The 57671-nt window shown below is 69.2% G+C and carries 50 protein-coding genes, 2 tRNA genes and 1 riboswitch (1 of these 53 cut by a window edge); of the genes, 13 read left to right on the forward strand and 39 right to left on the reverse strand.

The features are described 5' to 3' along the window. Window positions 1-39: 39 nt before the first annotated feature. From ACFP3H_RS17385 to ftsY, 3 genes are all read right to left on the reverse strand, one after another. Window positions 40-378 carry a P-II family nitrogen regulator gene (locus ACFP3H_RS17385; protein WP_378607088.1) on the reverse strand — a complete coding sequence of 113 codons (339 nt, stop codon included), beginning with the start codon at window positions 376-378 and terminating at the stop codon, window positions 40-42. A gap of 4 nt (window positions 379-382) precedes the next feature. Further along, entirely contained in the window at window positions 383-1699 is a 1317-nt protein-coding gene (locus tag ACFP3H_RS17390) for an ammonium transporter (RefSeq protein WP_378607090.1), read from the reverse strand. Window positions 1700-2010: 311 nt separating this feature from the next. Beyond that, window positions 2011-3618, reverse strand: coding sequence for a signal recognition particle-docking protein FtsY (ftsY, locus tag ACFP3H_RS17395; RefSeq protein WP_378607093.1), 1608 nt, complete (start codon window positions 3616-3618; stop codon window positions 2011-2013). A 154-nt stretch (window positions 3619-3772) separates the two neighbouring features. On the opposite strand from ftsY, the gene ACFP3H_RS17400 reads away from it, so the two are divergent. Then, window positions 3773-4162, forward strand: a complete 390-nt coding sequence (locus tag ACFP3H_RS17400; RefSeq protein WP_067448994.1) for a DUF2237 family protein — start codon at window positions 3773-3775, stop codon at window positions 4160-4162. Window positions 4163-4181: 19 nt separating this feature from the next. On the opposite strand, the gene smc is transcribed toward ACFP3H_RS17400, so the two are convergent. From smc to ACFP3H_RS17485, 17 genes are all read right to left on the reverse strand, one after another. Beyond that, on the reverse strand, window positions 4182-7802 hold the full coding sequence (smc, locus tag ACFP3H_RS17405) for a chromosome segregation protein SMC (protein WP_378607096.1): 3621 nt from the start codon (window positions 7800-7802) through the stop codon (window positions 4182-4184). 158 nt (window positions 7803-7960) lie between these two features. Beyond that, window positions 7961-8455, reverse strand: a complete 495-nt coding sequence (locus tag ACFP3H_RS17410) for a DUF1707 SHOCT-like domain-containing protein (protein WP_378607099.1) — start codon at window positions 8453-8455, stop codon at window positions 7961-7963. Window positions 8456-8543: 88 nt separating this feature from the next. Further along, a complete protein-coding gene (locus ACFP3H_RS17415) occupies window positions 8544-8999 on the reverse strand; it encodes a DUF350 domain-containing protein (protein WP_378607102.1) in 456 nt (151 codons plus the stop codon). Between the two features lie 33 nt (window positions 9000-9032). Beyond that, a complete protein-coding gene (locus tag ACFP3H_RS17420; protein WP_378607105.1) occupies window positions 9033-10196 on the reverse strand; it encodes a glutathionylspermidine synthase family protein in 1164 nt (387 codons plus the stop codon). Further along, window positions 10197-10928 carry a hypothetical protein gene (locus ACFP3H_RS17425; RefSeq protein WP_378607108.1) on the reverse strand — a complete coding sequence of 244 codons (732 nt, stop codon included), beginning with the start codon at window positions 10926-10928 and terminating at the stop codon, window positions 10197-10199. Between the two features lie 25 nt (window positions 10929-10953). Further along, on the reverse strand, window positions 10954-11268 hold the full coding sequence (locus ACFP3H_RS17430) for an acylphosphatase (protein ID WP_378607111.1): 315 nt from the start codon (window positions 11266-11268) through the stop codon (window positions 10954-10956). After that, window positions 11265-11708: an OsmC family protein gene (locus ACFP3H_RS17435; protein WP_378607114.1), complete on the reverse strand. Its 444-nt coding sequence runs from the start codon at window positions 11706-11708 to the stop codon at window positions 11265-11267. Before ACFP3H_RS17435 ends, ACFP3H_RS17430 begins: the two co-directional genes overlap by 4 nt. A gap of 273 nt (window positions 11709-11981) precedes the next feature. Continuing rightward, window positions 11982-14126 (reverse strand): amylo-alpha-1,6-glucosidase, encoded by a 2145-nt coding sequence (locus ACFP3H_RS17440; protein WP_378607117.1) that lies wholly within the window; start codon window positions 14124-14126, stop codon window positions 11982-11984. After that, complete coding sequence (locus ACFP3H_RS17445; RefSeq protein WP_378607120.1) at window positions 14123-15313, reverse strand: glycosyltransferase family 4 protein; 1191 nt, start codon at window positions 15311-15313, stop codon at window positions 14123-14125. The genes ACFP3H_RS17440 and ACFP3H_RS17445 overlap by 4 nt, the downstream gene beginning before the upstream one ends. Before the next feature lie 265 nt (window positions 15314-15578). After that, window positions 15579-17087 (reverse strand): PstS family phosphate ABC transporter substrate-binding protein, encoded by a 1509-nt coding sequence (locus tag ACFP3H_RS17450; RefSeq protein WP_378607123.1) that lies wholly within the window; start codon window positions 17085-17087, stop codon window positions 15579-15581. Window positions 17088-17179: 92 nt separating this feature from the next. After that, window positions 17180-18217 carry a PHP domain-containing protein gene (locus ACFP3H_RS17455; protein WP_378607126.1) on the reverse strand — a complete coding sequence of 346 codons (1038 nt, stop codon included), beginning with the start codon at window positions 18215-18217 and terminating at the stop codon, window positions 17180-17182. A gap of 5 nt (window positions 18218-18222) precedes the next feature. Beyond that, on the reverse strand, window positions 18223-18804 hold the full coding sequence (locus ACFP3H_RS17460; RefSeq protein ID WP_378607129.1) for a dihydrofolate reductase family protein: 582 nt from the start codon (window positions 18802-18804) through the stop codon (window positions 18223-18225). 65 nt (window positions 18805-18869) lie between these two features. Next, window positions 18870-19730, reverse strand: a complete 861-nt coding sequence (gene mutM, locus ACFP3H_RS17465; RefSeq protein WP_378607130.1) for a bifunctional DNA-formamidopyrimidine glycosylase/DNA-(apurinic or apyrimidinic site) lyase — start codon at window positions 19728-19730, stop codon at window positions 18870-18872. Between the two features lie 4 nt (window positions 19731-19734). After that, complete coding sequence (rnc, locus tag ACFP3H_RS17470) at window positions 19735-20460, reverse strand: ribonuclease III (RefSeq protein WP_378607133.1); 726 nt, start codon at window positions 20458-20460, stop codon at window positions 19735-19737. Window positions 20461-20479: 19 nt separating this feature from the next. Further along, complete coding sequence (gene rpmF, locus ACFP3H_RS17475) at window positions 20480-20662, reverse strand: 50S ribosomal protein L32 (RefSeq protein WP_040708879.1); 183 nt, start codon at window positions 20660-20662, stop codon at window positions 20480-20482. 2 nt (window positions 20663-20664) lie between these two features. Beyond that, window positions 20665-21351 carry a YceD family protein gene (locus ACFP3H_RS17480; RefSeq protein ID WP_378607136.1) on the reverse strand — a complete coding sequence of 229 codons (687 nt, stop codon included), beginning with the start codon at window positions 21349-21351 and terminating at the stop codon, window positions 20665-20667. Between the two features lie 91 nt (window positions 21352-21442). Then, window positions 21443-22216, reverse strand: coding sequence for a DivIVA domain-containing protein (locus tag ACFP3H_RS17485; protein WP_378607139.1), 774 nt, complete (start codon window positions 22214-22216; stop codon window positions 21443-21445). 251 nt (window positions 22217-22467) lie between these two features. On the opposite strand from ACFP3H_RS17485, the gene ACFP3H_RS17490 reads away from it, so the two are divergent. Continuing rightward, entirely contained in the window at window positions 22468-23022 is a 555-nt protein-coding gene (locus tag ACFP3H_RS17490; protein ID WP_378607142.1) for a GtrA family protein, read from the forward strand. A 1-nt stretch (window position 23023) separates the two neighbouring features. Here ACFP3H_RS17490 and coaD read toward each other — a convergent pair whose 3' ends face one another. The 3 genes from coaD to ACFP3H_RS17505 are packed head-to-tail and all read right to left on the reverse strand — an operon-like array spanning window position 23024 to window position 27471. Further along, window positions 23024-23509, reverse strand: a complete 486-nt coding sequence (gene coaD / locus ACFP3H_RS17495) for a pantetheine-phosphate adenylyltransferase (protein ID WP_378607145.1) — start codon at window positions 23507-23509, stop codon at window positions 23024-23026. A 3-nt stretch (window positions 23510-23512) separates the two neighbouring features. Then, a complete protein-coding gene (gene rsmD, locus ACFP3H_RS17500) occupies window positions 23513-24076 on the reverse strand; it encodes a 16S rRNA (guanine(966)-N(2))-methyltransferase RsmD (protein WP_378607148.1) in 564 nt (187 codons plus the stop codon). Further along, window positions 24073-27471 carry a pyruvate carboxylase gene (locus ACFP3H_RS17505; RefSeq protein ID WP_378607151.1) on the reverse strand — a complete coding sequence of 1133 codons (3399 nt, stop codon included), beginning with the start codon at window positions 27469-27471 and terminating at the stop codon, window positions 24073-24075. Before ACFP3H_RS17505 ends, rsmD begins: the two co-directional genes overlap by 4 nt. Window positions 27472-27754: 283 nt before the next feature. Next, window positions 27755-27925, forward strand: a riboswitch (cobalamin riboswitch). 154 nt (window positions 27926-28079) lie between these two features. On the opposite strand from ACFP3H_RS17505, the gene metE reads away from it, so the two are divergent. Both metE and ACFP3H_RS17515 read left to right on the forward strand, forming a co-directional pair. Then, a complete protein-coding gene (metE, locus tag ACFP3H_RS17510) occupies window positions 28080-30350 on the forward strand; it encodes a 5-methyltetrahydropteroyltriglutamate--homocysteine S-methyltransferase (RefSeq protein ID WP_378607460.1) in 2271 nt (756 codons plus the stop codon). A 346-nt stretch (window positions 30351-30696) separates the two neighbouring features. Next, a complete protein-coding gene (locus tag ACFP3H_RS17515) occupies window positions 30697-32121 on the forward strand; it encodes a short-chain fatty acyl-CoA regulator family protein (protein ID WP_378607154.1) in 1425 nt (474 codons plus the stop codon). Between the two features lie 15 nt (window positions 32122-32136). Here ACFP3H_RS17515 and recG read toward each other — a convergent pair whose 3' ends face one another. Beyond that, window positions 32137-34395: an ATP-dependent DNA helicase RecG gene (recG, locus tag ACFP3H_RS17520; protein ID WP_378607157.1), complete on the reverse strand. Its 2259-nt coding sequence runs from the start codon at window positions 34393-34395 to the stop codon at window positions 32137-32139. Further along, a complete protein-coding gene (locus ACFP3H_RS17525; protein ID WP_378607160.1) occupies window positions 34396-36465 on the reverse strand; it encodes a DAK2 domain-containing protein in 2070 nt (689 codons plus the stop codon). It lies immediately after the preceding gene. Between the two features lie 444 nt (window positions 36466-36909). Between ACFP3H_RS17525 and rpmB the strand changes: the two genes are divergently transcribed. From rpmB to ACFP3H_RS17540, 3 genes are all read left to right on the forward strand, one after another. After that, entirely contained in the window at window positions 36910-37101 is a 192-nt protein-coding gene (rpmB, locus tag ACFP3H_RS17530; RefSeq protein WP_011210730.1) for a 50S ribosomal protein L28, read from the forward strand. A gap of 90 nt (window positions 37102-37191) precedes the next feature. Further along, window positions 37192-38064 carry a GNAT family N-acetyltransferase gene (locus ACFP3H_RS17535; RefSeq protein WP_378607163.1) on the forward strand — a complete coding sequence of 291 codons (873 nt, stop codon included), beginning with the start codon at window positions 37192-37194 and terminating at the stop codon, window positions 38062-38064. 53 nt (window positions 38065-38117) lie between these two features. Next, window positions 38118-38909: an enoyl-CoA hydratase/isomerase family protein gene (locus ACFP3H_RS17540; RefSeq protein WP_378607166.1), complete on the forward strand. Its 792-nt coding sequence runs from the start codon at window positions 38118-38120 to the stop codon at window positions 38907-38909. Between the two features lie 291 nt (window positions 38910-39200). Here the strand turns inward: ACFP3H_RS17540 and ACFP3H_RS17545 are convergent, their stop codons facing one another. The 3 genes from ACFP3H_RS17545 to ACFP3H_RS17555 are packed head-to-tail and all read right to left on the reverse strand — an operon-like array spanning window position 39201 to window position 41201. Beyond that, window positions 39201-39452 carry a hypothetical protein gene (locus tag ACFP3H_RS17545; RefSeq protein ID WP_378607169.1) on the reverse strand — a complete coding sequence of 84 codons (252 nt, stop codon included), beginning with the start codon at window positions 39450-39452 and terminating at the stop codon, window positions 39201-39203. 49 nt (window positions 39453-39501) lie between these two features. Beyond that, a complete protein-coding gene (locus ACFP3H_RS17550) occupies window positions 39502-40185 on the reverse strand; it encodes a uracil-DNA glycosylase (RefSeq protein ID WP_378607172.1) in 684 nt (227 codons plus the stop codon). A gap of 11 nt (window positions 40186-40196) precedes the next feature. Further along, window positions 40197-41201 carry a thiamine-phosphate kinase gene (locus tag ACFP3H_RS17555; protein ID WP_378607463.1) on the reverse strand — a complete coding sequence of 335 codons (1005 nt, stop codon included), beginning with the start codon at window positions 41199-41201 and terminating at the stop codon, window positions 40197-40199. Window positions 41202-41320: 119 nt separating this feature from the next. On the opposite strand from ACFP3H_RS17555, the gene ACFP3H_RS17560 reads away from it, so the two are divergent. Then, window positions 41321-42037 carry a DUF3515 domain-containing protein gene (locus ACFP3H_RS17560; protein WP_378607175.1) on the forward strand — a complete coding sequence of 239 codons (717 nt, stop codon included), beginning with the start codon at window positions 41321-41323 and terminating at the stop codon, window positions 42035-42037. A 66-nt stretch (window positions 42038-42103) separates the two neighbouring features. Here the strand turns inward: ACFP3H_RS17560 and ACFP3H_RS17565 are convergent, their stop codons facing one another. Together ACFP3H_RS17565 and ACFP3H_RS17570 are read right to left on the reverse strand one after the other, a co-directional pair. Then, the gene (locus tag ACFP3H_RS17565) at window positions 42104-43195 is read right to left on the reverse strand and encodes a D-alanine--D-alanine ligase family protein (RefSeq protein WP_378607178.1); all 1092 of its coding nucleotides are present in this window, start codon (window positions 43193-43195) and stop codon (window positions 42104-42106) included. A 43-nt stretch (window positions 43196-43238) separates the two neighbouring features. Further along, a complete protein-coding gene (locus ACFP3H_RS17570; RefSeq protein WP_378607181.1) occupies window positions 43239-44234 on the reverse strand; it encodes an NAD(P)H-dependent glycerol-3-phosphate dehydrogenase in 996 nt (331 codons plus the stop codon). Between the two features lie 31 nt (window positions 44235-44265). On the opposite strand from ACFP3H_RS17570, the gene cofC reads away from it, so the two are divergent. From cofC to ACFP3H_RS17585, 3 genes are all read left to right on the forward strand, one after another. Continuing rightward, window positions 44266-44940, forward strand: coding sequence for a 2-phospho-L-lactate guanylyltransferase (gene cofC / locus ACFP3H_RS17575; RefSeq protein ID WP_378607184.1), 675 nt, complete (start codon window positions 44266-44268; stop codon window positions 44938-44940). 72 nt (window positions 44941-45012) lie between these two features. Next, a complete protein-coding gene (locus ACFP3H_RS17580) occupies window positions 45013-47181 on the forward strand; it encodes an RNA degradosome polyphosphate kinase (RefSeq protein WP_378607187.1) in 2169 nt (722 codons plus the stop codon). Further along, window positions 47178-48125, forward strand: a complete 948-nt coding sequence (locus tag ACFP3H_RS17585; RefSeq protein WP_378607190.1) for an NUDIX hydrolase — start codon at window positions 47178-47180, stop codon at window positions 48123-48125. Before ACFP3H_RS17580 ends, ACFP3H_RS17585 begins: the two co-directional genes overlap by 4 nt. Before the next feature lie 118 nt (window positions 48126-48243). Here ACFP3H_RS17585 and ACFP3H_RS17590 read toward each other — a convergent pair whose 3' ends face one another. The 3 genes from ACFP3H_RS17590 to leuC all read right to left on the reverse strand — a co-directional run bounded on the left by ACFP3H_RS17590 (window position 48244) and on the right by leuC (window position 51112). Next, window positions 48244-48888 carry an HU family DNA-binding protein gene (locus ACFP3H_RS17590; protein ID WP_378607193.1) on the reverse strand — a complete coding sequence of 215 codons (645 nt, stop codon included), beginning with the start codon at window positions 48886-48888 and terminating at the stop codon, window positions 48244-48246. Between the two features lie 157 nt (window positions 48889-49045). Beyond that, complete coding sequence (gene leuD / locus ACFP3H_RS17595; protein ID WP_378607196.1) at window positions 49046-49654, reverse strand: 3-isopropylmalate dehydratase small subunit; 609 nt, start codon at window positions 49652-49654, stop codon at window positions 49046-49048. Window positions 49655-49687: 33 nt separating this feature from the next. Beyond that, window positions 49688-51112: a 3-isopropylmalate dehydratase large subunit gene (leuC, locus tag ACFP3H_RS17600; RefSeq protein WP_378607199.1), complete on the reverse strand. Its 1425-nt coding sequence runs from the start codon at window positions 51110-51112 to the stop codon at window positions 49688-49690. Window positions 51113-51175: 63 nt separating this feature from the next. On the opposite strand from leuC, the gene ACFP3H_RS17605 reads away from it, so the two are divergent. Beyond that, the gene (locus tag ACFP3H_RS17605) at window positions 51176-51877 is read left to right on the forward strand and encodes an IclR family transcriptional regulator (RefSeq protein ID WP_378607202.1); all 702 of its coding nucleotides are present in this window, start codon (window positions 51176-51178) and stop codon (window positions 51875-51877) included. Between the two features lie 50 nt (window positions 51878-51927). Here the strand turns inward: ACFP3H_RS17605 and ACFP3H_RS17610 are convergent. From ACFP3H_RS17610 to ACFP3H_RS17625, 4 genes are all read right to left on the reverse strand, one after another. Next, window positions 51928-52000: transfer RNA gene (locus ACFP3H_RS17610), tRNA-Glu, on the reverse strand. A gap of 27 nt (window positions 52001-52027) precedes the next feature. Continuing rightward, window positions 52028-52099 (reverse strand) — tRNA-Gln (locus ACFP3H_RS17615). A 183-nt stretch (window positions 52100-52282) separates the two neighbouring features. Next, window positions 52283-53758, reverse strand: coding sequence for a glutamate--tRNA ligase (gene gltX / locus ACFP3H_RS17620; RefSeq protein ID WP_378607205.1), 1476 nt, complete (start codon window positions 53756-53758; stop codon window positions 52283-52285). A 16-nt stretch (window positions 53759-53774) separates the two neighbouring features. After that, window positions 53775-54548: a fumarylacetoacetate hydrolase family protein gene (locus ACFP3H_RS17625; protein WP_378607208.1), complete on the reverse strand. Its 774-nt coding sequence runs from the start codon at window positions 54546-54548 to the stop codon at window positions 53775-53777. A gap of 343 nt (window positions 54549-54891) precedes the next feature. On the opposite strand from ACFP3H_RS17625, the gene ACFP3H_RS17630 reads away from it, so the two are divergent. After that, window positions 54892-56025: an MFS transporter gene (locus tag ACFP3H_RS17630; protein WP_378607466.1), complete on the forward strand. Its 1134-nt coding sequence runs from the start codon at window positions 54892-54894 to the stop codon at window positions 56023-56025. Between the two features lie 169 nt (window positions 56026-56194). On the opposite strand, the gene ACFP3H_RS17635 is transcribed toward ACFP3H_RS17630, so the two are convergent. Next, entirely contained in the window at window positions 56195-57202 is a 1008-nt protein-coding gene (locus ACFP3H_RS17635; RefSeq protein ID WP_378607211.1) for a 3-isopropylmalate dehydrogenase, read from the reverse strand. Window positions 57203-57323: 121 nt separating this feature from the next. Continuing rightward, window positions 57324-57671, reverse strand: the final stretch of a protein-coding gene (gene serA / locus ACFP3H_RS17640; protein WP_378607214.1) for a phosphoglycerate dehydrogenase. Its footprint extends 1251 nt past the window's final position; only the last 348 of its 1599 coding nucleotides appear in the window; the start codon falls outside the window, past its right edge; the stop codon is at window positions 57324-57326.

A 57671-nucleotide genomic window follows, 5' to 3' on the forward strand; every position in this document is an offset into this window, starting at 1 on the left:
CCGCTCGATCGTTACACCGCCGGTAGCTCCGGCGCCGAATTACAGTGCGTCAGTACCGCGTTCACCGGTACGGACCCGGATGATCGTATCGACCGGGCTGACCCAGACCTTGCCGTCACCGATCTTGCCGGTGCGCGCGGCCTCGACGATCACCTCGACGACCTTCTCGACCGAGGCGTCGTCGACGACGATCTCGACGCGGACCTTGGGGACGAAGTCCACCGAGTACTCCGCACCGCGGTAGACCTCGGTGTGGCCCTTCTGCCGGCCGTAGCCCTGGACTTCGCTGACAGTCATGCCGAGCACGCCTGCCTGCTCGAGCCCGGTCTTGACGTCCTCGAGGGTGAACGGTTTGACGATTGCGGTAACGAGTTTCATTACGTCATGCCTCCTTGGCGGCACTGCGAGCCGTGCCACTCACAGCAGCGAAATCGTATGCCGTCTCCGCATGTTCGGAGTCGTCCATGCCCGAGGCTTCTTCCTCAGCGCTGGCACGAAGGCCGATAGTGGCCTTGATGGCCAGGGCGATGATCGCCGCGACGACCAGCGAGTAGGCCAGCACCGCGAAGGCACCGACGACCTGACGCCACAGCACGTCGAAGCCGCCACCGTAGAACAGGCCGTCCGCGGCGGTGGGCGCCTCGGCGGTACCGACCAGGCCGATCAGCACGGTGCCGATGACACCACCGACGAGGTGGATGCCGACGACGTCGAGCGAGTCGTCGTAGCCGAACTTGAACTTCAGGCCGACCGCGAGGGCACAGGCCGCACCGGCGATGACGCCGATGAACAGCGCGCCGATGACGTTGACCGAGGCACAGGCCGGGGTGATCGCGACCAGACCGGCCACGATGCCCGAGGCGGCGCCGAGCGAGGTGGGCTTGCCGTCACGGATCTTCTCCACGAGCAGCCACGCCAGCAGGGCGGCCGCGGTGCAGACCAGGGTGGTGACGAAGGCGGCGGCGGCGGTGCCGTTGGCACCCAGAGCCGAACCGGCGTTGAACCCGAACCACCCGAACCACAGCAGGCCGGCACCCAGCATGACGAACGGGAGGTTGTGCGGACGGAACGGCGTCTTCGGCCAGCCCTTGCGCTTGCCGAGAACCAGGGCCAGCGCCAGTGCCGCGGCACCGGAGTTGATGTGCACCGCGGTGCCACCGGCGAAGTCGATCGCCTTGACCTTCTCCATGATCCAGCCGCCACCCCAGACCCAGTGGGCCACGGGGAAGTAGACGACGGTGGCCCAGATGCCGGCGAAGACCAGCCAGGCACTGAACTTCATCCGGTCGGCGACCGCACCCGAGATGAGGGCGACAGTGATGATCGCGAACATCGCCTGGAACGCCACGAAGACCAGCGTCGGGACCGTGCCGGTCAGCGCCAGCTCACCGTGGCCCTCGGAGAGGCCGGAGAACAGCGTCCGCAGACCGAAGAACTCGGTCGGGTCGCCCACCAGGCTCGCCTTGTCGGTGCCGAAGGCCATCGAGTAGCCGTAGAGCACCCAGAGCACGCCGATCACGCCCATGGCGCTGACGCTCATCATGATCATGTTCAGAACGTTCTTGCTACGGACCATGCCGCCGTAGAAGAACGCGAGTCCGGGTGTCATGAGTAGTACGAGAGCCGCACTGGTCAGTACCCAGGCCGTGTCACCTGTGTCGAGCGCGTCGACGCTCGCCAGGAATACGGGATTCACCACCTTTAGTCCTCCTCATCTCGGGCCCCGCCGAGTACGACGAAAGCCTGTACAGAAGGGTCGCCACTCGGTGTTTCATCCGTTGAGCTGTGGTGTTTCACCTGAGTGAACGGATAGCGCTGTTGTGTTGCATCCACGTTTCGTCGGTCTGGCGACAGCCTTTCAGCTCACCGTGAGGTCGGTGCGGAGGTGCGATTCGCCGCGAGTTCGCACGGCGTTTCGCCCCTGCTGAGGCGCCCGGAAACGCTCGGGTCGGACCCCGGACACAGCGCTGCCCGCCCGATCGCCGGATCGGACGGGCAGCGTCGTGTGCGCTAGGACGTACCGCCGAGGAGGGCGTCGACGAAGGCGCCGGGCTCGAACGGCGCCAGGTCGTCGGCGCCCTCACCCAGACCGACCAGTTTCACCGGCACGCCGAGCTCGTGCTGGACCTGGAAGACGATGCCGCCCTTGGCGGTGCCGTCGAGCTTGGTGAGCACCACGCCGGTGATGTCGACCACGTCGGCGAACACCCGCGCCTGCATCAGTCCGTTCTGGCCGACGGTCGCGTCGAGCACCAGCAGGACCTCGTCGACCTCGGCTTTCTTCTCCACGACCCGCTTGACCTTGCCCAGCTCGTCCATCAGGCCGGTCTTGGTGTGCAGGCGACCGGCGGTGTCGATCAGGACCGCGTCGACGCCACGGTCGATGCCCGCGGCGACCGCGTCGAAGGCGACGGCGGCCGGGTCGGCGGCCTCCTTGCCGCGCACGGTGTCGGCGCCGACGCGCTCGCCCCAGGTCTGCAACTGGTCGGCGGCGGCGGCGCGGAAGGTGTCGGCCGCGCCGAGCAGCACCCGGCGACCGTCGGCGACGAGCACGCGCGCCAGTTTGCCGGTGGTGGTGGTCTTTCCGGTGCCGTTCACGCCGACGACGAGCAGGATCGCCGGATGGTCGCCGTGCGGCAGGGCGTGGATCGAGCGGTCCAGTTCGGGGCGAAGGGCGTCGATCAGCACCTCGCGCAGGAGCGCGCGGGCCTGTTCGGGGGTGCGCACGCTGCGACTGGCCATCTCCTCGCGCAGCCGTTCGACGATGGCCGCGGTGCTGGCGGTGCCGATATCGGCCAGCACGAGGGTGTCCTCGATCTCCTCCCACGAGTCCTCGTCGAGGTCGCCGCCGCCGAGCAGGCCGAGCAGGCTCTTGCCGACGGCGTTCTGCGAGCGCGACAGCCGACCGCGCAGGCGCTCGAGGCGACCGGAGGTGGGGTCGATCTCCTCGATGGCCGTGATGAGGGCGTCGGATTCGGCCGGGGTGGGCAGGGTGTCGGGCACCACGAGGTCGGGAACCTCGGCGGGCGCCGTCGTGGAAGGTGCCGTGGTGGGCCCGGATTCGGTCGGTGCGGGCTTGGTGGGCGTGGTGTCGGCAGGAGCCCGGGTGGGCTCGGTCTCGGTGGGAGCGGGCGTCGTCGGCGCGGTCTCCGGGGGCGCGGTGTCGGCCGGCGCGGTGTCGGTGGGCGCGGTGTCGACAGGTGCGGTGTCGGTCGGCGCGGTGACCTCGGGCGCGGACGTGTCCAGGGCGGACGCGTCGTCGGGGACGACCACCGTCTCCTCGACCGTGACATCGGCCTCGGGCAGCGGTACCTCGGTGATCCCGCGGCGCGGCGCGTCGCGCGGGACCGCGGCGTCGTCACCGACGTGCGGTTGGCCGTCGGTGTCGGTGCGCTCGGACACCGGTTCGGGTCTGGGCAGGGTCGGCGCGGACCCGCCCTGGCTGAAGCTGAACCCACCGGCGGCGGTGTAGCCACCGGACCGGTCCGTCAACTCCTTGTCCGGCTCGGGCGGGACCAGCGAAATCTGGCGCCGCTTGTACAGGACGAAACCCGCGACGAGCGCCACCAACAGCACGGCGGCGATCGCGGCGATCAGGATCCACGCTTGCGAACTCACCCGGCGAGTCTATTCGGGGTGGTTGTTACCGCACGTCGGCGGCGTCGGCCCGGCGGGTCGGCGGGCCCGGATCGCGCGTGTCGCGGCGTGGCGAAAACACTACAGATTCGTTGTCCTGCGGAACTTCTGGCGCTCGCCCCATAGGATCGGCGGAGTGACCGATCGAAACGTGCTTGGGGGGCCGCTGGAAGAGTGCGGCGCCGATCCTCTCACGGGCTTCTACCGGGACGGCTGCTGCAGCACCGGCCCGGAGGATCTCGGCAGCCACACCGTGTGCACCGTCGTGACGGCGGAATTCCTGGAGCACCAGGCCTCCATCGGCAACGACCTCAGTACGCCGCGCCCGGAGAACAACTTCCCCGGCCTGCAGCCGGGCGACCGCTGGTGCGTGGTGGCGGTGCGCTGGTTGCACGCCCACGAGGACGGGGTGGCCGCCCCGGTGGTGCTGGCCGCGACCCACGAGAACGCCCTCGAGGTGATCTCGGTGGACATCCTGCGCAAATACGCCGTCGACGTCCCCGACGACGTCAGCGACCTGCTGTGACGAGTGCCCTTCGGTGAGCTCAGGCCGGGGTCGACACCGGGTCGCCGACCTGGACCCGGTTGAGCCGCTGGGAGATCACCTGGGTGATGCCGTCGCCGCGCATGCTCACCCCGTAGAGCGCGTCGGCGATTTCCATGGTGGGTTTCTGGTGGGTGATCACGATCAGCTGGCTCTTCTCGCGCAGCTGTTCGAACAGGCCGATGAGGCGGCGCAGGTTGGTGTCGTCCAGGGCCGCTTCGACCTCGTCCATCACGTAGAACGGGGACGGGCGGGCGCGGAAGATGGCTACCAGCAACGCGACCGCCGTCAGTGACTTCTCGCCGCCGGAGAGCAGCGACAGGCGCTTGACCTTCTTGCCGGGTGGGCGCGCTTCGACCTCGATGCCGGTGGTGAGCATGTCGGTGGGGTCGGTGAGCACCAGTCGGCCCTCGCCGCCGGGGAACAGTTTGCCGAAGACGCCGACGAATTCGCGTTCCACGTCGGCGTAGGCCTCGGTGAACACCTGCAGGATGCGCGCGTCGACCTCGGCGACCACGTCGAGCAGGTCCTTGCGCGCGTTCTTGACGTCCTCGAGCTGGGTGGCGAGGAAGGTGTAGCGCTCCTCGAGGGCCGCGAACTCTTCCAGCGCAAGGGGATTGACCTTGCCGAGGGTGGTGAGGTCCTTCTCGGCGCGTTTGGCGCGACGCTCCTGGGTGGGGCGGTCGTAGGGCATCGGCTGTGGCGCGCTGACCTGTTCGCCGCGCTCCTTGGCCTGCTCGTATTCGTGCAGTTCCAGCGCCGAGGGCGGCAGCGGCACGTCGGGACCGTATTCGGCGACGAGGTCGGCCAGGGCGATGCCGAACTGTTCGGAGATGGTGGTCTCGAGCTGTTCGATGCGAAGGGCCGCTTGGGCTTTGGCGACTTCGTCGCGGTGCACGGCGTCGGTGAGCTGGGCGAGCTGGGTGTTCAACGCGCGCGAGCGTTCCTTGACCTGTTCGAGCGCGGCCGCGCATTCGCCACGGCGCCGAACCAATTCGTCGCGCCGGGCGGCGGCGGTGGCCACGACCTGCTCGAGTTCGTGTTTGATCGCGGTGCCCGATTCGGCGACCGCCGCGGCCACGGCGGCGGCCCGACGGCGAGCGGCCTGCGCCCGTTCGGCCCGAGCGCGCGCCTCACGCTCGCCCCGCGCGGCCCGGCGCAACGAATCCGCTTTGCCGCGAACCGATTCCGCGCGTTCCTCGGCGGTGCGCACCGACAGCCTTGCCTCGACCTCCATGGTGCGCGCCTCGGCGAGCGCGGCGGCGGCCTCCTCGCGCGCGTATCCGGCGCTCTCGGTGCTCGCGGTCCCGAAACTGTCGTCGCCGCCGTCGTGTTCGATCTCGGCGTGGCGCAACCGGTCCTCGAGCTCGGCGAGCGAGGCGAGTGACTTCTCCCGCGCCGCTTCGGCTTCCGTGCGCTGCGTGGTGAGCCGCTGCCCCTCGGTCTGGGCCGCGCGCGCGGTCTGGCCGACGCGGGCGAGCCGGTCGTAGATGGCCAGCAGCGCCTGATCGGATTCGTGCAGCGCCATCAGCGCGTGATCGGCGGAGTCCTTGCGGTCGGTCTGTTCGGCCAAGGCCCCGGCCAGGGCCGCTTCCAGTTCCTCGGCACGGCGTTGCGCCGCCGCCAATTCCGCGGTGGCGGTGTCGATCTCGGCTTGGACCTCGAGCTGGCTCGGCATCCGCTCCGACCCGCCGACGACCCAGCCCGCTCCGGCCAGGTCACCGTCGCGGGTCACCACGCGCAGTTCAGGACGTGACGCGGCCACCTCGGTAGCGCGCGCCAGATCCTCGACGACGACCACACCGGCAGCGAGGGCGGCCAGCGCGGGTCGCACCCGCTCCTCGCCGTCGAGCACGTCGACGAGCCACCGCGCCCCCTCGGGCAACGTGCCCCGCTCCGCGGGAATCCGTCCGTCGGTGGCGAAGACGAACGCCACCCGTCCCCCGTCCCCGGAACGCAGTTCCCGCACCGCCGCGTCCGCCGCACCGGCGGAATCAGCCGTGATGGCGTCGGCGAGCGGGCCGAGCAGCGCGGCCACCGCCGCTTCGTACCCGGAATGCACCCGCAGCGCCCCCGACAGCCGTCCGCCGAGCCCGCTCACCCCGTGTTCGAGCAACCAGGCCGCACCGTCCTTGCGCGCCAGGTTCATGCCGAGCGCTTCGATGCGGGCGCCGAGCCGAGCGACGAGTTTGCCGGCCTCCCGGTCCAATTCGCGCAGTTCCCGCACCCGCTCGTCGGCGAGTTCCTTGGCCGCGACCGCGTGTTCGTGTTGGGCGTCGAGGCCCTTCTCGCCGGCGTCGAGTTCGCCGAGTTCGTCCTGTACCGCGTCGTATTCGACCTGGGCGGTCTCGCCCCGGTGGCGCGCGTCGGCGATGGCCACCGACAGGCGCGCGATCTCGGCGTCCACCGATTGCGCGCGGGTGCGCAGGTTGTCGACCTGCCCGGACAGCCGCGCCAATCCCTCGCGCCGGTCGGCGATGGCCCGCACGGCCGCCAGGTGCGCCTGCTCGGCGGCCTTGGCGGCGTGTTCGCGCTCATGAAGGGCCTCGCGCGCGGCTTCGAGGGTCTCGGTCGCCATCTCGACCGCGTAGCGCAGCTCGGCCTCTTCGGCTTCGATCCGGTCGGCCTCGGCCTCGAGCTGCTCGGGATCGCGCCCGGTCCCGACCGGGACCTCGGTGTGTAGGTGCCGGGCCCGGTCACTGGCGATCCGAATGGTGGCGTTCACGCGCTCGGTCAGCGCGGAGAGCTGGAACCAGGTCTGGGCGGCGGCCTCGGCCGACGGGCTCAGGCGCGAGAGCTGGAATTCCTGCTGGGCCAGTGCGGCATTGGCGGCGTCGAGCTCGGATTGCACGGTGATCTGCTGCTCGCGCGCGTACGCCTCTTTGCTGAGCTGCGATTCCAGTTCCCCGCGCCGGGTGACCAGGTCGTCGGCGGCCAAGCGCAGTCGGGCGTCGCGCAGGTCGGCCTGCACGGTCTGCGCGCGCCGGGCGACCTCGGCCTGGCGGCTGAGTGGTTTGAGTTGGCGGCGCAGTTCGGTGGTGAGGTCGGTGAGTCGGGCGAGGTTGGCCTGCATCGCGTCGAGCTTGCGGACCGCTTTCTCCTTGCGCCTGCGGTGCTTGAGCACGCCCGCGGCTTCTTCGACGAACGCGCGCCGGTCCTCGGGCCGCGATTCCAGGATGGCCGACAGGCGCCCCTGCCCCACGATGACGTGCATCTCGCGCCCGATGCCGGAGTCCGACAGCAGTTCCTGCACATCCATCAGCCGGCAGGTGCTGCCGTTGATCTCGTACTCCCCCGCGCCGTCGCGGAACATCCGCCGGGTGATCGATACCTCGGCGTAGTCGATCGGCAGTGCGCCGTCGGAGTTGTCGATGGTCAGCGTGACTTCGGCGCGCCCCAGCGGTGCCCGGCCGACGGTTCCGGCGAAGATGACGTCCTGCATCTTCCCGCCCCGCAACGCCTTGGCGCCCTGCTCGCCCATCACCCAGGTGAGCGCGTCGACGACATTGGACTTACCGGACCCGTTCGGCCCGACCACGCAGGTGATACCCGGCTCGAATCGCAAGGTGGTAGCGGACGCGAAGGACTTGAACCCCTTCAACGTCAAGCTCTTCAAATGCAAGCTGTTCCGCCTCCCCGCGATTTCTGGCCAGACCTGGGCGCGGGATGGCACTGTGCGCGGCCGACGGTCTGTGGGCGGCTCGGCTAGCCCGTACCCGGTGAGTTACCCATGTTGTCGCGTGAGCATATCGGACGGGGGTGACACCGCGCGGACGGCTGTCAGGCGCGGTCGCGGTGCGGGGGGAGACCGTGCGGGTTCAGGTGCTCGGCGTGCTTCTGGGCGCGACGCAGGTGCGCGGCGGCGCTCGGCCCCGATTCCCAGCCGGTGATCATCCTGAACACCAGCACCGCGCCCCACGGGCCGATCACCCACATCGGCCAGAAGTAGGTGAGCTCGCCCGCCGACAGCGAGACCAGACCCCAGATGACCAGCACGATCACGCTCACCCCGGCCCAGCTGCCCGCTTCGATCCGCTGCCACACGGGGATGCGCGCAGCACGCTCGCGCGGGGCCGCGGACGTGTCCTCGGGCAGCGCGGGCAGGTCCGAGAGCACCACGGCGAGCTGATCGCGGGTGGTGGTCGCGTAGACCTGGGCGACTCGCTGGTCGTATTCGGACAGGTCGATCCGGCCGTCGGCCATGTGCCGACCCAGCTGGTCGACGATCACCGTGCGTTCGGCGTCGGACGCGCGCGTACCGGGGGTGATTTCCATGCCGACGTCCTCTCGGTCACATCCGGGGGGTGGAGTGCTGCTTCCAGCCTCCACCCTCCACAGTGTGATGTCAACCGTATCGCCGGGCTCAGAGAATCGCGAACGCCACCACCAGGCCCAGCGCGAAGTGCGCGGCGGCCACGAGCAGCACCTCGGGGGTGTAGGTGTCGGCGTGCAGGGTGCGACCGATGTCGATGCCGGTGACCTTCTCCAGCAACCGCACCGAGATCACCTGCGCGACGATGCCGACCAGGCCGTACACGACCGCCGCGATCAGCCCCTCGGTCAGCTTGTTCACGCCACCGGTGGCCAGCACGGCGAACACGACGATGAACGCCATGCTGATCATGCCCGCGGCGGAGACGATGATGGCGTTCGGCTTACCGCCGACAACCAGGTCGCGCAGCTTGCCGGGCGTGGTCAGGTCGATGGCGAAGAAGCCGATCAGCATCAGCACCAGGCCGATCAGGCAGTACAGGATGATGGCGCCGACGCCTTCACCGAGCGCACTCCAATAACCCGATTCCAGGGCGAGGGCGGTCATCGTGGTCCTTTCGAACAGTGTGTGTGAGGTCAGTTAGTCGACGATGCGGTGCGGCACGAACGCGGCACCGTCATCGGTGATCAGGCCCGCGGTCTCCCGGATGCCGAGGCCCGCGGCGGTGTCCCCGACGACCCAGGCGCCCAGCACCGGACGCATACCGTCGAATTCCGGGAGCGGGTCGAGCAATTGGTAGACGAAGCCCTCGGCGCCGTAGACGCCGCCGGTGGCGGTCTCCATGCCGGGGCCGACGATGGTCATATTGGCGCCTTCGCGACCGAGCTTGGGTTTGCGGATGTACTCGGTGAGCTCGTGCGGGCTGTCGAGGTAGGCGGGCAACAGATTCGGGTGGCCGGGGTACATCTCCCACAGGATGGCCAGGATGGCCTTGTTGCTCAGCAGCGTGGTCCACAGCGGTTCGATCCAGGCCGTCGCGGGCAGGCTGGCCACCACGCGCTTGCCGAAGTCGTCGTCGAGGATCCACTCCCACGGGTAGAGCTTGAACATCGCCTCGATCGGCGCTTCGGCCAGATCGACGAACCGGTGCAGCTCGGTGTCGTAGCCGACCTCCTCGATCGGCAATGCCACCGTGTCGAACCCGGCCTCGGCGGCGGTCTCCTGCATATAGGCGGTGGTGACGTTGTCCTCGCCGGTCGCGTCCGCGCCCGACCAGGTGAAGTGCAGTTCGGTGCCCGGCAGCACCCCGCGCAGTTCGGTCCAGCGCTCCACGAGCTTCTCGTGCAGCGAATTCCATTGGTCGCCACCGGGATACACCTGCTGCAACCAGTGCCACTGGATGATCGCGGCCTCGAGCAGCGAGGTGGGGGTGTCGGCGTTGTACTCGAGCAGCTTGGCCGGGCGGCGCGCGTCGTAGCGCAGATCGAACCGCCCGTACACGTACGGGTCACTGCGCCGCCAGGATTCGGCGATCGGACCCCACGTCCATTCCGGCAGCCCGAAATCGGCGAAGCGCTCGGTGAGCACGACGTGTTCGGCCGCGTGCAGGCACATCGACTGCAGCAGTTCCACATCGGCTTCCAGCGCGAGGATCTCGTCCATCGAGAACTCGTAGTGCACCGACTCGTCCCAGTACGGGCGCGGCTGACCGCTCGCGTCGCGGCCGGGCGCGCCGTAGACCAGGCCCTGCTTCTCGACGATCTGCTGCCAGCCCTTGCGCGGTGCGCTGTTCACTCGCCGCATCTAGGACCCACTCCCGCCGGTCGACTTGCTGCCGAGGCCACCGCGTTGCACGGTCGTGCCGCTCTTGGTCTTGACCTCGGCGTTGCGCGGTTTCACCGAACTGCCGCCGGTGGGCGCCTTGCCGATGGTGGGGGTGCCGCCGTAGTGGTAGCGGTACTGCGGCCACCCGAGGATCACCAGGCCGCCGAGTCCGCCGCCACCGTCGCTGCGGAAGTTGGATTTGCCGTCACCACAGAATTCGTCGGCGACGACGACTTCCTGGCCGTTCTGGTCGATCTGCACGCACGAGGCGGTGACCTGATCCGGTGCGGTGACCGCGCTGTAGACGAGGTAGCCGCCGCCCACCAGGGCCGCGACGCCCACGATGGCGACGCCGCCGATCATCACGCGTTTGCGGTTGCGCCGCTTGGCTTCCGCCGCGGCGGCCGCGGCCCGCTCGGCCTCCTCGGCCTGCTTGCGCGCCTTGTCGCGCGCACGGGCCTCGCCGACGGTGGGCGGACGCGGTTGGGTCACACCGGGTTCCTGGCGCGCCATCTTGCCCGGCCGCGACTGCCCGACGGGATGCCCGCCCGCGCCGAACACCTGCGGGGCGTCCGGTGCCGAATCGGCCGGTGTCGCACCGGCATTCGGGTCGGCCGGGGGTGTCCAGCCCGCGCCGGGATCCGGTGGCGTCCATGGCGACTGATCGGACCCACCCGACTGATCGGGCGGTCCAGGGTTGTTCGTGCTCACCGCTGCCTCTCCCCCGAAGTCACCACTAGCGCTCCTCGAATCCGGTCAGGTCGCCCCGCGCGGGCTCCCAGCTTTCCACAACCAGGTCCACCCGTCCGGGAGTGGACCCGAACGGCCCGCCGATCGCGTGTCCGGACCGTAACAGGTCCAGCAATTTCTCGCCCGCCCTTCGCGACCCTTCGGCGACCACGTGCACCCGACCGTCGGCGTGATTGCGCGCGTAACCGACCAGGCCCAGTTCCAGTGCGCGCGAACGCGTCCACCACCGGAACCCCACGCCCTGCACGTCACCGTGCACCCACGCGCTCAGCCGCACCGGCTCCCCGGCGTGTTCGCTCATGCGTCGATGTCGAAGGTCAACGTCACCTTCGTGCCCGCCTTGAGCGTGCGCCCCACGGTGCACGCCTTGTCGACCGCGCGCTGCACGGTCACCAGTAGTCGCTCCCGAGCCGCCTCGTCGAGCTCGGACAGGTCCAGTTGGAGAACCTCGTCGAGCTGCGGGTACACCTCGTTCTCCCGATCGGCGTCCCCGGAGACCCGAATAGTGGCGTCGAAGTCGTCGCCCAGGCGCCGCGAAAGCGGAAAGTCCGAGGACAGCCCGGTGCACGCGGCCAGCGCGATCTTCATCAGCTCACCGGGGGTGAACGCGCCCGGAACCCCCGCCGACGCGACCAATACCTCGGCACCACGGTTACTACGCCCGGTGTAAGCCCGGGTGCCGGTGCGCTCGACCCACAGTTCGACAGGGGCATTGTTCACGGGTGCGGTCTGCTCAGCCATGTCTTGATCCTGGCATGCCCGCCTCTCCGCGTTTCATGCCGACCGGTAACTGCCACGAATGTCACGCTGCGGCCTTGCGTCTGTCCGTGCCGGGATGCTGGACGTTCCCGATGAGTTACCCATGTTCTCGCGAAATCACAGATCGCCCTCCCATGACGGTGACAGCCCACCCTGTCCCGACGACCGGGACGAGCCGCCTCGTCCTAAGCCCGGATCGCACTACTCATCGTCGATGAGCAGAGTAGAGAGCTCGTCCGCGACCCGGGCTGCGTACTACTCGTCGTCAGTGAGCAGAGTCCACCCCTCCGGCAACCCCGTCACCGTCACCGACGACCCGCACACCTCCAGGTCCACCGTCACGCCTTCCCCCAGTCGGAACTCCGACATCCGCACACACCCCCACGCCGGCGGCACCTGTGGCCGCAGGGTGAGGGTCTTGGCGGGAACGTCGGGGTCGAGGCCGAGGAAGGAGCGCACCAGCAGCAGCGGTGCCGCGCTGGCCCAGGCCTGGGGCGAACACGAGGTGGGGTACGGCACGGGTGCGGCGAAGCGCGAGCGCGGGAAGCCGCAGTACAGCTCGGGCAGCCGGCCGTCGAAGGCCGCGGCCGCGTCGAGCAGGCCGCCGGAGAGTTTCGTCGCCAGTTCCACCGCGCCGGGCACGTGCTGGTACCGCATCAACCCGGCGACCGCGATCGCCGTGTCGTGCGGCCACACCGAACCGCAGTGGTAACTCATCGGGTTGTAGGCGCCCATGTCCGAGGACAGGGTGCGCAACCCGAACCCCGAATCCATTTCCGCGCGGGACAGATTGCGGATCAGGATCTCGGCGTGCTCGTCGGTGGCGATGCCCGACCACAGGCAGTGCGCGGCGTTGCTGGTGAGCGCGTCGACCTGGCGTTTGCGCCCGTCCAGGGCTACCGCGTACCAGCCGTAGTGCGGCAGCCAGAACTGTTCGGCGAACTTGGTGCGCAGTTCCTCGGCCCGCTCGCGCATCCGCCCGGCCAGCTCGGGATCGTCGAACTGGTCGGCCAGCTCGGCGCGGGCCAGGAACGCCGCGTACACGTAGCCCTGCACCTCGGCCAGCGCGATCGGCGCCTCGGCGATATGGCCCGCGGCGTCGTTGATTCCGTCGAAGGAGTCCTTCCAGCCCTGATTGATCAGGCCGCGATCGGTGGCGCGCACGTACTCGACGAACCCGTCGTCGTCGCGGTCACCGAAATCGGTGATCCAGCTGATCGCCGCGTCGGCGGCGGGCAGCAGGGTCGCGATCGAGGCCGGATCCGCGCCCCAGCGTAGACATTCCGCGAGCAGCATCACGAAAAGCGGTGTGGCGTCGACGGTTCCGTAATAGATCTGCCCGCCGAGCACTTGGCCCACCGAGGGCCCGCGCCGCATCTCGTGCATGATCCGCCCCGGCTCCTCCTCCACGAGCGGGTCGATCGTCTGCCCCTGCAATTCGGCCAGTTGCTGCAAAGTGCCAAGGGCCAGATCGGTTTCCAGCGGCAGCGACATCCACGCGGTGAGCAGCGAGTCGCGTCCGAACAGCGTCATGAACCAGGGCGCGCCCGCCGCGACGAACGGGCGATTGGTGCCCGAGTCAGTGTGGATCTGCAACGCGCCCAGGTCGCTCTCGCTGCGCCGCAGGATCTGGTTGAGCAGACCGGAATCGGCGGAGATATCGGTGGCGGTGGCGCGCCAGGCCTGGATCTTGCGCACCGGCTCGCTGGCCCGGTACCGCTCCCCCGGCGTGCCGGAGGTCTGCGGACGCTGCGCCGCACCGGCGGGCGCGGCGGTGATCTCGGTCTGCCAGCGTCCACCGGCGGGCACGACGACCCGCCAGATCATGGTGCCGGGCAACACCATCGGCTCGACGGTGGAGGTGAGCGCGAGCCCGCGCGAGAGGTCGGCGCGGTCGTGCAGCAGCAGTTCGCCGTCGGAGGTGGTCATCTCCGAGCGGTGCCCGTTCGTGCGCCCTTCCTTCACCGCGAACAGGTCGACGAAATCGGCGTCGACGTGCAGTTCGAGGACCACCGCGGTGGCCTCGCGGCTCATGTTCTCCAAGGTGATCAGTTCGTGCATGCCCTCGGCGACGAGCCGATCGCGCACCACCAGCAGGGTGCTGTCGGCCCGACCCTGCTGCGGCGGCCTGCGCAGCACGAACCGTGCCGCGAAGGCCTCCGGGCTCAGCACCGACAGCGCCTCGGGCCGTTTGCCGTCGATCATCAGCTCCCAGCGCGAGATCACCCTGGCGTCGCGGAAGAACAGGCCCTGTGGTTTGCCCGGCTCGATGTCGCCGAGCCGGTCCGACAGGCAGAACGTGCCGCCTTCGACGAGGGTGATGTTGCCGCCGCCGCCACCGAGCCCGGCGGGTTCCCCCGCGTTCAACGGGCTCGGCGCCGAGGCGCTGTCGGTACTCATGCGCGTCCGGTGACGGCCGCCCCGACCGGCATCGGCATCGCGTACGCGCCGCCGTAACCGATCGTGGTGCGCGCGAGCAGATCTCGATACACCTGCTCGTAGCCGCGGCCGAGGGTGTCGGCGCTGAAATGGTCGACCACGTGCGCCCGGCAGGCCGCCGGGTCGTAGGTCTGTACCTCGGCGATGGCGTCGGGCAGTTCGGCCGGGTCGTCACAGATCCGACCGGTGACCCCGTCGACCACCACTTCGCTCACCGCACCGCCACGCAACGCGACCACCGGCGTTCCGCAGATCATCGCCTCGATCATCACCATGCCGAACGGCTCCTCCCATCGGATGGGGAACAGCAGACACCGAGCTTCGGAGAGCAGCTTACGCTTGGCGGTGGCGTCGGCGAGGCCGAACATCTCATCTCGCGGGGTCATCCGCGGCGTCACGAACTTCTCGAAATAGGCCTTCTCCGGCGCCTCGCTGCACTTGCCCGCCAGGATCAGCGGGATGTCGGCGGCGTGGGCGGCGTCGAGTGCCAGATGCGGGCCCTTGTCGGCGCTGAATCGGCCGAGAAACAGTGCGTAATCCTTCTTCTCGGTCAGGAACGGCCACTGATCGGGACGCAGCGCGTTGTGCACCCGACCCGCCCACGGCAGGTCAGGGGCCAGCGCGCGCTGACGGTCACTGATCGCGACGAGCGAACACTCCTGGCCCAGTTCCTTGTAATAGCGGTAGCAGTCCTCCTGCACCGGACCGTGCACCGTGACCACCGTCGGCAACCCGAGGTTGGCGTAGGCCGGCGCGTTGAGCGGGCCGGCGAAGGTGTGGTCGTGGACCAGGTCGATACCTTCGGTATCGGCCAGTCGTTCGATGGCGCGTCGCACCCGCAGCGCGTGCACGACCTCGGGGAACGGATCACCGAGGCGTTCGGGCTGGATCCGGTCCCACAGCGGCACGAAATCCGCCTTGGTGCCGTCGATCCCGGCGCCGAACAGGGTGACGTGATGGCCACGCTCACACAGGGAGTCGACCAGATCGGCGACTACGGCCTCGACCCCGCCGTAGGCCTTGGGGGGAACATCGAAATACGGTGGAACGACCATGGCGATCCGCAGCGGACCACCGTGGGAATCGATCGAATAGAGATCGGACGCGGACAAACCGGTCGGCGACATTGCCGACGTGTCTGCACTCATGACCTTCCTTCCAGGGACACAACCTCGCAGCACTTGCGCGAACAAGAGATGGCCGCCTCGGCGGAGGTGGAGACGAGAGCTTCACCGCCGTCCATGGGGCATGGTTGGCCTGGCCAGACGCGATGCGCACCGTTTCGGGTGCCCGTCTGAACAGAGGGGCCGAGATGGAACGTACCCCGCTACCGCAGAGTAAACCAGCGTGTCGGTGGCAAATGTTGCATATCGATTCCCTATCGGGGCAGGAGATTCCGCGATCGGGAACGGTCTACGGCGTACAGATGGCCTGCGCTACCGCGTCGAGGCAGGGAATATTGCCGAACTCGCGAATGGCGGCCCGGCCCGCGCCGTGCATCAGGTAGTCGACGAACTGCGCCGCCAGCGAATCACCGGCGACCTCCCCGTTGGTCGTGGCGTACTCGACGACCGTGAGCGGATATGTGCGGGATCGCAGGGTGTCCACCGAGGCGGAGATCCCGTCGAGTGAAACGACGGTGACCTCGCCCCCAGCGGCCGAAGTCTCCATGTATCCGACCGCGCCCGGGGTCGCGGCCACGTAGGCGCCGACCCCCGCCGTGGACTTCACCTCGCACTGCGGCCCGCCCGATGCCCTTCCGGCACAGGGGATGAACGGAAACACCTTGCGGTCACCTTCGAGCAAACGGGCTTCGAGCGCGCTGCGGGTGCCCGAGCCGGCCTCCCGGTCGACGAGCACCACCGGCTGATCGGGCCCACCGAGCTGGTTCCAGTTCACGACCCTGCCCCGGTACAGATCGCGGATCTGCGGTGTCGTGAGATTCGGCAGACCGAGGTCGGGGTGGGTCACGATCGCGAAGGAACTCAGCGCCACCGGGTATTCGACCAGTGTGGTGTAGCCCTGCCCCTTGGAACCGTCGCTGATCGCGAGCATCGCCGGGGTCGGACCCGCTTCGGCCAGGTCGACCAGTCCGTCGGAGGTGCCGCTGAAGTCGAAGGTGAATTCCGCGGCGGTGCAGGTCTTCGCGTAGTTGCGCGCGGCCGTGCGGATCATCGGCTCCATCGCGGTGGACCCGACGAGCGTCAGTGAGCCCCCGGCACAGTCGCGCGGCGGCGGGTCCGGTTGCAGCGCGAGGACCGCCTGCCCGGCGATCAGCGCGACCAGGAATCCGGACAGCGCCATCAGCTTCTTCGGCGATCCTGAACGGCTCTGGGTCTCGACGAGCTTGCCGCCCTTGACTCCCCCGGCGAAGGTCGGCTGCGCGGGCTCGCCCGTGCCGTGCACCCGTCGCAGCACCGCGAGGATCTTGTAGTGCTGGCGGCGTTCGAGCGCCACCTTCGGCAGGTCGATGATGCCGACGTACCGCTCACCCTCGCCGGTGGCCCGCTTGCCGATGCCGGAGTCGGGCCCGAGGTTGTCGGGCAGCACCCCTTGCAGTTCGGTCACCGCCAGGCCGATGACCTCGCGACCCGGGAAGGAGATACGCAGGCCGACAGGCGAATTCGTGGGACCCATGGTGTAGTCGGCGGCGTCGATGGCCAGGGTCCCGCTGTTGTCGATGCGGACCAGCACCACCGACAGCGCGGACAGGTCCAACGCCGCGCCGCCGAGCTCCGGGGTGCTCAGATTGCGCAGGGCGCCGACCAGCGACGCAGTGTCGGTCTCGCCCGTCACCGGCGTGTCCATCTGGACGCGGTAGCCGAGCCGACGGCGCCCGACCAGGACGAACTCTCGAACGAACGCGGCCGAGGCGACCACCAACCCGATCGCCGACAGGACGAGCTCCACCGGAATATCCATCGTTCCCCCCACCACCCGCACGTTCAGCGAGTTGATATGTACCAGAGGGATTTCCGGCTATCGATAGTCGAAAGCAACTGTTGGGCAAGACTTCACCCGGTGGACTCCCGAGTCCACGCGAGCAGCTCGTCCACCGGCCAGGTGTCGATCACCCGCTCGGCGGTCACCCCGTGCGCGAGCGCGCGTTCGCACCCGTACCCCTGCCAGGCCAGTTGGCCCGGCGCGTGCGCGTCGGTGTCGATGCTGAACAGGCAGTCCATCTCCACGGCCAGCTCGATCAGCCGTCCCGGCGGGTCGCGGCGTTCGGGACGGCTGTTGATCTCGACGGCGGTGCCGTAGCGCCGGCACGCCTCGAAGACGAGTTGGGCGTCGAAGCTGGATTCGGGTCGGGTGCCGCGGCTGCCCTCCACCAGGCGGCCGGTGCAGTGGCCGAGGATGTCGACATTGGGGTCGGCGACGGCGTAGACCATGCGCTCGGTCATCGTGGCGCTGTCGTCGCGCAGCCGCGAATGCACGCTGGCGACAACGATATCCAGGCGTTCGAGCAATTCGGCGTGCTGGTCGAGGGTGCCGTCGGCGAGGATGTCGACCTCGATGCCGGTGAGGATGCGGAACGGGGCCAGCCGCTCGTTGAGTTCGGCGATCACGTCGAGTTGGCGCAGCAGCCGCTCCACCGACAGCCCGTTGGCGACCTTCAGGCGGGGTGAGTGGTCGGTCAGCGCGCAGTACTCGTGCCCCAATGCCGCTGCCACGCCCATCATCTCGGCGATCGGGCTGCCGCCGTCGGACCAGTCCGAATGCGTGTGCAGGTCACCGCGCAGCAGTCCGCGCAGCGCGTCACCGGCGGGCGCGATCGGCTCGGCGGCCGCGCGCAGCTCGGCCAGATAATCCGGAACCGCGCCTGCGGCGGCCTGTTCGATGATGGCGGCCGTCTTGGGTCCGATCCCGGCCAACTCGCGCCAGCTGTGTTCGGCTGCGCGCGTAGCGTATTCGGCCCGCGACAGCCCCTCCACGACATCGGCGGCGCGCCGGTACGCCTTCACCCGGTGGGTTTCGGCGCGGTCGCGTTCGAGCCAGAACCCGACCTCGCGCAGGGCCGCCACCGGACCAGGACCCGCCGCCGCTGTCACGGCGTCTACCTGATGCGGCTGTACTTGAGAAAGGCGACACCGTCGGCGTAGACCCGACTGGTGATCACCCGGAACCGTTCTGGCGCCGGTAATTTCGCGCCGCCGCCGAACAGCGGCCTGCCGGTGCCGAGGACCACCGGGTGCAGTTTCAGGAACACCTGGTCGATCTCGGGGAGCAACGTCTGCGCCAGTTCACCGCCACCGCAGAGCCAGATACCAAGTCCCTCTTCACGTTTGAGCGCGCGGACCGCCTCGGTGGGGTCACCGTCGATCAGCTCGACGCCGGGCGCGGGCGCTTCGGGCATAGTGGTGGAGACCACGTACTGGCGCAGGTGCTCGTACGGGCTGGCGGTGCCGGTGCGCACGCCGAAATCGTGGGTCTTGCGGCCCATGATCACGGTGTCGAAGTAGATGTTGCCGGGGGCGATTCCACGTGCCTCCCGCACCTTGGTCGGCAGGGTTTCGGGGTACTGCGAGATGATCGCGGGCCCGTGGTCGCCCTCGACGGGAAAGAAATCCAGCGTCCCGTCCTCGGCGGCGATGAAACCGTCGATCGTCGATGCCACGAAATAGGTGAGCTTGCGCATAACGTCCTCCCTGCCCGGACCAGGTCTGCCAGGACCCTCTCACAGGAAACGGTAGCGCGCCCGGATCAGCGACGGCGTGGCTTGCGCTGACACTTCGGACAGGAAAACGACGACCGATTCATGAACTGTTCCCGGATCAGCGCGACTCCGCACCGATCACAGGGTTCGTCCGCGCGCCCGTAGGCGGCCAGCGACCGGGAGAAATAGCCGGATTCGCCGTTCACATTCACATACAGCGCGTCGAAGGAGGTGCCGCCGACGGCCAGCGCCTCGGTCATCACGGCGGTGACGTCGTCGAGCAGGCGACGCACGACCGGTCGACTGAGTTCGGCGGCGACGCGGGTGCCGTGCAGACCGGCCCGCCACAGCGCTTCGTCGGCGTAGATGTTGCCGATGCCCGAGACCACGGTCTGATCGAGCAGCACCCGTTTGATCTCGGTGTTCTTGGCGCGAATGGCCGCGACCACCGCCTCGCGATCGAAGCGCGGGTCGAGCGGATCGCGAGCGATATGGGCCACCGAATCGGGCACGACGGTGCCGTCGACCTCGACGAGATCGCCCAGCGCCCAGCCGCCGAACGTGCGCTGATCGACGAACCGCAGCTCCGCGCCGTCACCGAGCGCGGCGCGGATGTGCGCGTGCTTCTCGACCGGGGCGCTCGCGGGTTGCACGAGCATCTGACCGCTCATGCCCAGATGCACGACCAGGGCCGTATCGGGTTCGTCGAAGGTGAGCCAGAGGTACTTGCCGCGCCGCTGCGCGGAATCGATCCGCAACCCGGTGAGCCGGGCCGCCAGGTCCTCGCCGCCCGCGACGTGCCGACGCACGGCGCGCGGATGGGTGACGGTGACGGTATCGATGGCCCGACCTACGGCGTGCTCGGCCAGACCGCGCCGAACGACCTCGACCTCGGGCAGTTCGGGCACAGAGTCAGGCTTCGGTCTCTGCGGTGAGGGCCTTGTAGGCCGTCCCGGCCGCCTGCTGCTCGGCTTCCTTCTTGGAGCGACCGACCCCGGAACCGTAGGGATGACCGGCGATCACCGTGGTGGCGGTGAACTCCTTGTTGTGGTCGGGTCCGGTCGAGGTGATCTCGTAGGCGGGCACGCCCAGACCACGCTCGGCGGTGAGCTCCTGCAGGCTGGTCTTCCAGTCGAGGCCGGCGCCCATGCGGGGGCCACGCTCGAGCAGTTCGGCGAACAGCCGCAGCACGACCTCGCGCGCCACCTGGATGCCGTGCTCGAGGTGCACCGCACCGAGCAGCGATTCCATGCCGTCGGCGAGGATGCTCGGCTTGTCCCGGCCGCCGGTGAGCTCTTCGCCCTTGCCCAGCAGCAGGTACTGACCGAGTCCGCCGTCGCCGAGACCACGCGCCACCTCGGCGAGCGCGTGCATGTTCACCACGCTGGCACGCAACTTGGCGAGCTCACCCTCGGACTTGTCGGGATGCTCGCTGTAGAGGCGCTCGGTGATGCTGAGGCCGAGCACCGAGTCGCCCAGGAATTCCAGGCGCTCGTTGGTCGGCAGGCCCCCGTTCTCGTACGCGTACGACCGGTGCGTCAGCGCGAGGCGCAGAAGCTCCGGTCGTACGTCGACACCGAGGGCGGTGAGCAGGCTGGCGTGATCCGCCGCGCCCACATTGTCTTTGCTTGCTGTCACGTTGCTAATGATCGTCAGATCAGACAGCAGAGGTGACCTGGCGGCCCTTGTAGGTGCCGCAGGACGGGCACGCGATGTGCGGGAGGGTCTTCTCGCCGCACGCGCGGTTGGGGCAGGTGACCAGGGTCGGCGCGGTGGCCTTCCACTGGCTGCGCCGCGACCGGGTGTTGGAACGCGACATCCGACGCTTGGGAACAGCCACGGCTACTTCTCCTCTTGGTTTTCGCTGACCACACCGGCATCGGAGGATGCCGCGGCAGCGGTTGGGTCTTGGGTGGTGGAACCCTCAGCGGGGTCGCCGGTACCGGGCGCGTCAGTGGCGAACTTCGCCAACTTCGCCCAGCGAGGGTCCAGTATCTCATGCCCATGATCAGGTCCCGCAATCGCCATCCGCACACCGCACTCGGGGCACAGGCCCGCGCAGTCCGGGGAGCACAGCGGCTGCAGCGGAAGCTCCAGCCCGATGGCGTCGAGGACCACCGGCTCGAGGTCGACGAGGTCGTCTTCCATGCGGTAGACCTCGGCGTCCTCGGTCGTCTTCTCGGTGTTGCTGTCCGGGTAGGCGAACAGCTCCGTCAGACGAATCTCCACCTGGTCGTCGAACGGTTCGAGGCAGCGCGAGCACTCCCCGACCGTCGGCCCGGACGCCGTGCCGGTGACCAGCACACCCTCCGAGACGGCCTGCAGTTGCAGGTCGAGTTCCACCTCGGCGTCGGCCGGGATGGCGATCAGGTCGAGACCCAGCCGCTCGTGGTCGGTGACCGTGCGACGCAACTCCCGCAGGGTTCCCGGCCGACGGCCGAGATTGCGGACGTCCAGCACAAAACCGGCCTCCGACACAGGACCATTGGTCTTGCGTGGACGCGCGGGCGAACCGGAACCGGCGGACATCGCTAGGATTCTCACTTACCTTCGAGGGGATGATGGGCAACCACTCCACAGTACGGCAGGAACCCGCCGGAATTCAAAACGCGCGATCGTCTCAGCGGCGGTGCTCGGCCGCGTATTCGGGATACTCCGCGGCGGGCGCGCCGCGCAACTGCTGACGACCCCGGGTGATCGAGCGGCGGGTGGAGCTCAGCGTTTCCTCCATGGCCGCGAGGCGGTTGCCGAAATCGGCCATCTGCTCGTCGACGTAGTCGTCGCACTCGGTACGCACCCGGTCGGATTCGGCGTGGGCCTCGTCGATCAGGCGGGCGGATTCGGCGTGCGCGACCCGCACCACCTCGGTCTGGGCGACCAGGCGGGCCTGTTCGGCCGCACCGTCGGCGACCGAGCGCTCGTAGGAGGCCTTGCCCGCCTCGATGGCCCGATCGGCGTCGATCTGGGCGCGCGCGGTGAGCTCGTCGTACTCGGCGTTGCCGTCGGCGATCACCTGGTCGGCCTCGGCCTGCGCGGCGGTGACCAGGCGGTCCGCGTGCGCGGTGGCCTCGGCGACCATCCGGTCGGCGTGCGCTTTGGCGTCGGCGAGGATGCGGTCGGCCTCGGCGCGGGCGCCGTCGACGGTGTCGCGGGCCTGCTGGTTGGCCGAGTTGACCGTGGTCTCCGCGCCGGTGCGGGCGTCACCGACGATCTTGTCGCGGTGGTCGAGGACGTCCTGGGCGTCGTCGAGTTCGCCCGGTAGCGCGTCGCGGACGTCGTCGAGCAGCTCGAGCACGTCCCCGCGCGGCACGATGCAGCTGCGGGTCGGCGGGATGCCGCGGGCCTCTTCGACGATGGCGACCAGTTCGTCGAGCGCTTCGAATACGCGATACATGCTCACTACCTCCCTGCGGACTCACGGCGAAACAACGACCGCCGACGCCCAGTGTGCCCGCCCACAGCGGCGCGGGCGAATGTCGTGGCGGTGTGTCGCGACAGTGTCCGAGATCGCACAGATATCAAGTGGAGTGCAGCCCTCCACTTCGGCTACCATCAATGGGCACGACAACGCCGTCCGCCGGGAAGCACCGCACACCGTTTGCTGTTGTAAATCTCGACGCCTGTTCAGTGGGATCGGAGTCGACCATGACGCTGATGGAAACACCGAGAAGTCCGGTGTCGCACGTCGCGGGCATGTTCACTCCCTGGACCGGCCCGTTCCCCGTGGTGACGCCGCAATCCGTCGCACCCACGCTGCGTCCGCAGTTCGCGGGCGCGGCGAGCTATCTGCGCGGCGATCACGCTCTACCCCAGCTGATCCGTTTCGCGATGGTGGGCGGCTCCAGCAATGTCGCCTACGTGCTGCTGTTCTTCGCCATGTACGGCGTCGGCCCCCTGGTCGCCAATGTGGCCGGGTCGGTGGTCAGCACCATCATCGCCAACGAATTCCACCGCCAACTCACCTTCCACGCCACCGACCGCGTCTCCTGGTTCACCGCCCAGTGGGAAGGCGGCGGCATCGCCCTGATCGGCCTCGCGATCACGACAGCGTGCTTGGCCGGGTTGGATTTCTGGGCGCCGGGACTGGGCGACATCACGCAGGCGCTGACGGTGCTGGCCATCACGGCAGCGGTCGGCGGCCTCCGCTTCCTGGCCCTGCGCGGACTGTTCCGCCTCCCCGCGACCTCCGGCCAGATCTAGATCAGTTCTTACGCTCGGCGATGCGGTCGAGAAGACGCTTGTGGACCGCGGGCGGGAGCATGTCGCTGACGTCGCCGCCCAGCGCCGCCACTTCCTTGACCAGCGAGCTGGACAGGAAGCTCAGCGACGGGTTGGTGGCGATGAAGAAGGTGTCGACGCCGGCCAGTTTGTGGTTCATCTGGGCCATCTGCAGTTCGTAGCCGAAGTCGCCCGCGTCGCGCAGGCCCTTCACGATCGCGCTCACGCCTTCCTGCTTGGCGAAGTCGACCGTGAGGCCCTGCCAGGAGGCGACGCGCACGTTCGGCAGGTGAGCGACGGCGTCGCGCAGCAGGTCCATGCGCTCCTCGACGGTGAACATGCCCTGTTTCTTGGGGTTCACGTTCACGGTGATGATCACCTCGTCGAACTGGGCCGCCGCGCGGGCGAACACGTCGAGGTGACCGTTGGTCACCGGGTCGAAGGAGCCGGGGCACAGTGCTGCAGCCATGGCTCAGACGGTAACACCGTACTCGGCGAACTCGACCCTGGTCTCCCCGTACTTGCGGGTCTTCAACGCCGAATACCCTGCGGGCCAGTCGATTTCGGGAGATCGACTCGAGCGCTCGACAACGACCAGCGCCTCGGGTGCCAACCACCCGTTGGCGGCCAGGGCGGTGAGGTCGGCGGTGACGTCGGCGGTGCTCACGTCGTAGGGCGGGTCCGAGAAGACCACGTCGTAGGCCTTCGGGGCGGGCGACTTCAGTACCGAGGCGACCGTGCCGAGGCGTAGTTCCGCGCCGGGCAGGCCGAGTTCGGCGATGTTGGCGCGCACCACCTCGGCCGCCTTGCGGTCGGATTCGACCAGCAGGGCCTGCTCGGCCCCGCGGGAGAGGGCTTCCAGGCCGAGGGCGCCCGAGCCCGCGTACAGGTCGAGGACCAGGGTGCCGTCGAGGTCGAGGCGGGCGTCGATCGCGCTGAAGAGTGCTTCGCGCACCCGGTCGGAGGTGGGGCGGGTCCCGGCGGGCGGCACCTTGAGGCGCCGCCCGCCCGCTACGCCCGCGACGATGCGGGTCATTCCGACTCTCGCGCGACCAGTTCCACCAGCAGGTCGCCGCCCTCTACCTGGGCGACCGCGGTGGTCGCGATCCGTCGCACCACACCGGCGCGCGGTGCGGTGATGGCCGCTTCCATCTTCATCGCCTCGATCGTGCCGACGGTGTCACCGGCGTGGATCTCGTCGCCTTCCGATACCGCCAGGGTCACCACACCGGCGAACGGCGCCGCGATGTGACCCGGGTTGTTCTTGTCGGCCTTCTCCGCGGCGGGCACCTCGGAGGCGACCGAGCGATCGCGCACCGCGACCGGACGCAGCTGCCCGTTCATGATGCACATGACGGTGCGCATGCCCTTCTCGTCGGGCTCGGAGATCGCCTCGAGTCCGATGAGCAGGGTGACGCCCTTCTCGAGCTGCACGCGGTGTTCCTCGCCGCGCCGCAGCCCGTAGAAGAACTGGTTCTCCGAGAGCCCGGTGGTGTCGCCGTACTTCTCGCGGTGGGTGGTGAACTCGGCGGTCGGGCCGGGGAACAGCAACCGGTTCAGCGTTGCGCGCCGCTGCGCCGAGGTCCCGTCGAGGCCGGCCTGATCCGCCGCGGTGAGCGGGGTTTCGGGCTTGGGCTCGCTGCGGCCGGCCAGCGCCTTGCTGCGGAACGGCTCGGGCCATCCGCCGGCGGGTTCGCCGAGTTCGCCACGCAGGAACCCGATCACCGAATCGGGGATGTCGTAGCGGCCGGGATCGGCGGCGAAGTCGTCGATGCTCACGCCGGTGCCGACCAGGGCCAGCGCGAGGTCGCCGACGACCTTCGACGACGGGGTCACCTTGATCAGGCGGCCCAGCAGCCGGTCGGCGGCCGCGTACTTGGCCTCGACCTCCTCGAACCGGTCGCCCAGTCCCAGCGCGATGGCCTGCTGGCGCAGGTTCGACAGCTGACCGCCGGGGATCTCGTGGGTGTACACGCGCCCGGTCGGCGCGGGCAGGCCCGACTCGAACGGCGCGTACACCTTGCGCAGCGCCTCCCAGTAGGGCTCGAGATCGCACACGTTCTGCAGGTTCAGCCCGGTGTCGCGGTCGGTGTGCGCGGTGGCGGCCACGATCGCCGACAGCGCGGGCTGGGAGGTGGTGCCCGCCATGGCCGCCGACGCGCCGTCGACCGCGTCGGCTCCGGCCTGCCACGCCGCCAGGTAGGTGGCCAGCTGGCCGCCGGGGGTGTCGTGGGTGTGCACGTGCACCGGCAGATCGAAGTTACTGCGCAGGGCGGTCACGAGTTTCGCGGCGGCGGGGGCGCGCAGCAGTCCGGCCATGTCCTTGATGGCCAGGACGTGGGCTCCTGCGTCGACGATCTGCTCGGCCAGCTTCAGGTAGTAGTCGAGGGTGTAGAGCTGTTCGTTCGGGTCGAGGAGGTCACCGGTGTAGGACAGCGCGACTTCGGCTACGGCGGTGCCGGTTTCGCGCACCGCGTCGATGGCCGGGCGCATCTGGTCGACATTGTTGAGCGCGTCGAAGATGCGGAAGATGTCGATACCGGTGGTGGCGGCCTCGGAAACGAAAGCGCGCGTGACCTGTTCGGGGTAGGGCGTGTAGCCGACGGTGTTGCGACCGCGCAGCAGCATCTGCAGGCAGATGTTCGGCACGGCTTCGCGCAAGGCGGCCAACCGTTCCCACGGATCCTCGTGCAGGAACCGCAGTGCCACATCGTAAGTCGCGCCGCCCCACGCCTCGATCGAGAGCAGCTCGGGGGTCAGCCGCGCGACGTGTCCGGCCACGCCGAGCAGACCGTTGGTGCGCACGCGGGTGGCCAGCAGCGACTGGTGCGCGTCGCGGAAGGTCGTGTCGGTGACACCGAGCGCCTTCTGCGCGCGCAGCGCCTTCGCGAAACCGTCGGGGCCGAGCGCGAGCAGGCGCTGGCGCGAGCCGTCCGGCGGCGGCAGCGTCAGGTCGAGGGCGGGCAGTTTGTCCTGCGGGTACACCGTGGTCGGGCGGTCACCGTTGGGCTTGTTGACGGTGACGTCGGCCAGGTAGGTCAGGATCTTGGTGCCACGGTCGGCCGAGGCGCGCGAGGTGAGCAGTTCGGGGCGCTCGTCGATGAACGAGGTGGTGACCCGACCGGCCTGGAAATCGGGGTCGTCGAGTACCGAGAGCAGGAACGGGATATTGGTCGTCACGCCACGGATGCGGAACTCCGCCAGCGCGCGCCGGGCGCGGGCGGCGGCGGCGGGCAGGTCGCGGCCACGGCAGGTGAGCTTGACCAGCATCGAGTCGAAGTAGGCGCCGATCTCGGCGCCCAGGTTGGCGCCGCCGTCGAGGCGGATGCCCGCGCCGCCGGGGGTGCGGTAGGCGGTGATGCGGCCGGTATCGGGGCGGAAACCGTTGGCCGGGTCCTCGGTGGTGATGCGGCACTGCAGGGCGGCGCCCCGGATCTGCACCGTCTCCTGACTCAGGCCCAGATCGGCCAGGGACTCCCCCGCCGCGATCCGCAGCTGCGACTGCACCAGGTCGACGTCGGTGATCTCCTCGGTGACCGTGTGCTCCACCTGGATGCGCGGGTTCATCTCGATGAACACGTGATTGCCGCGCTCGTCGAGCAGGAACTCCACGGTGCCCGCGTTGATGTAGCCGATCTGGCGGGCGAAGGCCACCGCGTCGGCGCAGATCCGCTCGCGCAGTTCCGGCGACAGGTTCGGCGCGGGCGCGAGTTCGATCACCTTCTGGTGGCGGCGCTGCAGCGAACAGTCGCGCTCGAACAGGTGCATGACGTTGCCGTACGAGTCGGCCAGGATCTGCACCTCGATGTGGCGCGGGTTGACCACCGCCTGCTCGAGGAACACCGTCGGGTCACCGAAGGCCGACTCGGCCTCGCGCGAGGCCGCCTCGATCGACTCGCGCAGCAGCTCCGGCGCGGCGACCCGGCGCATCCCGCGCCCGCCACCACCGGCGACGGCTTTGACGAAGATCGGGTATTCGAGTTGGGTTGCGGCGGCGAGCAATTCGTCGATATCGGCCGAGGGTTCGCTCGACTTCAGCGTCGGCAGCCCGGCCGCTTTGGCCGCCGCGATGGCCGTGGCCTTGTTGCCCGCCATCTCCAGGATCTCGGCGGTGGGCCCGATGAAGGTGATGCCCTCGGCGGCGCAGGCCGCGGCGAGATCGGGGTTCTCCGAGAGGAATCCGTAGCCGGGGTAGATCGCGTCGGCGCCCGCGCTCTTGGCGGCGTCGATGATCGCCTCGATCGAGAGGTACGCCCGCACGGGGTGGCCCTCTTCACCGATCTGATACGACTCGGCGGCCTTGAGTCGGTGCACGGAATTGCGGTCCTCGTGCGGGAACACCGCGACCGTTCCGATGCCGAGTTCGTAGGCCGCGCGGAAGGCGCGGATGGCGATCTCACCACGATTTGCGACCAAGACTTTCGAGAACATTCGCCTACGGTACCCGGCCGTCGGACCAGGTCGAACACGCGCGGTAGCCATCACAACCGACCCCGCCGACCTGCGAAGTTACGTTCATCCGGCCGTCACATCTCACCGTCGACGCCGCCGGCCGGTGCACCCCGACGCCGAGCGCGCAATCGCAGGTCAGGACGGTGATCGGGACGGGTGGACAATCGGCGCCCGCCGAGGGCCTATGCTGGGTGGCGCAGCTGGTTCGCCTGCGCGGTGGAAGAGTCGGAGCCCCGACCTCCCGCGCCGACGTCGAAACCCGGGTGCGGATCATGTCCGTGCCGGGTGAGAGGGAACCCGGTGAGAATCCGGGACTGTCCCGCAGCGGTGAGCAGGAACGACCGCCGTCATCAGCACTGGGCCCCACGCCTGGGAAGCGACGGCCAGTAGGTCGGTCACATCAGACCGGTGCCCGCGAGTCCGAAGACCTGCCGACTGTGCCGGATACGCCGTATCCGGCGGCCACCGCCTCGTGGATCGGGCGCGCGGACCACCGACGCCGACTTCGCCGTGCCCGCACGGGAGGTCTCGGCGGTGTGCGTGCGTGCCCGCAGACGGCGACGGCTCTCCCCGTACGACACTGGAGAATCTCCGTGAGTCTTTCCCGTACCCCGTTCACCGCAACGGTTCTCGGCCTGCCCCGGGTCGGCCCGAATCGAGAGCTCAAGCGCGCCACCGAGTCCTACTGGGCCGGTCGGGTCGACGCCGAGCACCTGCACGCCGTCGGCGCCGAACTGCGCCGCGCCCAGTTCGCCGAACTCGCTGCGGCGGGCCTGGATTCGGTGCCGGTGGGCACCTTCTCCTACTACGACCAGGTCCTCGACACCGCCGTGCTGCTCGGTGCGCTGCCGCCCCGGGTGGCCGGGATCGCCGACCCGCTCGACCGCTATTTCGCGGCCGCGCGCGGCACCGACACCGTGGCCCCGCTCGAGATGACCAAGTGGTTCGACACCAACTACCACTACCTGGTCCCCGAGATCGACGCTGCCACCACCTTCTCGCTGCACCCGGAGAAGCTGCTGGCCGACCTGGCCGAGGCGATCGAGTTCGGCGTGCCCGCCCGCCCGGTGGTGATCGGCCCGATCACCTTCCTGAAGCTGGCCAAGGCCGCCGACGGCGCCGCCGTGGACCGCCTGCCCGAACTGCTGCCGCTGTACGCGGACCTGCTCGGTCAGCTGGCGGCGGCGGGCGCGCAGTGGGTGCAGATCGATGAGCCCGCCCTCGTCACCGACCTGACCGACGCCGAGATCGCCCTGGTCCGCGAGACCTACACCACTCTCGCGGCCGTGGCCCAGCGCCCGGCGATCCTGGTCGCCACCTACTTCGGACACCCCGACGCCGCCCTGGCCGCGCTCGCCGACACCGACATCGACGGCGTTGCCCTCGATGTCACCGCCGGAACCGGGGTCGACGCGGTCGCGGCCGTGCCCGCGCTGGCCCGCAAGCTGCTGGTCGCCGGGGTGGTCGACGGTCGCAATATCTGGCGCACCGATCTCGACGCCGCCCTGCGCACCCTCGGCACCCTGCTCGGCAGCGCCGGCGCCGTGGCGGTGTCGAGCTCGAGTTCGCTGCTGCACGTGCCGTATTCGCTGGCCCCCGAGACCGGGCTGGACGAGCGGCTGCGGTCGTGGCTGTCCTTCGGCGCCGAGAAGGTCGCCGAGGTGCGGGTGCTGGCCACCGCGCTGACCGAGGGCACCGACGCGGTCGCCGCCGAACTGACCGCCGCCCGCGCCGCCGCCGAGTCCCGGCGCACCGACCCGCGCCTGCACGACGAGCGGGTGCGCGCCCGGTTGGCCGCCCTCGACGAGTCCGATCTCAACCGCCTGCCCGCCGACGAACGTCGCGTCCTGCAGCGCGACCACCTCGACCTGCCGGTCCTGCCGACCACCACCATCGGCTCCTACCCGCAGACCTCGGCCATCCGCCTGGCGCGCGCCGCCCTGCGCAAGGGCGAGATCGACCAGGCCGAGTACGTGCGCCGGATGCGGGCCGAGATCGCCGAGGTCATCACCCTGCAGGAGCGACTCGGCCTGGACGTGCTGGTGCACGGCGAGCCCGAACGCAACGACATGGTGCAGTACTTCGCCGAGCTGCTCGACGGTTTCGCCGCCACCGACAACGGCTGGGTGCAGTCCTACGGCACCCGCTGCGTGCGGCCGCCGATCCTGTTCGGTGATGTCTCGCGGCCCGAGCCGATGACGCTGTCGTGGATCGGGTACGCGCAGTCGCTGACCGCCAAGCCGGTCAAGGGCATGCTCACCGGTCCGGTCACCATTCTGGCGTGGTCGTTCGTGCGCGACGATCAGCCGCTGGGCGACTCGGCCCGGCAGGTAGCCCTGGCGATCCGTGACGAGACGGTCGACCTGGAAGCCCAGGGCGCGCGGGTGATCCAGGTCGACGAGCCCGCCCTGCGCGAGCTGCTGCCGCTGCGCGCGGCCGACCAGCCCGCCTACCTGCGGTGGTCGGTGGACGCGTTCCGCCTGGCCACCGCCGGGGTCGCCGACACCACCCAGGTGCACACCCACCTGTGCTATTCCGAGTTCGGCGAGGTCATCTCGGCGATCGCGGGCCTGGACGCCGATGTCACCTCGATCGAGGCGGCCCGTTCGCACATGGAGGTCCTCGACGACCTGAACGCGGCCGGGTTCGCCCTCGGCGTCGGACCGGGCGTCTACGACATCCACTCCCCGCGTGTGCCCTCGGTGGAGGAGATCACCACCTCACTGGCTTCGGCGCTGAAAGCCGTTCCCGCCGAGCGCCTCTGGGTGAATCCGGACTGCGGTCTCAAGACCCGGGGACCGGTGGAGGTCGAGGCCTCCCTGCGCAACCTGGTGACGGCGGCGCAAAGCCTGCGCTGACCCCTTTCGCGAACGCCCACTGCCCCCGACGGCGCCGATTCCGTCGGGGGCGGTGTTCGCCGCCCAGCGGATCGGGCGTACTCCCGAGTGCGATTCCTCGGCCACCCCGGGGCAATCTCTACCCAAATCGCCTGAACAGGCGTATTTTTTGAGCCCGACAACCGATGCGACGCCACAGTGCCCGGTCCGCGCGATCCCCCGAGGCGGTGGCGTCGGCGTTCCGCTGCCCACCTTCGCACGTTACGCACGGGTAGCCTTGGGTAAAATCCCTTGCAGCACTGGTCTTTTCCGGTCAACTTCACCATTTACAGCGAATATTGCGAACCGGTCGCGTTAGTATTCTGCCGTGCGGAAGATGTACGCGGGGGCCAGGCTACGCAGGCTGCGCGAGGAACGGCGAATGACCCAGGCGGCGCTCGCGAAATCGCTGGATCTCTCGCCCAGCTATCTCAACCAGCTCGAGCGTGATCAGCGCCCGCTGACCATTCCCGTTCTGCTCAAACTGAACTCGACCTTCGACCTGGACGTGCAGTTCTTCGCCGCCGACTCCGACGCGCGACTGGTCTCCGACCTGCACGAAGTCCTGGTCGAGGCGGCGGGCGGCGGCGATACCGCGCCGATCACCGAGGTCGAGGAACTGGCCACCCGGCTGCCCGAGGTGGCGCGCATCGTCATCGCCATGCACCGGCGCCTACGCGCGGCCACCGACCAGCTCGACCTGCTGTCCTCGCGCGTCGACACCCCGGCGGGCGCTCCCGGCACGCCCATGCCGTACGAGGACGTGCGCGATTTCTTCTACGACCACCGCAATCACATCTCCACCCTCGACCACGCCGCCGAGCAGCTGTTCGAGGAATCCGGGCTCAGCATCGGCTCCCTGGACCGCCAGCTGGCCCGCATCGCCGAGGAACGCGCGGGCGTGACGGTGCTCGTGCGCGGCGACGGCGCCGACCCGAGCATCCCGAAACGCCACTACGACCCCGACACCCGCACCCTCACCCTGGCCCGCCGCCTGCGCCCCGGCCAGCGCGCCTTCCAGATCGCGGCCACCCTGGGCCTGCTGCTCTACGGCCGCGAGATCGACAATGTCCTCGCCGAATCCCGCTCGCTCACCGGCGAATCCCGCACCCTGGCCCGGCTCGGGCTGGCCAACTACTTCGCGGGCGCGCTGATCCTGCCCTACGGGCGCTTCCTGCGCTCGGCCGAGGAACTGCGCTACGACGTGGACCTGCTGGCGTTGCGCTTCGAGGTCGGCTTCGAGACCATCTGCCATCGACTGGCGACGCTGCAACGGCAGGGTCAGCGCGGGGTGCCGTTCTTCCTGGTCCGCACCGACCGGGCGGGCAATATCTCCAAACGCCAGTCCGCCACCGCTTTTCACTTCTCCCGTGTCGGCGGCAGTTGCCCGCTGTGGGTGACCCACGAGGCCTTCGCCCATCCCGGACGCATCCTCACCCAGATCTCGGAGATGCCCGACGGGCGCCGGTACCTGTGGATCGCGCGCACCACGCCCACCGCCGCACAGGGTTTCGGCACGGCGGCGAAGAACTACGTGATCGCGCTGGGGTGCGATATCGAATACGCCGACCGGCTGGTGTATTCGCAGGGGATCCAGGTGGAGGATCCCGCCGTGGCGGTGCCGATCGGGGCCGGGTGCAAGGTGTGCGAACGGCCGTCGTGCCCGCAGCGCGCGTTCCCGCAGATCGGGCGCTCGCTCGTGGTGGCCGAGCACACGAGCACCGATCTGCCGTATCCGCGCCTGCCGCGCTGAGTTCGGTTCGGCGGGTCAGGATTTGGCGAGGTATTCGAGGCGTTCGCCGTCGACGGCGGCGTGCATCATGCCCGCCAGGCCCGGGTGCTTCACCAGGCCGGGGTCCTCGGCGACGACCTGTCTGGCGAGTTCCTGTGCGGCGGTGATCACTTCGAGGTCGTCGAGCAGGGAGAGCAGGCGCAGCGACCGGGCGGTGCCGGACTGGGCCGAACCCAGCACGTCGCCCTCGCGACGCTGACGCAGGTCGAGCACCGAGAGTTCGAAACCGTCGGTGGTGGCGGCTACCGCCTCGAGGCGCGCCATCGCCGTGCCGCCGGGTGCGGCGTCGGTGACCAGCAGGCACAGGCCAGGATGCCGGCCGCGCCCGATCCGCCCGCGCAGCTGATGCAGCTGACTCACGCCGAACCGGTCGGCGTCGACGATCACCATCACCGTGGCATTGGGCACGTCGACGCCGACCTCGACGACGGTGGTGCAGACCAGCACGTCGATGGCGCCGTCGTTGAACTGGCGCATCACGTGGTCTTTCTCGTCGGACGGCAGCCTGCCGTGCAACAGCCCGACCCGCACCCCCGCGAGCGGACCGGCGCTCAGCGTCTCGTACATCTCGACGGCGGCCGCGGTGCTCGGGGCCTCCTTCTCGGCCTTCTTGCCCTTGGCCGGTGGCGCGTCGGGGTCCTCGCCGATGCGCGAGCACACCACATAGGCTTGGCGGCCCTGCCCGACTTCCTCGACAATGCGTTCCCACGCCCGATCCACCCAGCCCGGATGCAGCTTGCGCGGAACGACTTTCGACACGATCGGCGAGCGCCCCTTGGGAAGCTGCGTGAGCGTGGAGGTTTCGAGGTCGCCGAGGGTGGTCATGGCGATGGTGCGCGGAATCGGGGTGGCGGTCATGACCAGCAGGTGCGGGCTGATGCCGTCCTTGGCCTTGGCGCGCAACGCGTCTCGCTGCTCCACACCGAAGCGGTGCTGTTCGTCGACCACCACCAGGCCGAGGTCGTAGAACTCCACCGCGTCCTGGATGAGGGCATGGGTGCCGATGACGATGCCCGCCTCGCCGGTCATCGCGTCCAACAGCGCGGACTTCTTCGCGGCGGTCGACATCGAACCGGTGAGCAACACGACCTTGGTCGAGTTCTCCGCCGCGCCGAGTTCACCCGCGTTGCCGAGATCGCCGAGCATGGCGCGCAGCGATCGATAGTGCTGTGCGGCAAGAACTTCGGTGGGGGCGAGCAGGGCGCACTGACGGCCCGAATCGACCACCTGGAGCATGGCGTTCAGCGCCACGATCGTCTTGCCCGAACCCACCTCGCCCTGGAGCAGCCGGTGCATCGGTCGGGTGCGCGACAGGTCCGCCGAGATCTCCTCGAGCACCTGCTGCTGGCCCTCGGTGAGTTCGAAGGGCAGGCGCTCGTCGAAGGCCGCGGCGATCCCGTCCGACGAGGGTGGGCAGGCCGGGGCGGTGCGGCCCTCGACCTCGTGCCGACGTTCGGCCAGCACCAGTTGCAGGGCGAGCGCCTCGTCGAAACGCAGTCTGTCCCTGGCCCGGTCGATATCGAGCTTGTGTTCGGGCAGGTGGATCAGGCGCAGCGCGTCCGAGACCGGCAGCAGGTGACGCTCCTCGCACAGGTCTTCCGGCAGCGGGTCCTCGATCGGGTCGAGCTGATCGAGCACCTGGCGGATACAGGCGAGCAGGTCCCAGCTCTGCACCTTCGCCGTCGCCGGATACACCGGGACGAACTCGCGCTCGAAGAACGAGGCATCCACGCCCCCAGCGCCTTTCGCGCTCTGCGCCAGACCGCGCAACGCGCCGCTGCCGCGCACCGAGGTCAGTTCCGCCACACCGGCCTCGGGCTTGTCGGGCAGGATCAGGTAGTCCGGGTGGGTGAGGTTCCAGCGGTCGGGGCGCCACCAGTGCACGGTGCCCGACATCATCGCGCGCACACCCTCTTTCACCAGATAGCGCACCTTGTCACCGTTGAAGAAGGTGGCCTCGAGTGGACGCTGGGCGCCGGTGTCGAGCTGCACCTTCAGCAGCGAGCCGCGACGGTTCTTCATCGGGCGCAGTTCGGTTTTCGTGATCCGACCGATCACGGTGATGTGGGCGCCCTCCTCCGGTTCCTCCTCGGTGAGGGGCTGGCCCTGGGTGGCGTAGCGCACCGGGTAGTGGCGCAGCAGGTCCTCGACGGTGCTCATGTCGAACGCCTCGGTGAGCCGTTCGGCGGCCTTCACCCCGAGCACGTGGTCGAGCCGGTCACTCAACGTCGCCATCTACTCGACCCCTATCTGCACCAGATCCGCTTGCTGTCCACCGGAATACACGACCACCTCGACACCCGGAAAACCGGCCGTCACATGCTCGGCGAGCACCTGCGCCAATTCCGGGCCCGCGTCGGCGCCCATCAGCAGGGTCACCAATTCCCCACCGAGACCGAGCATCCGGTCCAGCAGGATGCGCCCGGCGCCGACCACATCGGGATCGATCACCACCACATCCTGGCCGACCAGACCCAATCCGTCACCGGGCGAACACATTCCGACCATCGTCAACGCGCGCACCCGGGCCGCCCGCAGCGCACCCCACCGGGTGGTCGCCGCGGCCTCCGACATCGCGAACGCGTCGTCGACGGCGATCCGCCCCCGATCGTGCACCGCCAAGGCCGCCAGCCCCTGCACCATCGAGGCACTCGGCAGCAGCAGCACATCCCGCGACCCGTCACGCGCGGCCACACCGACCGCGACGAGTTCCTGCGCGGGCAGCGCCCCGTTGGGCAGGACCAGCACCTCGCGGTGCGGCATGGCGCGGATGGCGCGCAGCAGACTGTCGGTGTCGAGGTGGTGATCGCCGCGCAGGACCACCGCGCCCGCGTCCTCGAACAGGCGCGCAGCGGAGGCTCCCCCGACGACCGCCAGCACACCACGATCCGCGAAGCCGTCCGCTGGATCGGGGTTCGCGTCCGCTTCGGTATCGCCACCGGTCCCGAACCGCCTCGGCGCGGCGACGAGATCACCGCCGCCGGGCCCGTGGTCGCCACCGTGCGGTGCCGTCACCGCGAAACTCTCGATCCTGATCCCGCTCACCGTCCCGATCGCCAGCCCCGCCTCGATCGCCGCCCCCGCGTCGCGACAGTGCACATGCGCCGACCAGGTGCTGTCCCCGTCCCCGACCACCACCACCGAGTCCCCCAGCACCGCGAGCCGATCCCGCAACCCACCCGCGGCGCCCTCGTCGGTGCCCGAAATCACATACATGACCTCGAAATGCGGATCGTCGGCCAACTCACGCCCCTCCATCGCCTCCGACGCCACCCGCTGCTCGCCCACCCGAGCCCGCTGCCACCCATCGCCATGATCATCGCCGCGCGCCTGCCCCACCGCGTCGGCTCGGCGATCAGCAGCACCCGTGCGTGGGTCGCCACCGTCGGTTTCGCTCCACGCACCCGTGCGTGGGTCGCCACCGTCGGTTTCGCTCCACGCACCCGTGCGTGGGTCGCCACCGTCGGTTTCGCTCCACGCACCCGAACCACGGTCACCGCTGCCGGCGCGATGATCTTCGCCGACACCATTGGGCCGACGGTCCTGCGCGCTCGGTGGCGAAGCCACCACAGCGACCGGTCCCGCGCCGCCGGTTTCGGGCTGCCGCCATGAATCCGCGTTCCCGTCCGGGTGTGGATGCGGTCCGTGATCGCCGCGTTCGCCGCGGGTGTAGCGGACGCGTTCCGGGGGCTCGCCGCAGACTTCCGCCACGAGGCAGTCGAGCAGCACCAGCAGTCCGCGCGCGCCCGCGTCGACCACGCCTGCCGCGCGCAGCACGCCCAGTTGGGACGGCGTCTCGCTCAACGCGCGCGCGGCACCGTCGGCGGCGGATCGGGAGACCGCCGCGAGGGCGTCCGACGGTGCCTCGGCGGCGGCCACGGCGGCCCGGTCGAGCACCGTCAGGATCGTGCCTTCGACCGGGGCGCTCAGGCCGGTGCGCACGAGCACCGCCGAGCGTCGCAGTGCCACGCGCAGGCGCTCACCGGTCAGCGGCCCGTCCACCACCGCCTCGGCGATCCCCCGCAGTACCTGCGACAGGATGATCCCCGAATTCCCCCGCGCCCCCGTCGTCGCGCCACGGGCCAACGCCTGAGCGATGCGATGCGGGTCGATCGACTCCTGGACGGCTGCCTGTTCGGCGGTCACGACGGCCGCGCGCATGGTGGCCAGCAGGTTGGTCCCGGTATCGGCATCGGCGATGGGGAAGACATTGAGGGCGTCGATCTCGGCGCGACACGCTGCCAGCTCACTGCGACACCGACGAGCCCACCCCAGCAGCTCGGGCCCGTCGAGAGACTCCCGCACGCGTGCCACCGCCACCTCGCTCCCCGTTCGCCGCACCCGCCCGCCGAGCACGCACGCCAGGTTAGCGGCCCCGCCCGACAGCAGGAGAAACGAGCGCGCCCGCAACGAACCGCTCCCTCCCCGACAACCACGTCACACCGAGGGCATACCTGCGCGCAGCGGGATGCCGAGCGGTCGAGCGTCGACCGGGTCGATCCGGGTGGGACGGGTGTGCGTATGCTGCCCTCGGACGGGTTCTCCCCCGGGCCGGCTCGGTGGATCGACCGGGGTACCCGGTTTGGAAGTTCGAGGCCCGGCCCGCTAGTCTTGCAGGGTTGCCTCGTGCGGCCCACGTGGGTCAGCGCTGGCCGACGTCAGTCGGCAAGGCATTTTGACGACATCAGTTTCCGGTACAACGGGCATTCGTGCGCCGTTGACCGCTTATGACATGAAGGAGCTCGCGACATGGCTGCCGTTTGCGACGTCTGCGCCAAGGGCCCCGGTTTCGGGAAGTCGGTCTCGCACTCGCACCGGCGCACCAACCGTCGCTGGAACCCGAACATCCAGACCGTGCGTGCGCAGGTTGCCCCTGGCAACACCCGCCGGATGAACGTGTGCACCTCCTGCCTGAAGGCGGGCAAGGTCGTCCGCGGCTGATTCTCAGCCCGTACATTCTGCCGACAGTTCCCCGGCACCCCGCGTGGGTGATCCGGGGTTTTGTCGTCTCTCGGCCCCCGAGCAGGCCCCGTGGCTGACTGGCGGATCGCCCCGCTCACCCCCCACCGGGTCACCGACCTCGCCGCCTGCCACATCGCCAGCTGGCGCGAGGCCTACGGCACCCTGGTCCCCGCCCACATCCTCGACGGTTTCGACCTCGACCGCTCCGCGATCACCTGGGAACGCCGCCGCGCCGCAGGCACCCACCAACTCCCCATCGCCCTGGTCGGCGACGAACTGGTCGGCTTCGCCGCCACCGCACCCCGCCGAAACCTGCTCGCCCACGACCCCACCGCAATCCTCGCCGACCCCGCCTACCGCGCAGTCAGCCCGGAACACGACCCGACCGATCGAGATGCGGTGAGACCCGACCACACAACGCTGGGCACAAACCCGCCCGACCCCAGCACACTGGTCCCCGACCAGAGCACGCTCGACACAAACCCGACCGCTCCCCGCCGCAGCCCACTGAGCCCCGGCCACAGCACGCTCGACACAGACCCGATCACTCCCCGCCCCGGCCACAGCACGCTCGACGCGGATCCGACCGCTCCCGGCCGCAGCCCACTGGGCCCCAGCCACAGCACGCTCGGCACAAACCCGATCACTCCCCGCCCCAGCCCACTGGGCCCCGGCCAGGAGCCCGTCACGCTCGACCGCATCTCGCTCACCCCGGACCCGTTCTCCGAGATCGAACTCGAGGCCCTCTACGTTCGCAAGGCGTGGCACGGAACCGGTCTCGCCGATGCTCTGCTGGAGGCTTCGGGTTCGCCGCGCACGCTGTGGGTCTTCGCCGAATACCCTCGCGCCCAAGCCTTCTACCGCAGGCATGGTTTCGCCGACACCGGCATCCGCCGCACCGACCCGTTCACCCTGCTGCCCGAGCAGTTCTGGCGTCGCTGACCGAACCCACGGGCGTGCTGGAGTCCCGCACCGGTCCCGCTAGGGTGACGCCCATGAACACCACCGAACCGGTCCCCGCCGCCGAGGTCATCGACGGCGTATTGCAGCTGACCATCGCCACTTCCGCCGCGGGCACTTCGATGGATTTCGACCTGATCACCGCGGGCACCGCCGCCCTGCGCGCGCTCGACCCGTCGGTCGGCGCCGTGCTGCTCACCGGCGCGGGCGCGAACTTCTGCGCGGGCGGCAATGTCCGCGATTTCGCCGGTGCCGACGACCGTGGCGCCTACCTCTACGCCAAGGCCACCGACCTGCACGATTTCGTGCGCGCCCTGATCGATGCCCCGGTCCCCGTGGTCGCCGCCGTGCAGGGTTGGGCGGCGGGCGCGGGCATGAGCCTGGTCTGTGCCGCCGATATCGCCATCGGCGGCCCCTCGACGAAACTGCGCCCCGCCTACCCCGGCATCGGCTTCTCCCCCGACGGCGGCATGTCCTGGTCGCTGCCCCGCATCGTCGGCCTGAGCCGCGCCCGCGAGATCCTGCTCACCGACGCGATCCTCGGCGCCGACGAAGCCGTCCGCCTCGGCATCCTGAGCCGCACCGTCGCCGACACCGACATCCGCACCGAATCCCTGCGCGTAGCAACATCTTTCGTCACCGGCCCCCGCGCCACCCACACCGCCATGAAAACCCTGCTCGCCCAGTCCCCCACCGCCACCCTCACCCAACAACTAGACGCCGAACGCGACAGCATCGCCGCCGCCGCGAACAGCGAAACCGGCCAAGAGGGCGTCAACGCCTTCATCGCCAAGAGAAAACCGAACTACACAACCATCACCGCGTAAGCGGCCCCCACAAAACCCCCCACAGTCGGGAACCGAACGCCCCCGGAACTCGTTGCCCGACAACACATCACCCACCCCCAAGACTGAACGCCCCGACACAACGCAACCAACGCCCCGCCGGAACGCCCCCACCACGGGTTTTCGGCCGCCTCGCATCCGAGGGGCGAGACGTAACGCCGCAGGCGCAGTATCACCCCTCGGATGTGAGGCCCCCAGGGCCGAAAACCCCGCGGCGCCAGCCGCCAATAAACACAGGCCCGAAGACCCGGCCACGGCAGCCGCTGAATCAACTCAGCAAGCAGCACCGAGTGCACTGAAAGTGTTCTGCAGCAAGCAGGTCACCTTGGCATTGACCCCGGCCGAGATCGTAGAAGTACCAGTCGAAGTCCACTCCTCCCCCACCTGAGTGGTAGCCACCGGCGCGGCCTGCTCGTCGTAGGGCTCCAGTGCCAGACCGGCAGCCGAGGCCGAACCGGCGCCCGCGGTGATGGCGGCGGCGACGGCGACGGTCGCCAGGGCCGCGCGAACTGTGGTGATGCTCATCGGGTTGTGCTCCTTCATCATTTTCTTCTGGTGCGGGCGACGCCCCGGGTCAGGGCAGCCGCCAATCGACAGGGTCGGCGCCGAGTTCGTCGAGCAGTTCGTTGACCCGGGAGAAGGGTCGCGACCCGAAGAACCCGCGCGAGGCGGACAGCGGTGAGGGGTGCGCCGATTCGACGTAGGGCACTTCGGCGTCGACGAGGGTGGGCTTGAGCGAGCGCGCGTCGTTGCCCCACAGCACGGCGACGAGCGGCTGGTCGCGGCCGACGAGCGCCCGGATGGCCTGCTCGGTGACCGCTTCCCACCCCTTGCCCCGGTGGGAGGCAGGCGCGCCGGGGCTGACGGTGAGCACCCGGTTGAGCAGCAGCACGCCCTGATCCGACCACGGGCTCAGGTCACCGCAGGTGGGGGTGTCGAAGCCGAGGTCCTTGGTGTATTCGGCGAAGATGTTGGACAGGCTGCGCGGCACGGGCGAAACCTCCGGCGCGACAGAGAAACTCAGCCCCATCGCGTGTCCGGGGGTGGGGTAGGGATCCTGGCCGACGATGAGCACGCGGACCGCGTCGAACGGGCGCTGGAACGCGCGCAGCACGTTCTCCCCGTCGGGGAGGTAACCGCGTCCCGCCGCGTTCTCCTCACGCAGGAACTCGCCCATGGCCGTGATGCGGTCGGCGACCGGTTCCAAGACCCGAGCCCAGCCCGGATCGATGATCTCCGACAGTGGTTTGGCACCCATGACCGCACAACCTATCGTTTGTCGGCGATCGGTGCGGCGTCCGCCCCACGGAATGATTCCCAGCCGGTGCCGCCGCCGGGCGCGACCCCGTCGACGGTGACGCCGCGACCTGCGCCGACTACCCCGATCGGGCGCCATCCCGTGGGCAGGGCGACCCCGGCGGGCCAGGTTCCGACGAAGGCGTGATCTTCTCCGCCGGCCAGAATCCATTGCGCCGCATCGGCATCGAGTGCGGCCGCGACGGCGTCGAGGGCCGGGTCGAGCAGGGCCGCGCGGTGCACGTCGATCGCGACGTTCGAGGCGGCGGCGAGATGTCCGAGGTCGGCGAGCAGCCCGTCGGAGACATCGGTGAGCGAGGTCGGGATGTCGGTGCCGAAGGCGTCGATCACCGCGGCGTACGGCGGCTGCGGAACCCGGTGCGTCGCAAGGGCATAGGTGAAGGCCGGATCGGAAGTGTCGGCGCCGCCGGACAGTACGGCCAGCCCCGCCCCGGACCAGCCGAGTTCGCCTGCGACAGCGACGATGTCACCGACGCCTGCCCCGGATCGGGTGATCGCGGCCTGCCCGCCGAGGTCGCCGAAGACCGTCACCGACACCACCAGCTGCTCGCTGTGCACCAGATCGCCGCCCGCGATGGAACCGCCCGCGCGACTCGCCTCGATCCACATCCCGTCGGCGATGCCCTCGACCACCGAGACCGGGGTGTCACCCGGGCAGCCGAGCGCGACGACGAACGCGGTCGGGCGCGCCCCCATCGCCACCACGTCGGCGGCGTTCTGGGCGATCGCCTTGCGACCGATGTCGACCGGGGAGGACCAGTCGAGGCGGAAGTGTCGGCCCTCGACGAGCATGTCGGTGCTCACCACGAACCGCCCGTCGGGCGCGGCGATCAGCGCGGCGTCGTCACCGGGTCCGAGCAGTACCTGCGCGGCCTGCTCCCGACCGGCGTTGATCCGCTCGATCAGAGCGAATTCGCCCAGCTCACGCACCGTTTGCGCACCGCTGTCCTCGCTGATGACCGACCCCTTCCCGCTGTGCTGCCGACCGACGAAATCGCCCCGACGGTACCCTTTCGGGGGCGATCGGGCACCACCGACGGTGACCCGCACCCAGCGAAGGAAAGGACCACACGGCTATGGCGGACCCGACACCGGCGAATCGCGACAAGGCGGCCGCCCCCGAGGACCCCGCCACCGACCCGGCCCGCTCCACCGACCCGACCGCGCCCGCCGCCGACCCGACTGCGCCCGCCGCCGATACGACCGGGACCGGGACCGGGACCGCGACGACAGACGCCGAGGCCGAGGCCGACGAGGACTCCGACCCCCAGCACTCCCCCGCCCTGATCGCCACCGCTGTGGCCCTCCCGGTCCTCCTGATAGTCGGCGTCCTGATCGCCGCCTCCATCGCCCTACGCGCCCCCGTCGAACGCGAACCTCTCGCCCTAGGCCCGGTCCCCGCCCCGGCCGCCGACGGCCCCGCCTGCCAAACCCTGCTCCCCGCCCTGCCCGCCGAACTCGGCGACTACACCAAGTCGACCCTGCTCGAACCGGCTCCGCCCGCCACCCGCGCCTGGCAGCTCCCCGAGGGCGGCGACCCGATCACCCTGCGCTGCGGCCTGGACCGCCCCTTGGAGTTCGATCGGGCGTCCACCTTGCAGGGGGTGAACGGCGTGGAGTGGTTCCAGGTCCGGGACGAGGCGGCCGGCACCGGCACGTGGTTCGCCGTGGACCGCGAGACCTATATCGCGCTCACCGTCCCGGACAACTCGGGCACCGCCGCCCTACAGCTGGTCTCCGACACCATCGCCGCGAATCTGCCTGCGCGCGAACCGACTCCGGGTGAACTCTGAGTTAACCCCCTGGGTCCGCGGGGTTTCCGAGCCCGAAGGACCCGAAAACCCTGCGGCCGAACAGGACTAGCGCAGCCCGGTGCCCCGCGCGAGGGCGGTGTCGATGAGCGTGGAGACCAGCGTCGGGTAGTCGATCCCGGTCGCCTCCCACATCCGCGGGTACTGCGAGATCGGCGTGAATCCGGGCATCGTGTTGATCTCGTTGATCACCGGCCCGTTCTCCGTGACGAAGAAGTCGACCCGCGCCAGCCCCTGGCAGTCCAGCGCCCGGAACGCGCGCACCGACAGCTCGCGGATCTCGTCGGCGACATCGTCGTCGAGCTTGGCGGGCACATCGAATTCGCACACGTCGTCGAGGTATTTGGTGGCGAAGTCGTAGAACTCGGGCGCGGCCGCGTCGGCCTCGGGCATCCTGATCTCGGAGACCACGCTGCCGCGCACCTCACCGTCGGCGAATTCCAGCACGCCGCACTCGACTTCGCGTCCCACGATCCCGGCTTCGATGATCACCTTGGGGTCGTGCGAGCGCGCCTCGGCGATGGCCGCGGCCAGCTCGTTCCAGCTGGTGATCTTGGTGATCCCGATCGAGGAACCCCCGCGCGCGGGCTTGACGAAGGCGGGCAGCCCGATCCGTTCACGGTCGGCCTCGGCGAGGGTTTCCACGCCCGGCCGCAGCACCACCTGCACGCCGACGGGCAGATTCTCCGCCGCCAGCAACTTCTTGGTGAACTCCTTGTCCATGCCCGCCGCGCTGGCCAGCACGCCCGCGCCGACATAGGGAATCCCGGCCAGTTCGAGCATGCCCTGCAGCGTGCCGTCCTCGCCGAAGGGTCCGTGCAGGATCGGGAAGACGACGTCGACATTGCCGAGCACGGCGGTGGAGTCGAGCGGGATCAGCGCCCCGGAGCGACCGGGGTCGGCGGCGAGGGTGAGCGCGGTGCCGGTGGCGTCGACCTGCGGTTGGGTGCCGTGGCTGAGCGCGAGTTCGCCGATGCCCTCGGCCAGCACCCAGCTGCCGGTGCCGGTGATCCCGATCGGCACCACCTCGTAGCGCGCCGGATCGAGGTTGCGCAGCACACTGCTCGCCGAGACACACGACACCGCGTGCTCGCTGCTGCGCCCACCGAACACCACAGCTACCCTGATCCGTTCCGTCATGCACGCCACCGTAGTAGGTTCGTCGCGACGCGGCGCTATCGCCCTATTCGGGTTTGATCCGCCTGCCCAGCAGGCTGCCCACGGCCTCGTTCACCGATAGTCCCTCATGGCAGACCCTGTGCACGGCGTCGGTGAGCGGCATCTCCACCCCGCGCTCGGCCGCCAGCGCCCGCACCGATGTGCACGACTTCACACCTTCGGCCACCTGCCCATTGGTCGCCTCCTGCGCGGCCGCCATCGACCCGCCCGCCCCCAGCACATGGCCGAAGGACCGGTTGCGCGACAGCGGCGAGGTGCAGGTGGCCACCAGATCGCCCACCCCGGCCAGCCCGGCCAGCGTCACCGGCTGCGCTCCGAGGGCGACCCCGAGCCGCATCACCTCGGCCAGCCCGCGGGTGATCAGGCTGGCGGCGGTGTTGTCGCCCAGGCCCATGCCCGAGGCGATGCCGCAGGCCAGCGCGATGACGTTCTTGCACGCCCCGCCGATCTCGCAGCCGATCACGTCGGTGTTGGTGTAGGGCCGGAAATACCCTGTGGCGCAGGCGCGTTGGGCCACCCCCGCCCGCTCGGTGTCGGTGCAGGCGATCACCGTGGCGGCGGGTTGGCGTTCGGCGATCTCGTGGGCCAGGTTCGGCCCCGACAGCACCGCGATCCGACTCGGCTCGGCCGCGGTGACCTCGGCGATCACCTGACTCATCCGCAGCAGCGTGCCGGTCTCGATGCCCTTGGCCAGGCTCAGCAGCGTGGCATCGGACCCGATGTCGCCCTGCCACGCGGCCAGATTCGCCCGCAACGACTGCGAGGGCACCGCCAGCACCACCAGGTCGGCGCCGTCGAGCGCGGCCCGATAGTCGTCGGTGCCACGCACCGGCGGCAACTGCGCGCCGGGCAGGTAGAACGGATTGCGGTGCTCGGTGTCGATCGCCCGCGCGACCTCCGCGCGCCGAGCCCAGATGGTGACGTCGGTCCCCGCCTCAGCCAATACCTTCGCGAACGCCGTACCCCACGACCCCGCACCCATAACCGCCGCCCTCGTCATCAGCCCAATATGCCATGCAAGGATCGAAAGCATGCACACCGTGCACGCCGTGATGGCGGTCAAACACATCGGTCGGGCCAAGAGCAGGCTGGCGGGCGAGCTGAGCCCGGCCCAGCGCTCCCAGCTCGTGCTCGCCATGTTCACCGACACCGTCGCGGCCGCCACCGCCGTGCCCGCGCTGGCGTCGCTGACCGTGGTCACCCCCGATCCGCTGGTGGCCGACCGTGCCCGTGCCCTGGGCGCGCGGGTCCTCGACGAACCCCCGGCGGGCCACGACCCGCTCAACACCGCCCTCGCCGCCGGCGCCGCGGCGGTGCGCGAGCGTCACGGACCCACCCATCTGCTGGCCCTCCAGGCCGACCTGCCTGCCCTGCGCCCCACCGAATTGGCCGATGTGCTCACCGTCGCCCCGATCGCCGCCCGTTCGCTGGTGATCGACCACACCGGCACCGGTACCGCCGCATTGATCCTGCGCGACCCCACCGCCGAACTGGCGCCCCGTTTCGGCCCCGATTCCGCCCGCGCCCACCGTGCCGACGGTGCCGTCGCGCTCGCGGGGCGCTGGCCGGGCCTGCGCTGCGATGTCGACACCCCCGAGGACCTCGAGACCGTCCGCCTGCTCGGCGTCGGCGCGCACACCACGGCGACCCTGCGTGACCTCGGATTCTCCTCGCTCGGAAGTGATCCCGTTCGCACGGTGTGCTAGCCGATCGCCCCCGCCGCAGCGAACCGGCGCAAGCGTGCGGTGTCGTACTGGGCGGGGCGGCTCGGGTGAGGGATGATCGATGATGTGAGCGACACGGAAACCATCAAGCAACTGCCACCGATTTCCCCGCCACCGGCGGCCGCCATCGCCTCGGGCGGTGATGCGAGCACCCAGCGATTGCCCAAGGATCGCTACCTCAATCGCGAGCTGAGCTGGCTCGACTTCAACGCCCGCGTGCTCGCCCTGGCCGAGGACGCCTCGCTGCCGTTGCTGGAGCGGGCCAAGTTCCTCGCGATTTTCGCGTCGAATCTCGACGAGTTCTACATGGTGCGCGTCGCCGGACTCAAACGCCGGGCCGAGACCGGACTGTCGGTGCGCTCGGCCGACGGCCGCTCGCCCTCGGAACAACTCGAGATGATCAGCGCCCGCGCCCAGGAGCTCGCCGAGCGGCACGCGCACGTCTTCATCGACGAGGTGAACCCGGCGCTGGCCGCCGAGGGCATCGACATCATCGGCTGGAACGACCTCGATGACGCCGAGCGCGAACGTCTTTCGAGCCACTTCACCGATCAGGTGTTCCCGGTCCTCACACCGCTGGCCGTCGATCCCGCGCACCCGTTCCCCTACATCTCGGGCCTGAGCCTGAACCTCGCGGTGACCGTGCGCGATACCGGCACCGGCGGCGAGCACTTCGCGCGGGTGAAGGTGCCCGACAATGTCGACCGTTTCGTGCGCGTGCGCCGCACCGACGCCCCCTCGGCGATCGCGGCGTTCCTGCCGATGGAAGACCTCATCGCCGCCCACCTCGACCTGCTGTTCCCCGGTCTGACCGTGGTGGAGACGCATTCGTTCCGGATCACCCGCAACGCCGATTTCGAGGTCGACGAGGACCGCGACGAGGACCTGCTCCAGGCGATGGAACGCGAACTCGCGCGCCGCCGCTTCGGCAAGCCGGTGCGCCTCGAGGTCTCCGACGACATGACCGAGCACATGCTCGAGCTGCTGCTGCGCGAGCTCGAGGTCGACCCGGCCGATGTGATCCAGGTGCCCGGTCTGCTCGATCTGTCGTGCCTGTGGCAGGTCTACGGCGTGGACCGCCCCGATCTCAAGGACGCCCCGTACGTCCCGGCCACCCCGGCCGCGTTCGGCGAGCGCGAGACCCCGCGCAATGTGTTCGCGGCGCTGCGCGAGGGCGACGTGCTGGTGCACCACCCCTACGATTCGTTCTCCACCAGCGTGCAGCGTTTCATCGAACAGGCCGCGGCCGACCCGCAGGTGCTCGCGATCAAGCAGACCCTCTACCGCACCTCCGGCGACTCCCCGATCATCAATTCGTTGATCGAGGCCGCCGAGGCGGGCAAGCAGGTCGTGGCGCTGGTCGAGATCAAGGCCCGCTTCGACGAGCAGGCCAACATCAAGTGGGCGCGCGAACTCGAACAGGCGGGCGTGCACGTGGTCTACGGCCTGGTCGGTCTCAAGACCCACTGCAAGACCTGCCTGGTGGTGCGCCGCGAGGGTTCGACGATCCGGCGCTACTGCCACATCGGCACCGGCAACTACAACCCCAAGACCGCGCGCCTGTACGAGGACGTCGGATTGTTCACGGCCGCACCGGAAATCGGCGCCGACCTGACCGACCTGTTCAACTCGCTGACCGGCTACTCCCGCAAGGAGGACTACCGCAACCTGATGGTCGCGCCGCTGGGCGTGCGCGCGGGCATCATCGAGCGGATCGATCGCGAGATCGAACTGGCGGCCGAGGGCGCCGACGCGCGGATCAGGATCAAGGCCAACGCCATCGTCGACGAGCAGATCATCGACGCCCTCTACCGTGCCTCCCAGGCGGGCGTGCCGGTGCAGATCGTGGTGCGTGGCATCTGTGGCCTGCGGCCGGGTGTGCCGGGGCTGAGCGAGAACATCGAGGTGCGTTCGATTCTGGGCCGGTTCCTCGAACATTCGCGGGTGATGGAGTTCGCCGCGCAGGGCCAGACCTGGATCGGCAGCGCCGACATGATGCATCGTAATCTGGACCGCCGCGTCGAGGTGATGGTCCAGGTGAAGGATCCCAAGCTGGTCGATCAGTTGGCGCTGGTGTTCGATTCCGCGCTCGACCCGATGACGCGCTGCTGGATCCTGGGCCCCGACGGCACCTGGAAGGCCAGCCCCACCGACGCCGAGGCCGATCAGGTGCGCGATCACCAGGCCTTCCTCATGCGTCTGCGCCGACCCGATCAGCCGTGATCGCGCGCGGCACCGACGCGTCGCTGCGTGATCCGCGCGTGCGACCCAATATCCATGCGGCAGGGGCGGTTCTGTGGCGCGCGGGCGCCGACGGCCCGGAGATCGGCGTCATCCACCGACCCAAGTACGGCGACTGGTCACTGCCCAAGGGCAAGCTCGATCCCGGCGAGACCCCGGTGGTGGCGGCCGTGCGCGAGGTGAGCGAGGAGACCGGCCTGCCGTGCACGCTGGGGCGCTATCTGGGCCACGTCACCTACCCGATCCCGGGGCACCGTCAACTCAAGCGGGTCGACTACTGGGCCGCCGAGGCCGACGACGGTGACTTCGCCGTCAACGACGAGGTCGACCAGTTGCGCTGGTTCCCGCTGGACCGGGTGATGGATCAGCTGTCGTATCCGATGGACCGCCAGATCGTGCGCCTGTTCGCCCGCCTGCCCGCGCGTACCAGCACGGTGCTGTTGGTGCGCCACGCCAAGGCGGGCAAGCGCAGCGCCTGGGACGGTCCCGACGAGTTGCGCCCGCTCGAGGCCGCCGGGGAACAGCAGGCGAAGGCATTGACGCCGAATCTGTTGGCGTTCGGCGCATCTGAGATCTATTCGGCCGATCCACTGCGCTGTATCCAAACCGTGACCCCGTTGGCAGAACAGCTCGATGCCGAAATCAATTGCGAGCCAATGTTTTCCGAGCAAGGTTACGATTCAGCGAAAGGCGCGGCGCGGCAACGATTTCTGTCGTTGGTTACCGATCGCGCGGTGCCGGTGGTGTGTAGTCAGGGCGGGGTGATTCCCGATCTGATGGCCTGGCTCGCCGACCGCGACGGGCTCACCCTGCCCGCGGCGCGTAATCGCAAGGGCAGCGTCTGGGCATTGTCGTTCGAAGGCGACCGATTGGTCGCGGCGAACCATATGGACCGTTCGCTGTCGACGGCAATCGTGGCCACCTGATCGAGACCCCCTCGAAACAGCCGAAACGGCCCCGGGATTCCCGGGGCCGTTGTCGGTCCACTGGTGGGTGATGCGGCCTTACGTACACATTCCCCGACCTGATCCGGCTGCGGCAGGATCAACGAGCACGACGGGTGGCAGTCTTCTTAGCAGCAGTCTTCTTAGCAGGAGCCTTCTTGGCGGCCGTGGTCTTCTTGGCGGCTGTGGTCTTGGCCGCCGTCTTGGCCGCGACCGTCTTCTTGGCCGGGGCCTTCTTGGCCGCGGTCGCTTTGCTTGCGGCCGTGGTCTTCTTGGCCGGGGTGGTCTTCTTGGCGGCGGGAGCCTTCGTGGCGGCCTTGCGGGCCGTGGTCTTGGCCGGACCCTTCGACGGCGTCGCCTTCTTGGCCGCGGTCTTCTTCGCCGCGGTCTTCTTGGCTGCCGCCTTCTTCGCCGCCACCGGAGCGTTCACGCCGCGCTTGACGGCGGGCCCGGACGAGGCGAGCTTCTGCTTGCCCGCGATCACCGCCTTGAACTGCGCGCCCGGTCGGAAGGCGGGGACCGACGTGGCCTTCACCTTCACGGTTTCACCGGTGCGCGGGTTACGGGCGACCCGGGGAGCACGCTTGCGCTGTTCGAACACACCGAATCCGGTGATGGTGACGCTTTGACCCTTGTACACAGCACGGACGATGGTGTCGACAACATTCTCGACAGCCGCGGTAGCCGTCCGCCTGTCCGTACCCAACTTTTCGGTCAGAACGTCGATCAGTTCCGCCTTGTTCATTGAATCCTCCGCAGACTAATGGCCCGTCGTCGGACCGACTAGGTACCACGGTAAACCCAGTTTGAGCAAGAGTCTATGTGCCACGCCAAAATTCATGTGGTTTAGCACACGTCCAGCTACCGCGTCCCCGGATGCGCCCCCTAAGCGCCCCAGCTGATTACGCCGGTGAAATAGGCTCCGGTAGCGTCACGGGTTTCCATGACGGCCTTCCCTTTTCGAACTCGCCGATGGCGTCGGCGCGGCGCAACGTCAGACCGATGTCGTCCAAACCCTCCAGCAGACGCCAGCGGGTGTAGTCGTCAATATCGAACGGCAACACGATGGTTCCCGCTGTGACGGTGCGCGCAGTGAGGTCGACAACCAATTCGAGTCCTGGCTGTTCCTCGATCAACTTCCAGAGCATTTCGACATCGTTCTGTGACATCTGCGCGGCCAACAGCCCGCCCTTGCCCGCATTCCCGCGGAAGATGTCGGCGAAACGGGACGAGATGACCACCCGAAAACCGTAGTCCGACAGCGCCCACACGGCGTGCTCACGCGAAGAACCGGTGCCGAAATCGGGCCCGGCCACCAGCACGCTGCCCCGGCTGTAGGGCTCGGTGTTGAGAATGAACTCCGGGTCGGCGCGCCAGCCGGCGAACAGACCGTCCTCGAAACCCGTTCTGGTCACCCGTTTCAGGTAAACGGCGGGGATGATCTGATCGGTGTCGACATTGGACCGGCGCAGCGGGACCCCGATGCCTTTGTGAACGGTGAAGGCTTCCATAACGATTCCCTTTCGATCGCAGGTATCGGTGACTCAGGCCAGATCGGCGGGCGAGGACAGGGTGCCACGGACCGCCGTGGCGGCCGCGACCAGCGGCGAGACCAGGTGCGTACGACCGCCCTTGCCCTGCCTGCCCTCGAAATTACGATTCGAGGTCGATGCGCAGCGCTGGCCCGGATCGAGCTGATCGGGATTCATGCCAAGGCACATCGAGCAGCCCGCCTGGCGCCATTCCGCGCCCGCGGCGGTGAAAATCTCGCCGAGCCCCTCGTTTTCCGCCTGGGCGCGCACCCGCATCGACCCGGGCACGATCAGCATGCGCACGCCCTCGGCGACCCGACGGCCGTCCAGGACCTCGGCCACCGCGCGCAGATCCTCGATCCGACCGTTGGTGCACGAGCCGACGAACACCGTGTCCACGCTCACCTCGCGCAGCGGGGTGCCCGGGGTCAGGTCCATGTATCGCAGGGCCTTCTCGGCGGATTCGCGTTCGCTCTCGTCGGCGATCTGGGCCGGGTCGGGCACGTTCGCGCCCAGCGGCAGGCCCTGGCCCGGGTTGGTGCCCCAGGTGACGAACGGGGTCAGCGCGTTCGCGTCGATGTGGACCTCGGCGTCGAATTCGGCGCCCTCGTCGGTGCGCAGCGCGTCCCAGGCGGCCACTGCGGCATCCCAGTCGGCTCCCTGCGGCGCGTGCGGGCGGCCCTTCAGGAATTCATAGGTGATCTCGTCGGGGGCGATCATGCCCGCGCGTGCGCCCGCTTCGATGGACATGTTGCAGATGGTCATCCGCGCTTCCATCGACAGCTTGCGGATCGCCTCGCCGCGGTATTCCAGGACGTAGCCCTGACCGCCGCCGGTGCCGATCTCGGCGATCACGGCCAGGATCAGGTCCTTGCTCGTCACGCCCGGCGCGAGTTCGCCGTCGACGGTGACGGCCATCGTCTTGAACGGGCGCAGCGACAGCGTCTGGGTGGCGAGCACGTGCTCGACCTCGCTGGTGCCGATGCCCATCGCCAGCGCGCCGAACGCGCCGTGGGTGGAGGTGTGGCTGTCGCCGCACACCACGGTCATGCCCGGCTGGGTCAGGCCGAGCTGGGGACCGACGACGTGCACGATGCCCTGTTCCACATCGCCCATCGAGTGCAGCCGCACGCCGAACTCGGCGCAGTTGCGGCGCAGCGTCTCGACCTGGGTGCGCGAGATCGGGTCCGCGATGGGCTTGTCGATGTCGGCGGTGGGGACGTTGTGGTCCTCGGTGGCGATGGTGAGATCGGTGCGACGCACCGGACGTCCGGCCGCGCGCAGGCCGTCGAAGGCCTGCGGGCTGGTCACCTCGTGCACGAGGTGCAGATCGATGTAGATCAGGTCGGGTTCGCGGGCGGCACCTGTGCCTTCGCCCGGGACGACGACGTGGGATTCCCACACCTTCTCGGCCAGTGTGCGAGCGCGCTCGGCCATTGCTTGATCACCTTTCGACGGGCATACTTGGAATCTCAGCATTTGAGACGTTAGTATCGTTCTATGAGACAGCATAGCGGTATCGGTGTTCTCGACAAAGCCGTGGCGGTGCTCTACGCCGTCGCCGACGAACCATGTGGTCTCAACGACCTGTGCACCCGCACCGGCCTGCCCCGCGCCACCGCGCACCGGCTGGCGGTGGGCCTGGAGACGCACCGGCTGCTGGCCCGCGACGGCAACGGACTGTGGCGTCCCGGACCCGCGCTGTCGGAGCTGTCGGCGGGCGCGGCCGACCCGCTGGTGGAGGCCGCGGCTGCCATTCTGCCCCGGCTGCGCGAGATCACCGGCGAGAGTGTCCAGCTGTACTGCCGCGACGGGCACGCGCGCGTCTGCGTGGCCGCCCTCGAGCCGCCCGTCGGCCTGCGCGACACCGTGCCGGTGGGATCGCGGCTGCCACTGACCGCGGGCTCGGCGGCGAAGGTGTTGCTGGCGTGGGCCGACCCCGAACTCCAGCGAACCGTCCTGGCCGACGCGGTGTTCGGCGATCGCGCGCTGGCCGAGGTGCGCAAGCGCGGGTGGGCGCAGAGCGCGGCCGAGCGCGCGCAGGGCGTGGCGAGCGTCTCGGCGCCGGTGCGCGACGCGAACGGGGTGATCGTGGCGGCGGTGTCGGTCTCGGGGCCGATCGATCGCATGGGCCGACGGCCGGGCGCGCGCTGGGCGGCGGATCTGGTCGCGGCCGCGGAGGCACTGCACAAGCGATTGTGAAGACGAAGAAGGCCCCCGGTCGGATTCGACCGGGGGCCTTTCTCGTTTTGTAGCCCCGACGGGATTCGAACCCGCGCTACCGCCTTGAGAGGGCGGCGTCCTAGGCCGCTAGACGACGGGGCCAGGACGATCTCACAGAGTGAAACCTTGCTGGGGTACCAGGACTCGAACCTAGAATGGCTGTACCAGAAACAGCTGTGTTGCCAATTACACCATACCCCAATGCCCGAGACGCTCGACCTTGCGATTCCACCGAGTGGTTCTCGGTGTTTTCGAGGCCGTGTTCCGCGGCGATGAAAAGATTACGTGAACCCTGGGGCTAACTACAAATCGCCTGGTCAGGGGCCGCTTTTCGGTCGTTTTCGGAGCGGCTGCGGCTCTGCTGCCGCAGCCGCTCCACGGCGACTACTGCGCGGTGGGCGCCCAGCCCTTGGCGGCCCGCAGCCGCGCCAGCGAGGCCGCACGCCCCAGCAGTTCCATCGACTCGTACAGCGGCGGGCTGATGTGCGAGCCCGTCACCGCCACCCGCACCGGCGCGAAGGCCTTGCGCGGCTTGAGCCCCAGATCGTCGATCAGCGCCTTCTTCAGCGCCTCCTCCAGTGCCGGGGTGGTCCACTGGCTCAGCGGCTCCACAGCGGCGATGGCGGCGTCGAGCACGGGGTCGGCCTCGGCGCCGAGGTTCTTGGTGCCCGCGGCCTGGTCGATCGCGAACTCCTCGGGCGCGACGAACAGGAATTTCAGCAGGTCCCACGCGTCACCGAGCACCACGATGCGGGTCTGCACGAGCTCGGCCGCGACCAGGAAGGTCTTCTCGTCGATTTCGGCGCCGATGTGTCCCTGCGCGGTGAGGTATTCGCGCAATCGGTGCCCGAAATCGCCCGGCTCCAGCAGGCGGATCTGCTCGGCATTGATGGCGTCGGCTTTCTTCTGATCGAAGCGCGCCGGATTGGAATTGACCGTCGAAATATCGAAGGCCGCGACCATTTCCGCCATGGAGAACACATCGCGGTCCTCACCGATACTCCAGCCGAGCAGGGCGAGGTAATTCAACAATCCTTCGGGAATGAATCCGCGGTCGCGGTGCAGGAACAGATTCGATTCCGGGTCGCGCTTGGACAGTTTCTTGTTGCCCTGTCCCATGACGAACGGCAGGTGCCCGAACTCGGGGGTGAACTCGGCGACCCCGATACGCTGCAGCGCGGCATACAGCGCGAGCTGACGCGGGGTCGAGGAGAGCAGATCCTCGCCGCGCAGCACGTGGGTGATCCGCATCATCGCGTCGTCGACCGGATTCACCAACGTGTAGAGCGGATCCCCATTGCCACGAGTCAGGGCAAAATCGGGGACAGTGCCCGCTTTGAAGGTTGTTTCACCACGGACGAGATCGTTCCACCCGAGATCTTCGTCGGGCATCCGCAAACGCACCACCGCGGGCCGACCTTCGGCTTTGTATGCCGCGATCTGCTCGGCGGTGAGGTTCCGATCGAAATTGTCGTAACCCAGTTTCGGGTCGCGACCCACGGCGCGATGGCGGGCCTCGACCTCCTCGGGGGTGGAGAACGCCTCGTAGGCCTCCCCGGCCTCGAGCAGCTTGCGCACGACCTCGAGATGCTGGTCGCGGCGCAGCGACTGCCGGTAGGGCTCGTAGGGCCCACCGACCTCCGGGCCCTCGTCCCAGGTCAGGCCGAGCCAGCGCAGCGCGTCGAGCAGCGCGCGGTAGGAATCCTCGGAATCGCGTGCGGCGTCGGTGTCTTCGATGCGGAACACGAAGCTGCCGCCGTGGTGGCGCGCGTACGCCCAGTTGAACAGTGCCGTGCGCACCAGGCCGACGTGCGGCGTGCCGGTCGGCGACGGGCAGAAACGGACCCGTACTTCAGTCATGACTCTTCTTTCGCTATCAGCGTTTGGTGGCAACAGGATTGGTGAGGGTGCCGATACCCTCGACGGTGACCGACACGCTCTGGCCCGCCTGCAACGGTCCGACGCCTTCCGGTGTGCCCGTGAGGATCACGTCGCCGGGCAGCAGCGTCATCACCGAGCTGATCCACTCGATGATCTTCGGAATGTCGTGCAGGAACAGCGAGGTGCGGCTGCGTTGGCGGATCTCACCGTCGACCTCGGTGGTGATCTCCAGATCGCTTGGGTCCAGCGCGGTTTCGATCCACGGTCCGAGCGGGCAGAACGTGTCGTAGCCCTTGGCGCGGGTCCACTGTCCGTCGTGGCGCTGCTGGTCGCGCGCGGTCACGTCGTTGGCGACGGTGTAGCCCAGGATCACCTCGGCGGCCTTGGCGGCGGGCACGTCCTTGCACGGACGGCCGATCACCACGGCCAGCTCGCCCTCGTAGTCGACCTGAGATGAGCTGGGCGGCAGGACGATCGAGGCGTTGGGCCCGACGATGGCGGTATTGGGCTTGATGAAGATCACCGGATCCACCGGCGCCTCGCCGCCCATCTCGGCCGCGTGGGCGGCGTAGTTCTTGCCGATGCAGATCACCTTGCTGGCCAGGATCGGCGCCAGCAGGCGCACATCGGCCAGCGGCCAACTGCGTCCGGTGAACGTCGGCGACCCGAACGGATGTTCGGCGATCTCCTTGGCGGTGGCTTCGCTTGCGTCGCCTTCGATGCTGACGAACGCGACTCCATCGGGACTGGCTACTCGACCTAAGCGCATCCCCGGAGTCTATCGAGCACCCACCACCTGCCCGAACGCGCCCGGGACGCGCGCGCCGCCGCTCGATACCCGCCCGTGCGCGATGCGAGCGAACTCACACCGATGTGATTCGAAGCCGCTGCCCGCCTACGCGATTGGGGCCGACGCGGTGTGACCGGTCAGACACCTGCGCGATGGCCGACATCGGCGGGTCATCGGTGTAGCGTGATCATCGATGTTCAACCAATGAGACATCAATCTCACATAATGAGATGCAATCGTGCAATCCGGCGAGGTGAAGATCGTGACAGACACCCGGTCAACGGACGCGGTGACCCAGATCGGCGACGGCAGACGCTGGTCCATGCTCGCGCTCGGCGTGTTCGCCCAGACCGCGAGTTCGATCTTCATCCACGGCACCCCCTTCCTGCTGCCCGCGCTCACCGCGCGCGGCGACTCCCTCGCCGCCGCGGGCGCGCTGGTCGCCCTGCCGACCGTCGGCCTGGTTTGCACCCTGATCGCCTGGGGCTACGTGGTGGACCGAATCGGGGAGCGCGTCGTGCTGGTGGCGGGCGCGCTGCTGATGTGCGTGGCCGGCGTGGCCGCGGCCCTGGTCGACGACCCGGTCGCGTTCGGCGCGCTGCTGTTCCTCGGCGGTATCGGCGCGGCCAGCTCCAACGGTGCCAGCGGCCGGTTGATCGTCGGCTGGTTCCCGCCGGACCGGCGCGGGGTGGCGATGGGCATCCGCCAGGCCGCCCAACCCCTCGGCGTCGGCATCGGCGCCATGACCATTCCGTGGGTGGCCCAGCACCACGGCATCCCCGCCGCCCTGCTGGTTCCCGCGCTGATGGCGGGCCTGGCCGCGCTCGGCTGCCTGATCGGCGTCATCGATCCGCCCCGACCGCCCGCCAAGGCCGCCGATCGCGCCAACCCCTACCGCGGCGATTCCACCCTGTGGCGTATCCACGGCGTCTCGATCCTGCTCGTCATCCCGCAGGGCACCCTGTGGACCTTCGGCCTGCTGTGGTTGCACGTCGACCTGGGTTGGTCGCTCGCCGCCGCGGGCGCGCTGATGACCGGCACCCAATTCCTCGGCGCCGCAGGCAGAATCGGCGCGGGCGCCTGGTCGGACCGGGTCGGCTCGCGGCTGGGCCCGCTGCGCCAGGTCGCCGTCGCCGCAGGCCTCGCGATGGCCGCCCTGACCGTCACCGCCTGGACCGACTGGTGGTGGGCGGCGGTCCCGCTGATGGTCGCCGCGTCGGTGATCTCGGTGTGCGACAACGGTTTGGCCTTCACCGCCGTCGCCGAAACCGCGGGCCCCTTCTGGAGCGGACGCGGCCTCGGCATCCAGAACACGGGCCAGAACCTGGCCATGGCCGCCCTCGCACCGCTTTTCGGCGCGGTCATCACCGCCACCGGCTTCCCGGTCGTCTTCGCCCTGGCCGCGGTGGCCGCCGCGGCGGCGGTCCCGCTCGTACCGCGAGGTACTGGAAAGTAGCTGCGCGCCAAAAGATTCGGCTCAGCGTCGCCGATAGTCACAGCAGCAGTGCGCAATTCGTCGCACAGAAGCCGACTACCGGTGCGGCGCAACCGTGTTCACCCACCGAACAGCATCGGCCCGCTTCGCAGCTGATCGCGAAGCGGGCCGATGCGCACGGACGTCGGTCTCAGACGATGGCGGCGATCCGGTCGCCGACCTCCACGGTCGAGGCCGCACCGGTGCGCGAGGCCAGATCCTTGGCGACCGCGGATTCGATACGGGCCGCACCGTCGGTATCACCGAGGTGGTTGAGCAGCAACGACACCGACAGGATCGCGGCGGTCGGATCGGCCTTGGACTGACCCGCGATATCGGGGGCGCTGCCGTGAACCGGCTCGAACATCGACGGGTTCACGCCCGAGGCATCGATATTGCCCGAGGCGGCCAGGCCGATACCACCGCTCACGGCGGCGGCGAGGTCGGTGATGATGTCGCCGAACAGGTTGTCGGTGACGATCACGTCGAAGCGACCCGGATCGGTCACCATGTGGATGGTGGCGGCGTCGATGTGCTGGTAAGCCGTTGTCACATCGGGGAATTCGGCCGCGACCTCGTCGACGGTGCGCTGCCACAGCGACCCGGCGAAGGTGAGCACGTTGTTCTTGTGCACCAGGGTGACGTGCTTGCGGCGGGCCTGCGCGGTCGCGAAGGCGTAGCGCACCACGCGCTCGATGCCGAAGCGGGTGTTGTTGGAGACCTCGGTCGCCACCTCGTGCGGGGTGCCGACGCGGATCGCGCCGCCGGTGCCGGTGTAGGGACCCTCGGTGCCCTCCCGCACGACCACGAAGTCGATCTCGGGGTTGCCCGAGAGCGGGCTGGTGACGCCCGGGTGCAGCTTCGACGGCCGCAAGTTCACGTGATGATCCAGCGCGAACCGCGTCTTGAGCAGCAGTCCACGCTCGAGCACGCCACTGGGCACCGACGGATCGCCGATGGCGCCGAGCAGGATGGCGTCGTGCTGCTTGAGCTCGGGCAGCACCGACTCCGGCAGGATCTCCCCGGTCCGGTGGTAGCGCGCGGCGCCGAGGTCGTACTCGGTCTTCTCCACACCCGGCGAGACCACGTCGAGCACCTTGAGCGCCTCGGCGATGACCTCGGGACCGATGCCGTCACCGGCGATGACTGCGAGTTTCATGAACTAGCTCCGTTCGAAGTCGGGCGGACCGTGCCGCGCCGGGATACAGGCGCGCGCCGCCACCGTGAGGTGACGGCGCGCAGCTGGCTATCGATGTACCGGCCCTACCGGGTCGAACAACTCAGACCAGGTCGACCAGGACGACCTTCGAGGCGCCGACGGCCTCGCCGATCGCGGCCTGCACCTCGGCCGGAACCTCGGCGTTGACGCGCAGCACCACGGTCGCGCCGTCGGTGTCCACGTCCTGGCTCAGCTGCGCGGCCAGGATGTCGATCTCGGCCTCGCCCAGCAGGGTGCCGATCTTGCCCAGCGCGCCCGGCTTGTCGCCGTAGTTCAGCACGGCCAGGTTCAGGCCCTCGGCGCGCATGTCGTAGTTGCGGCCGTTGATGTTGACGATCTTCTCGACCAGGTTGGGCTCGGTCAGCGTGCCCGCCACGTTCAGGGTCGAGCCGTCGCCGAACACGGCGCG

Origin of the sequence: Nocardia lasii, from assembly GCF_042658545.1 — a bacterium.
GTDB lineage: Bacteria > Actinomycetota > Actinomycetes > Mycobacteriales > Mycobacteriaceae > Nocardia > Nocardia lasii.

Coding starts and splice junctions, on each gene's coding strand:
- ACFP3H_RS17385 (WP_378607088.1), bottom strand. CDS start 378: ATGAAACTCGTTACCGCAATCGTCAAACCGTTCACCCTCGAGGACGTC.
- ACFP3H_RS17410 (WP_378607099.1), bottom strand. CDS start 8,455: ATGGAAATCACCCCCGGTACGCGCGCGTCCGACGCCGAACGCACGGTG.
- ACFP3H_RS17415 (WP_378607102.1), bottom strand. CDS start 8,999: ATGACCGCCCTCGCCCTGGAATCGGGTTATTGGAGTGCGCTCGGTGAA.
- ACFP3H_RS17420 (WP_378607105.1), bottom strand. CDS start 10,196: ATGCGGCGAGTGAACAGCGCACCGCGCAAGGGCTGGCAGCAGATCGTC.
- ACFP3H_RS17430 (WP_378607111.1), bottom strand. CDS start 11,268: ATGAGCGAACACGCCGGGGAGCCGGTGCGGCTGAGCGCGTGGGTGCAC.
- ACFP3H_RS17435 (WP_378607114.1), bottom strand. CDS start 11,708: ATGGCTGAGCAGACCGCACCCGTGAACAATGCCCCTGTCGAACTGTGG.
- ACFP3H_RS17440 (WP_378607117.1), bottom strand. CDS start 14,126: ATGAGTACCGACAGCGCCTCGGCGCCGAGCCCGTTGAACGCGGGGGAA.
- ACFP3H_RS17445 (WP_378607120.1), bottom strand. CDS start 15,313: ATGAGTGCAGACACGTCGGCAATGTCGCCGACCGGTTTGTCCGCGTCC.
- ACFP3H_RS17450 (WP_378607123.1), bottom strand. CDS start 17,087: ATGGATATTCCGGTGGAGCTCGTCCTGTCGGCGATCGGGTTGGTGGTC.
- ACFP3H_RS17460 (WP_378607129.1), bottom strand. CDS start 18,804: ATGCGCAAGCTCACCTATTTCGTGGCATCGACGATCGACGGTTTCATC.
- ACFP3H_RS17480 (WP_378607136.1), bottom strand. CDS start 21,351: ATGTCCGCCGGTTCCGGTTCGCCCGCGCGTCCACGCAAGACCAATGGT.
- ACFP3H_RS17485 (WP_378607139.1), bottom strand. CDS start 22,216: ATGTATCGCGTATTCGAAGCGCTCGACGAACTGGTCGCCATCGTCGAA.
- ACFP3H_RS17490 (WP_378607142.1), top strand. CDS start 22,468: ATGACGCTGATGGAAACACCGAGAAGTCCGGTGTCGCACGTCGCGGGC.
- coaD (WP_378607145.1), bottom strand. CDS start 23,509: ATGGCTGCAGCACTGTGCCCCGGCTCCTTCGACCCGGTGACCAACGGT.
- rsmD (WP_378607148.1), bottom strand. CDS start 24,076: ATGACCCGCATCGTCGCGGGCGTAGCGGGCGGGCGGCGCCTCAAGGTG.
- ACFP3H_RS17505 (WP_378607151.1), bottom strand. CDS start 27,471: ATGTTCTCGAAAGTCTTGGTCGCAAATCGTGGTGAGATCGCCATCCGC.
- recG (WP_378607157.1), bottom strand. CDS start 34,395: ATGGCGACGTTGAGTGACCGGCTCGACCACGTGCTCGGGGTGAAGGCC.
- rpmB (WP_011210730.1), top strand. CDS start 36,910: ATGGCTGCCGTTTGCGACGTCTGCGCCAAGGGCCCCGGTTTCGGGAAG.
- ACFP3H_RS17540 (WP_378607166.1), top strand. CDS start 38,118: ATGAACACCACCGAACCGGTCCCCGCCGCCGAGGTCATCGACGGCGTA.
- ACFP3H_RS17545 (WP_378607169.1), bottom strand. CDS start 39,452: ATGAGCATCACCACAGTTCGCGCGGCCCTGGCGACCGTCGCCGTCGCC.
- ACFP3H_RS17550 (WP_378607172.1), bottom strand. CDS start 40,185: ATGGGTGCCAAACCACTGTCGGAGATCATCGATCCGGGCTGGGCTCGG.
- ACFP3H_RS17560 (WP_378607175.1), top strand. CDS start 41,321: ATGGCGGACCCGACACCGGCGAATCGCGACAAGGCGGCCGCCCCCGAG.
- ACFP3H_RS17565 (WP_378607178.1), bottom strand. CDS start 43,195: ATGACGGAACGGATCAGGGTAGCTGTGGTGTTCGGTGGGCGCAGCAGC.
- ACFP3H_RS17570 (WP_378607181.1), bottom strand. CDS start 44,234: ATGACGAGGGCGGCGGTTATGGGTGCGGGGTCGTGGGGTACGGCGTTC.
- cofC (WP_378607184.1), top strand. CDS start 44,266: ATGCACACCGTGCACGCCGTGATGGCGGTCAAACACATCGGTCGGGCC.
- ACFP3H_RS17580 (WP_378607187.1), top strand. CDS start 45,013: ATGATCGATGATGTGAGCGACACGGAAACCATCAAGCAACTGCCACCG.
- ACFP3H_RS17590 (WP_378607193.1), bottom strand. CDS start 48,888: ATGAACAAGGCGGAACTGATCGACGTTCTGACCGAAAAGTTGGGTACG.
- leuD (WP_378607196.1), bottom strand. CDS start 49,654: ATGGAAGCCTTCACCGTTCACAAAGGCATCGGGGTCCCGCTGCGCCGG.
- leuC (WP_378607199.1), bottom strand. CDS start 51,112: ATGGCCGAGCGCGCTCGCACACTGGCCGAGAAGGTGTGGGAATCCCAC.
- ACFP3H_RS17605 (WP_378607202.1), top strand. CDS start 51,176: ATGAGACAGCATAGCGGTATCGGTGTTCTCGACAAAGCCGTGGCGGTG.
- gltX (WP_378607205.1), bottom strand. CDS start 53,758: ATGACTGAAGTACGGGTCCGTTTCTGCCCGTCGCCGACCGGCACGCCG.
- ACFP3H_RS17625 (WP_378607208.1), bottom strand. CDS start 54,548: ATGCGCTTAGGTCGAGTAGCCAGTCCCGATGGAGTCGCGTTCGTCAGC.
- ACFP3H_RS17630 (WP_378607466.1), top strand. CDS start 54,892: ATGCTCGCGCTCGGCGTGTTCGCCCAGACCGCGAGTTCGATCTTCATC.
- ACFP3H_RS17635 (WP_378607211.1), bottom strand. CDS start 57,202: ATGAAACTCGCAGTCATCGCCGGTGACGGCATCGGTCCCGAGGTCATC.